This is a genomic window from Brevibacillus sp. DP1.3A (genome assembly GCF_013284245.2).
In the GTDB taxonomy this organism is placed as follows: Bacteria; Bacillota; Bacilli; order Brevibacillales; family Brevibacillaceae; genus Brevibacillus.
Genome location: NZ_CP085876.1, coordinates 6,051,374 through 6,109,044, shown reverse-complemented (window position 1 = coordinate 6,109,044; position 57,671 = coordinate 6,051,374). Strand labels below are relative to the sequence as shown.

56 protein-coding genes and 1 riboswitch (2 of these 57 running past the window's edge) are annotated in these 57,671 nt (G+C 47.5%); of the genes, 45 read left to right on the top strand and 11 right to left on the bottom strand.

The window, feature by feature from the left end:
* The 24 genes from HP399_RS28170 to HP399_RS28055 all read left to right on the top strand — a co-directional run.
* On the top strand, positions 1 to 576 hold the 3' portion of the coding sequence (locus HP399_RS28170; protein ID WP_007729857.1) for an ABC transporter ATP-binding protein. The gene continues 195 nt to the left of window position 1, outside the view; only the last 576 of its 771 coding nucleotides appear in the window; its start codon lies off the left edge, out of view; it ends in the stop codon at positions 574 to 576.
* Positions 551 to 2,437 (top strand): ABC transporter permease, encoded by a 1,887-nt coding sequence (locus HP399_RS28165; RefSeq protein WP_173618409.1) that lies wholly within the window; start codon positions 551 to 553, stop codon positions 2,435 to 2,437. The genes HP399_RS28170 and HP399_RS28165 overlap by 26 nt, the downstream gene beginning before the upstream one ends.
* 70 nt (positions 2,438 to 2,507) lie before the next feature.
* Positions 2,508 to 2,978 (top strand): nucleoside deaminase, encoded by a 471-nt coding sequence (locus tag HP399_RS28160; protein WP_173618408.1) that lies wholly within the window; start codon positions 2,508 to 2,510, stop codon positions 2,976 to 2,978.
* A gap of 242 nt (positions 2,979 to 3,220) precedes the next feature.
* Positions 3,221 to 3,697: an Lrp/AsnC family transcriptional regulator gene (locus HP399_RS28155; protein WP_173618407.1), complete on the top strand. Its 477-nt coding sequence runs from the start codon at positions 3,221 to 3,223 to the stop codon at positions 3,695 to 3,697.
* A gap of 119 nt (positions 3,698 to 3,816) precedes the next feature.
* Positions 3,817 to 5,379, top strand: a complete 1,563-nt coding sequence (locus HP399_RS28150; RefSeq protein WP_173618406.1) for an ABC transporter substrate-binding protein — start codon at positions 3,817 to 3,819, stop codon at positions 5,377 to 5,379.
* Between the two features lie 41 nt (positions 5,380 to 5,420).
* A complete protein-coding gene (locus HP399_RS28145) occupies positions 5,421 to 6,377 on the top strand; it encodes an ABC transporter permease (protein WP_173618405.1) in 957 nt (318 codons plus the stop codon).
* Entirely contained in the window at positions 6,377 to 7,207 is an 831-nt protein-coding gene (locus HP399_RS28140; RefSeq protein WP_173618445.1) for an ABC transporter permease, read from the top strand. The genes HP399_RS28145 and HP399_RS28140 overlap by 1 nt, the downstream gene beginning before the upstream one ends.
* A 35-nt stretch (positions 7,208 to 7,242) precedes the next feature.
* Entirely contained in the window at positions 7,243 to 8,217 is a 975-nt protein-coding gene (locus tag HP399_RS28135; protein WP_173618404.1) for an ABC transporter ATP-binding protein, read from the top strand.
* Entirely contained in the window at positions 8,214 to 9,200 is a 987-nt protein-coding gene (locus HP399_RS28130) for an ABC transporter ATP-binding protein (protein WP_173618403.1), read from the top strand. Before HP399_RS28135 ends, HP399_RS28130 begins: the two co-directional genes overlap by 4 nt.
* A 24-nt stretch (positions 9,201 to 9,224) precedes the next feature.
* Positions 9,225 to 9,806: a chromate transporter gene (locus tag HP399_RS28125; RefSeq protein ID WP_017249658.1), complete on the top strand. Its 582-nt coding sequence runs from the start codon at positions 9,225 to 9,227 to the stop codon at positions 9,804 to 9,806.
* Positions 9,803 to 10,333, top strand: a complete 531-nt coding sequence (locus HP399_RS28120; RefSeq protein ID WP_017249659.1) for a chromate transporter — start codon at positions 9,803 to 9,805, stop codon at positions 10,331 to 10,333. Before HP399_RS28125 ends, HP399_RS28120 begins: the two co-directional genes overlap by 4 nt.
* A gap of 314 nt (positions 10,334 to 10,647) precedes the next feature.
* On the top strand, positions 10,648 to 12,258 hold the full coding sequence (ggt, locus tag HP399_RS28115) for a gamma-glutamyltransferase (protein WP_173618402.1): 1,611 nt from the start codon (positions 10,648 to 10,650) through the stop codon (positions 12,256 to 12,258).
* 201 nt (positions 12,259 to 12,459) lie between these two features.
* Positions 12,460 to 13,008 (top strand): hypothetical protein, encoded by a 549-nt coding sequence (locus HP399_RS28110; RefSeq protein WP_173618401.1) that lies wholly within the window; start codon positions 12,460 to 12,462, stop codon positions 13,006 to 13,008.
* Between the two features lie 39 nt (positions 13,009 to 13,047).
* Positions 13,048 to 13,656: a hypothetical protein gene (locus tag HP399_RS28105; RefSeq protein ID WP_173618400.1), complete on the top strand. Its 609-nt coding sequence runs from the start codon at positions 13,048 to 13,050 to the stop codon at positions 13,654 to 13,656.
* A 275-nt stretch (positions 13,657 to 13,931) separates the two neighbouring features.
* Entirely contained in the window at positions 13,932 to 14,303 is a 372-nt protein-coding gene (locus tag HP399_RS28100) for a response regulator (protein ID WP_173618399.1), read from the top strand.
* A gap of 382 nt (positions 14,304 to 14,685) precedes the next feature.
* On the top strand, positions 14,686 to 15,105 hold the full coding sequence (locus HP399_RS28095; protein ID WP_173618398.1) for a response regulator: 420 nt from the start codon (positions 14,686 to 14,688) through the stop codon (positions 15,103 to 15,105).
* Positions 15,102 to 17,306, top strand: coding sequence for an NAD-dependent epimerase/dehydratase family protein (locus tag HP399_RS28090; protein WP_173618397.1), 2,205 nt, complete (start codon positions 15,102 to 15,104; stop codon positions 17,304 to 17,306). The genes HP399_RS28095 and HP399_RS28090 overlap by 4 nt, the downstream gene beginning before the upstream one ends.
* The gene (locus tag HP399_RS28085; RefSeq protein WP_173618396.1) at positions 17,299 to 18,273 is read left to right on the top strand and encodes a hypothetical protein; all 975 of its coding nucleotides are present in this window, start codon (positions 17,299 to 17,301) and stop codon (positions 18,271 to 18,273) included. The genes HP399_RS28090 and HP399_RS28085 overlap by 8 nt, the downstream gene beginning before the upstream one ends.
* Entirely contained in the window at positions 18,270 to 20,177 is a 1,908-nt protein-coding gene (locus tag HP399_RS28080; RefSeq protein WP_228088396.1) for a DUF2194 domain-containing protein, read from the top strand. Before HP399_RS28085 ends, HP399_RS28080 begins: the two co-directional genes overlap by 4 nt.
* A 3-nt stretch (positions 20,178 to 20,180) precedes the next feature.
* Entirely contained in the window at positions 20,181 to 21,587 is a 1,407-nt protein-coding gene (gene pelF, locus HP399_RS28075) for a GT4 family glycosyltransferase PelF (RefSeq protein WP_173618395.1), read from the top strand.
* A 5-nt stretch (positions 21,588 to 21,592) separates the two neighbouring features.
* Positions 21,593 to 22,993: an exopolysaccharide Pel transporter PelG gene (gene pelG / locus HP399_RS28070; RefSeq protein ID WP_173618394.1), complete on the top strand. Its 1,401-nt coding sequence runs from the start codon at positions 21,593 to 21,595 to the stop codon at positions 22,991 to 22,993.
* 31 nt (positions 22,994 to 23,024) lie between these two features.
* The gene (locus HP399_RS28065) at positions 23,025 to 24,749 is read left to right on the top strand and encodes a CotH kinase family protein (protein WP_173618393.1); all 1,725 of its coding nucleotides are present in this window, start codon (positions 23,025 to 23,027) and stop codon (positions 24,747 to 24,749) included.
* A complete protein-coding gene (locus tag HP399_RS28060) occupies positions 24,746 to 25,480 on the top strand; it encodes a polyphosphate polymerase domain-containing protein (protein WP_173618392.1) in 735 nt (244 codons plus the stop codon). Before HP399_RS28065 ends, HP399_RS28060 begins: the two co-directional genes overlap by 4 nt.
* Before the next feature lie 22 nt (positions 25,481 to 25,502).
* The gene (locus HP399_RS28055) at positions 25,503 to 26,189 is read left to right on the top strand and encodes a DUF4956 domain-containing protein (protein WP_144617911.1); all 687 of its coding nucleotides are present in this window, start codon (positions 25,503 to 25,505) and stop codon (positions 26,187 to 26,189) included.
* Between the two features lie 66 nt (positions 26,190 to 26,255).
* Here HP399_RS28055 and HP399_RS28050 read toward each other — a convergent pair whose 3' ends face one another.
* The 3 genes from HP399_RS28050 to HP399_RS28040 all read right to left on the bottom strand — a co-directional run bounded on the left by HP399_RS28050 (position 26,256) and on the right by HP399_RS28040 (position 29,279).
* Entirely contained in the window at positions 26,256 to 27,650 is a 1,395-nt protein-coding gene (locus tag HP399_RS28050) for a DUF4832 domain-containing protein (protein WP_173618391.1), read from the bottom strand.
* 32 nt (positions 27,651 to 27,682) lie between these two features.
* Positions 27,683 to 28,834 carry a response regulator gene (locus tag HP399_RS28045; protein WP_173618390.1) on the bottom strand — a complete coding sequence of 384 codons (1,152 nt, stop codon included), beginning with the start codon at positions 28,832 to 28,834 and terminating at the stop codon, positions 27,683 to 27,685.
* Positions 28,835 to 28,964: 130 nt separating this feature from the next.
* Positions 28,965 to 29,279 (bottom strand): thioredoxin family protein, encoded by a 315-nt coding sequence (locus tag HP399_RS28040; protein WP_173618389.1) that lies wholly within the window; start codon positions 29,277 to 29,279, stop codon positions 28,965 to 28,967.
* Positions 29,280 to 29,492: 213 nt separating this feature from the next.
* Between HP399_RS28040 and HP399_RS28035 the strand changes: the two genes are divergently transcribed.
* The 3 genes from HP399_RS28035 to HP399_RS28025 all read left to right on the top strand — a co-directional run bounded on the left by HP399_RS28035 (position 29,493) and on the right by HP399_RS28025 (position 30,946).
* Positions 29,493 to 29,948, top strand: coding sequence for a prepilin peptidase (locus HP399_RS28035; protein WP_173618388.1), 456 nt, complete (start codon positions 29,493 to 29,495; stop codon positions 29,946 to 29,948).
* Positions 29,949 to 30,044: 96 nt separating this feature from the next.
* Positions 30,045 to 30,653: a Flp pilus assembly protein CpaB gene (locus tag HP399_RS28030; protein ID WP_228088394.1), complete on the top strand. Its 609-nt coding sequence runs from the start codon at positions 30,045 to 30,047 to the stop codon at positions 30,651 to 30,653.
* Positions 30,650 to 30,946, top strand: a complete 297-nt coding sequence (locus HP399_RS28025; RefSeq protein WP_228088393.1) for a hypothetical protein — start codon at positions 30,650 to 30,652, stop codon at positions 30,944 to 30,946. Before HP399_RS28030 ends, HP399_RS28025 begins: the two co-directional genes overlap by 4 nt.
* 78 nt (positions 30,947 to 31,024) lie before the next feature.
* Here HP399_RS28025 and HP399_RS28020 read toward each other — a convergent pair whose 3' ends face one another.
* Complete coding sequence (locus HP399_RS28020) at positions 31,025 to 31,585, bottom strand: hypothetical protein (RefSeq protein ID WP_173618387.1); 561 nt, start codon at positions 31,583 to 31,585, stop codon at positions 31,025 to 31,027.
* 207 nt (positions 31,586 to 31,792) lie between these two features.
* Here HP399_RS28020 and HP399_RS28015 point away from each other — a divergent pair, with 207 nt between their 5' ends.
* Positions 31,793 to 32,569, top strand: coding sequence for a DUF169 domain-containing protein (locus tag HP399_RS28015; protein ID WP_173618386.1), 777 nt, complete (start codon positions 31,793 to 31,795; stop codon positions 32,567 to 32,569).
* Here the strand turns inward: HP399_RS28015 and HP399_RS28010 are convergent.
* Both HP399_RS28010 and HP399_RS28005 read right to left on the bottom strand, forming a co-directional pair.
* The gene (locus HP399_RS28010) at positions 32,566 to 33,087 is read right to left on the bottom strand and encodes a DinB family protein (RefSeq protein ID WP_173618385.1); all 522 of its coding nucleotides are present in this window, start codon (positions 33,085 to 33,087) and stop codon (positions 32,566 to 32,568) included. The two genes, HP399_RS28015 and HP399_RS28010, sit on opposite strands and share 4 nt — an antisense overlap.
* Positions 33,088 to 33,152: 65 nt before the next feature.
* The gene (locus tag HP399_RS28005) at positions 33,153 to 34,100 is read right to left on the bottom strand and encodes a helix-turn-helix transcriptional regulator (protein ID WP_173618384.1); all 948 of its coding nucleotides are present in this window, start codon (positions 34,098 to 34,100) and stop codon (positions 33,153 to 33,155) included.
* Positions 34,101 to 34,236: 136 nt separating this feature from the next.
* On the opposite strand from HP399_RS28005, the gene HP399_RS28000 reads away from it, so the two are divergent.
* From HP399_RS28000 to HP399_RS27975, 6 genes are all read left to right on the top strand, one after another.
* Positions 34,237 to 35,112: a M15 family metallopeptidase gene (locus HP399_RS28000; RefSeq protein WP_173618383.1), complete on the top strand. Its 876-nt coding sequence runs from the start codon at positions 34,237 to 34,239 to the stop codon at positions 35,110 to 35,112.
* A 6-nt stretch (positions 35,113 to 35,118) separates the two neighbouring features.
* A complete protein-coding gene (gene vanG, locus HP399_RS27995; RefSeq protein WP_173618382.1) occupies positions 35,119 to 36,171 on the top strand; it encodes a D-alanine--D-serine ligase VanG in 1,053 nt (350 codons plus the stop codon).
* A gap of 3 nt (positions 36,172 to 36,174) precedes the next feature.
* Entirely contained in the window at positions 36,175 to 36,975 is an 801-nt protein-coding gene (locus tag HP399_RS27990) for a M15 family metallopeptidase (RefSeq protein ID WP_173618381.1), read from the top strand.
* Positions 36,959 to 39,112, top strand: a complete 2,154-nt coding sequence (gene vanT, locus HP399_RS27985) for a serine racemase VanT catalytic subunit (protein WP_173618380.1) — start codon at positions 36,959 to 36,961, stop codon at positions 39,110 to 39,112. The genes HP399_RS27990 and vanT overlap by 17 nt, the downstream gene beginning before the upstream one ends.
* 42 nt (positions 39,113 to 39,154) lie before the next feature.
* Entirely contained in the window at positions 39,155 to 40,246 is a 1,092-nt protein-coding gene (locus HP399_RS27980; RefSeq protein ID WP_173618379.1) for a sensor histidine kinase, read from the top strand.
* A 121-nt stretch (positions 40,247 to 40,367) separates the two neighbouring features.
* Complete coding sequence (locus HP399_RS27975) at positions 40,368 to 41,015, top strand: hypothetical protein (RefSeq protein WP_173618378.1); 648 nt, start codon at positions 40,368 to 40,370, stop codon at positions 41,013 to 41,015.
* 125 nt (positions 41,016 to 41,140) lie between these two features.
* Here HP399_RS27975 and HP399_RS27970 read toward each other — a convergent pair whose 3' ends face one another.
* Positions 41,141 to 41,716 carry a CAP domain-containing protein gene (locus HP399_RS27970; RefSeq protein ID WP_173618377.1) on the bottom strand — a complete coding sequence of 192 codons (576 nt, stop codon included), beginning with the start codon at positions 41,714 to 41,716 and terminating at the stop codon, positions 41,141 to 41,143.
* A 7-nt stretch (positions 41,717 to 41,723) separates the two neighbouring features.
* Positions 41,724 to 41,881: riboswitch (cyclic di-AMP (ydaO/yuaA leader) on the bottom strand.
* 108 nt (positions 41,882 to 41,989) lie between these two features.
* Here HP399_RS27970 and HP399_RS27965 point away from each other — a divergent pair.
* The 4 genes from HP399_RS27965 to HP399_RS27950 all read left to right on the top strand — a co-directional run bounded on the left by HP399_RS27965 (position 41,990) and on the right by HP399_RS27950 (position 45,945).
* Positions 41,990 to 42,319, top strand: a complete 330-nt coding sequence (locus tag HP399_RS27965) for a hypothetical protein (protein WP_228088392.1) — start codon at positions 41,990 to 41,992, stop codon at positions 42,317 to 42,319.
* Positions 42,320 to 42,542: 223 nt separating this feature from the next.
* Positions 42,543 to 43,547, top strand: a complete 1,005-nt coding sequence (locus tag HP399_RS27960; RefSeq protein WP_173618376.1) for an ABC transporter substrate-binding protein — start codon at positions 42,543 to 42,545, stop codon at positions 43,545 to 43,547.
* Positions 43,548 to 43,697: 150 nt separating this feature from the next.
* A complete protein-coding gene (locus HP399_RS27955) occupies positions 43,698 to 45,287 on the top strand; it encodes a helix-turn-helix domain-containing protein (protein ID WP_173618375.1) in 1,590 nt (529 codons plus the stop codon).
* A gap of 142 nt (positions 45,288 to 45,429) precedes the next feature.
* Positions 45,430 to 45,945: a GrpB family protein gene (locus HP399_RS27950; RefSeq protein WP_173618374.1), complete on the top strand. Its 516-nt coding sequence runs from the start codon at positions 45,430 to 45,432 to the stop codon at positions 45,943 to 45,945.
* A gap of 110 nt (positions 45,946 to 46,055) precedes the next feature.
* Here the strand turns inward: HP399_RS27950 and HP399_RS27945 are convergent, their stop codons facing one another.
* From HP399_RS27945 to HP399_RS27935, 3 genes are all read right to left on the bottom strand, one after another.
* Entirely contained in the window at positions 46,056 to 47,171 is a 1,116-nt protein-coding gene (locus HP399_RS27945) for an aminopeptidase (RefSeq protein ID WP_173618373.1), read from the bottom strand.
* A gap of 96 nt (positions 47,172 to 47,267) precedes the next feature.
* A complete protein-coding gene (locus HP399_RS27940) occupies positions 47,268 to 48,467 on the bottom strand; it encodes an iron-containing alcohol dehydrogenase (protein WP_173618372.1) in 1,200 nt (399 codons plus the stop codon).
* Between the two features lie 94 nt (positions 48,468 to 48,561).
* Positions 48,562 to 50,268 carry a methyl-accepting chemotaxis protein gene (locus HP399_RS27935; RefSeq protein ID WP_173618371.1) on the bottom strand — a complete coding sequence of 569 codons (1,707 nt, stop codon included), beginning with the start codon at positions 50,266 to 50,268 and terminating at the stop codon, positions 48,562 to 48,564.
* A gap of 266 nt (positions 50,269 to 50,534) precedes the next feature.
* Here HP399_RS27935 and purC point away from each other — a divergent pair, with 266 nt between their 5' ends.
* Genes purC through purN form a run of 7 tightly spaced genes read left to right on the top strand, consistent with a single transcriptional unit; the run spans position 50,535 to position 57,492 of the window.
* Positions 50,535 to 51,254: a phosphoribosylaminoimidazolesuccinocarboxamide synthase gene (gene purC, locus HP399_RS27930; RefSeq protein WP_173618370.1), complete on the top strand. Its 720-nt coding sequence runs from the start codon at positions 50,535 to 50,537 to the stop codon at positions 51,252 to 51,254.
* On the top strand, positions 51,247 to 51,495 hold the full coding sequence (gene purS, locus HP399_RS27925) for a phosphoribosylformylglycinamidine synthase subunit PurS (RefSeq protein WP_007717324.1): 249 nt from the start codon (positions 51,247 to 51,249) through the stop codon (positions 51,493 to 51,495). The genes purC and purS overlap by 8 nt, the downstream gene beginning before the upstream one ends.
* 4 nt (positions 51,496 to 51,499) lie before the next feature.
* Positions 51,500 to 52,192, top strand: coding sequence for a phosphoribosylformylglycinamidine synthase subunit PurQ (gene purQ, locus HP399_RS27920; protein ID WP_173618369.1), 693 nt, complete (start codon positions 51,500 to 51,502; stop codon positions 52,190 to 52,192).
* The gene (gene purL / locus HP399_RS27915; protein ID WP_173618368.1) at positions 52,173 to 54,416 is read left to right on the top strand and encodes a phosphoribosylformylglycinamidine synthase subunit PurL; all 2,244 of its coding nucleotides are present in this window, start codon (positions 52,173 to 52,175) and stop codon (positions 54,414 to 54,416) included. The genes purQ and purL overlap by 20 nt, the downstream gene beginning before the upstream one ends.
* Entirely contained in the window at positions 54,401 to 55,819 is a 1,419-nt protein-coding gene (gene purF, locus HP399_RS27910) for an amidophosphoribosyltransferase (RefSeq protein ID WP_106841037.1), read from the top strand. The genes purL and purF overlap by 16 nt, the downstream gene beginning before the upstream one ends.
* Positions 55,820 to 55,849: 30 nt before the next feature.
* Positions 55,850 to 56,890, top strand: a complete 1,041-nt coding sequence (gene purM, locus HP399_RS27905; RefSeq protein WP_173618367.1) for a phosphoribosylformylglycinamidine cyclo-ligase — start codon at positions 55,850 to 55,852, stop codon at positions 56,888 to 56,890.
* Positions 56,884 to 57,492 carry a phosphoribosylglycinamide formyltransferase gene (purN, locus tag HP399_RS27900; protein WP_173618366.1) on the top strand — a complete coding sequence of 203 codons (609 nt, stop codon included), beginning with the start codon at positions 56,884 to 56,886 and terminating at the stop codon, positions 57,490 to 57,492. The genes purM and purN overlap by 7 nt, the downstream gene beginning before the upstream one ends.
* A gap of 60 nt (positions 57,493 to 57,552) precedes the next feature.
* Here the strand turns inward: purN and HP399_RS27895 are convergent, their stop codons facing one another.
* On the bottom strand, positions 57,553 to 57,671 hold the final stretch of the coding sequence (locus HP399_RS27895) for a magnesium transporter CorA family protein (protein ID WP_173618365.1). It continues 817 nt past the right edge of the window; the window shows 119 of its 936 coding nt (coding positions 818–936); the start codon falls outside the window, past its right edge; it ends in the stop codon at positions 57,553 to 57,555.

Here is a 57,671-nt window from a genome sequence, read left to right as displayed (position 1 = left end):
AACGGTACGAATCCGCATCATTTAAAAAAAGATAAACTCGCTCTGTTTCGTCGCCGTGAGCTCGGTTTTGTGTTTCAAGATTTCAATCTCTTGGACACGTTGACGATTGGGGAAAATATCGTGTTGCCGCTGACGCTGGACAATGAGAAAGTATCGGTCATGGAAGAAAAGCTGCAAAGTGTTGCAGAGAAGCTAGGGATTCAGGACATTTTGGAAAAGCGGACCTTCGAGGTGTCTGGGGGGCAACGCCAACGGACGGCAATTGCCAGGGCGATCATTCATTCCCCGTCGCTTTTGCTCGCTGACGAGCCGACAGGAAATCTTGATTCCAAGTCTTCGCGCAATGTGATGGAGACACTGGAAGCGATCAATAAGAGAGACAATACCACCATGATGATGGTGACGCATGATGCTTTGGCGGCCAGCTATTGCCATCGGGTGATTTTTATTAAAGACGGCCAGCTCCATAACGAGATGTATCGTGGTGAGAGTCGACAGGTATTCTTCCAGAAAATTATTGACTCGTTGTCGTTTTTGGGAGGGAACACCTATGACCTTTCGACAATTCGCGTGTAATAACGTTGTACGAAATAAACGGATGTACGCTGCGTTTTTCATGAGTAGCGTTTTTTCTGTCTTAATCTTTTTCGTCTATGCGATGTTCATTTTTCATCCGGAAATTATCGGACAGGAGATTCATGAATCCGTAGCCACTGGGATGATGGCGGCTGAGTACGTCATTTTTCTGTTCTCCTTCTTTTTTCTCTTTTACTGTGTCGGTGCTTTCCTGAAAAAGAGGGAGAAGGAATTCGGAATCCTTTTTATCCAGGGCATGACACCGTTACAGCGGAACACGCTGATATTTATGGAAAACATGCTGATTGGCATTGTCTCGATTGCCATCGGGATTGGGCTCGGACTGGTTCTCGCCAAGCTATTTTTCCAATTCGCTGGATTTTTGTTGGATGTAAAAGCACTCGGGTTTTACTTCCCGTGGAAAGCGATCGGTTTGACAGTGGTGGCGTTTCTCGTCTTGTACGCAGCCATTTCGCTGTTTACCGTCCTCGTGCTGCGAAGCCGCAGTCTGTTGGATCTATTGCAAGGAAGCGGTCGGCCTAAGCGTGAGCCGAGGGCATCGGTAGTGCTGTCTCTGGTCGCAGTAGCTTTGTTGGGAATGAGCTATGCCTTAGCCCTCACTGCTGACGGCGTGAATGTGCTCGTGCTGATGCTTCCGGTCATTGCGCTGACGACTGTCGGAACGTACCTATTGTTTACTCAGCTGAGCGTCATCTTCATCGATTTTCTGAAGAAGCGTCGCGTTTTTTATTGGAAAGGTACGAATCTCCTGACGCTCTCTGATTTGGCCTATCGGATGAAGGATAATGCACGGATGTTCTTTTTGGTCAGCATCGTCTCTACCGTGGCTTTTTGTGCGATTGGCACGCTGGCAGCGTTGGCTGGGTCGATTCAGATTACGGTGATGAAAACACATCCATTTGCGTTTGAATACCAGTCCAAACAAAGCGATGCGGAGAGAGCGAAGCATCTGTCGTTAATCGAAACGAGCTTGCAGCAAAGTGGCTTTTCCTTCGAAAAATATCAAGTGGCTATGAGAGTTTTGCCAGAACTGGTTCAGGAGGAAAGGGTTGGAGTAGTCAAGCTGTCTGACTATAACCGGCTGGCGGTAGTGTCCAATTCGACTGTACTCGAAATGACGAATAAAGAGGCCTTCGTACTGCTCAATTGGATTGGTGATTCGGTAGCGAGCAAAACGTTGCAAGTGGGGAAGGCACAGCTCGCAGTCAAAACAGATACGAATATGACTCCATTGATCAGAGGGATTGAATTTGAGCGCTTGGTTGTCGTACCGAATCAGGTGTTTGACCAGCTTCCGAAAATGAAGGAAGAAGAGCGCTTTGTGTACGAGGTGCCAAGATGGAAGGAAACGCAGGATCTTAGTCTCAAGCTTCAGGAAGATATTAGTCATGTCGAAGATAATTACTCGTTTTCAGCTCGTGCGCCATACTACCACTCCATGAAACAAATGGCGAACATGGGACTCTTTATCGGGTTGTTTGTGGGCGTGTTGTTCTTTGTAGCTGCAGCAAGCTTTCTCTATTTCCGTTTGTACACGGATCTGGAATACGACAAGCGGCATTATGGAGCGCTTTCCAAGATTGGACTCACGGATACGGAATTGACGCGGATCGTTACGACTCAGGTTGCCCTGTTGTTCTTCGTGCCGATTGTGGTAGCGATTATTCACAGCATGGTGGCGTTCGTTTCCCTTCAAAGCTTGTTGAAGCTAATTCTTGTCGCGTCTGTGGTCAAACCGACCGCGATTGTCCTATGTAGCTTCGTCGTTGTTCAAGGTGTGTATTTCTGGATCATTCGAAACCGTTATTTGTTCCATTTAAAGCAATCAATGAACCGTTAGTGACTTTTCCAGCATGTCCAGATGCGCATGGACATAGGATAAAAGGAGAAGGATGCGAGGGGGCAAGCGGATGGAACGAGAGACATGGATGGGGCAAGCCGTACAGATTGCGGTTGAAAATGTACGTGATAAAACAGGCGGACCGTTTGGAGCCCTTGTCGTGAAGGACGGACAGGTAATCGGGCGAGGACGCAATGAAGTGACGACGAGCAATGACCCTACGGCACATGCCGAAATTCAAGCAATTCGGGAAGCATGTCGTCATCTCCAAACCTTTCAATTAAATGATTGTGACCTGTATACGAGCTGTGAGCCGTGTCCGATGTGTCTGGGAGCCATCTATTGGGCCAGACCGCGCAATGTCTATTACGCATGCACGAAAGAAGATGCTGCGCATGTCGGTTTTGATGATCAGTTTATTTATGAGCAGATTGTTCTCCCTCATGAAGAGCGCAGCATTCCTTTTCAGAGAATCAATCTTGCGAATAGACGGAGTCCATTTGAAGCATGGTCTCAATCTCCGAACCGTATCGAATATTAATAGAGAGCCTCTCCCAAGCGGAGTAGGCTCTTTTTTTTCGTTTTATTTATAGCAAGAATAGGTGGAAAGGAAAAATAGAATGAAAATGCTTTCAAAATCAAATTTTCAGATAAAAGTATTGCGCTATGTCGAAAATCGTATTATAGTAACAACAATCATTATGAAATTCGACCAAATTTTTAAAAATCGGGCTGTAATAAGGTTGAATATTGTTAAAAAAAGACGAATAAAGGTGTGTTTATATGGAAGAAACTTTTCGAAGATCACTTTATCCTGATTTAGATGACATCGACTATGGGATCATTCGCGCCTTGCAAGCAAATGCGCGCTTGCCGTTTACCCAGATTGCGAAGGACCTCGGGGTCACGGAAAAGACGATCCGCATGCGCGTCCAGCAATTGCAGGATGAAGGTGCCCTGAGTCTGGTCGGTATTGTCAATCCAGTCAAGGCAGGGTTTCACGTACAGGCGATGATTCAAGTGGCTGTGGATGCGGAAAAGTTGGACGATGTGGTTGCTGCGTTAACGGACACCGTAGAAATCAGACTCATCGTACTCACTTCTGGTGAATATCAGCTTTTCACACAGGTGCTCGTAACAAGTAATGAAGAATTATCGCAATTTTTGATCAAAAAGCTGCACAAGATTCCTGGCATCTCCAAAACGAATGTCATTAACGAATTGAAAATACTGAAGTCCAAGTATAACTTTATCCGTTAGGCACGAGTGACCTTGGAAGGGGGAATGCCATCGGGCGAAAATCCGTTGGGATTATGAAATGAATGCCGAACGATTCTGAGAAGAGACTAGAGAAAAAACGAGAGAAAAGGGGTCATCCTATGTTTTCGACCAAAGTGAGCAAAGCAATGCTCAGTGCTGTTCTGGGGACAGTTTTATTGGTTACAGGCTGTGGAGGAGGAAACAGTGCGACTACAGAAAACGGAAAATCCACAACAACAGCGCCAGCCTCTGGCAAAAAAGTACTGAATATTGGGTTAAAGGCAGACCCGCCGTCAATGGACCCAAACACCTCGACTTCGCTATACGACCGTCATGTATACGCGAGCCTCTATGACAAGCTGTTTGATATCGATTCAGAAGGAAAAATAGTGCCAATGCTGGCGGAATCGTATGAAGTAACGCCAGACGGCAAGACCTATACATTGAAGCTGAAGCAGGGCGTGAAATTCCACGATGGCACCGAGTTTGATGCTGAGGCAGTGAAATTCAACTTCGCGCGCAACATGAACGATGAGAAGTCCCGCCGGAAAGGCGAATTGAAATTCGTAGATTCCGTTGCTGTAGTGGACAAGCAGACCGTAAAAATCCAGATGAAAGAGCCTTTCGCTCCATTCTTGTCCGTATTGACTGACCGTTCGGGCATTATGGTATCGCCAAAAGCAGTGAAGGAACATGGCGATCAATACCTCAATCATCCGGTTGGTACAGGTCCATACGTATTTGTAGAGCAAGTAAAAGGCGACCACGTGACGCTGAAGAAAAATGAAAACTACTGGAATGGTCAAGTGAAGATCGATGAAGTGAACTACAAAGTATTCACGAACGGAACTGCGAAGGTACAAAACCTGCGCTCCGGCATGCTGGATATCATCGATGATACACCTGTAAAAGAAATTCCTGCCATCAAGGGCGATGCGAACCTGCAATTGGTTGCGGAATCCGGCATGGGTTACCAAGGTCTTTACTTGAACAACTCTCGCCCGCCGTTTGACAACAAGTATCTCCGTCAGGCTGTGGATCGTGCCATTGACCGTGATGCCCTGGTAAAAGTACTGTTTAACGGCTATGCGGCACCGGCTCGGACAGCATTTACAAAAGGTAGTCTGGCTTACAATGAAGCACTGAACACACCGAAGCCGCCGGATGCAGCGGAAATCAAGGATTTGCTCGCGAAGGGCGGTCAACCAAACGGATTTAACTTCAAGCTGTACATCTCTACTTCTCCAGAGAATGAACAACTGGGTGCGGTACTGCAAAACATGCTGAAGCAACAAAACATCAACGTGACATTGGAAAAATTGGAATATGGACAATTGATCGAAACAGGCGATAAAGGCGAATTTGAAGCGATGCAATTAGGCTGGTCTGGACGTCAGGACCCTGATCAAAACTTCCATGATTTCGTCGTAACAGATACATCGAACAACGATGGCCGCATTTCCATTCCGAAGCTGGATGAACTGGTCATCAAAGCACGTGGTGAGCTGGACGAAGCAAAACGTAAGGCGCTGTATGGCGAAGCTGCCACATTGCTGCAAGAAGAAGCGGGCTATGCCTATATGTACCACCAATATGTACTGCTCGGCATGAACAAGAAAGTAACTGGATTTACGTATGTCCCAGACGGTTTGATCCGTACAGCCAATTTGGACAAGCAATAGGTAGCGCAACACTATAACAGCAAGAGCAAGGAGGAATTGTCATGATGTTCATAGTCAGGCGTCTAGTGCTGACAATCCCGATTCTCCTGCTGGTGTCGATTATGACATTCTCTTTGATTCATATGATCCCGGGCGATCCTGCCCGGGTCATTTTAGGAGAGGAAGCGACACCGGAAGCCTATGCGGCACTGCGAACCGAGCTGGGATTGGATCAGCCGATCGTGGTGCAGTATTTTTCCTGGCTAGGAAAAGTGGTAACGGGTGATTTGGGAATATCGATTACGGACCGTGTGCCGGTCGCAGACTTAATTATGCAAAGACTCCCGGCTACCGTGGAATTGACGATCGGAACGTTCTTGGTAGCGATTCTGATTGCGTTTCCAGCGGGAATTCTCGCGGCAGTGCGACGCGGGACCTGGATTGACTATACAAGTACCTTTACTGCGCTTGGCGGTATGAGTATCCCCAGCTTCTGGCTGGCGATGATGATGATTATTTTCTTTGCCGTGGAAAACCAATGGCTGCCTTCATCCGGTTATGTACCGTTTTCCGAGAATCCTACACAAAACCTGATGGCTATGATTCTGCCCTGTTTGGCAACGGGCTTGCGGGAATCTGCCGTATTGATGCGAATGCTGCGTTCTTCTTTGCTCGATGTCGTGAGCATGGACTTTATTCGGACAGCGAAAGCGAAGGGATTGAATGAGGCTCGCACGATTCTGGGGCATGCGCTGAGAAATGCGATGGTTCCAGTGGTAACGACCTCGGGTTTGATGATCGCAGGCTTGCTGGGTGGTCTGGTGATTACCGAGTCAATTTTTTCGATTCCTGGCTTTGGCCGTCTGATTGTGGAATCTGTATTCAAACGTGACTACGTAACGGTTCAAGGAGCCATTCTTGTTTCTGCGGTTCTCGTTGTCTTGGTAAACCTAATTGTCGACATTTTGTACGCTGTCATTGATCCGCGCATCAAGGCTGGGAAAGGAGCAGGTGAGTGATGAAAACCGTGGGCAAATTTCTCCGGAATGGTTTGGGCGTTATCGGAGCGGTGATTATCCTCGGATTGATCTTGGTGGCGATTTTCGCGCCGCTGATCGCACCCTTCGACCCCAATGCACAAGACTATAACAAAATTTTGATGTCGCCAGATGGTGAGCATTTGTTTGGGACCGATGATCTCGGTCGGGATATTTTCTCCCGTGTTGTTTACGGGGCGCGCATCTCCATTCAGGCAGCGCTGATCTCTGTTGGTATTGCGATGCTAATTGGAGTGCCGATTGGACTCTTGTCCGGTTACTACCGCGGCTTTTGGGATGAGTGGATCGTCATGCGAAGCGTCGATGCGATGCAGGCCTTTCCGTTTTTGATTCTGGCTCTGGCGATTTCGGCGGTGCTCGGTTCAGGCTTCGGGAATGCCATGCTGGCGATTGGGATTGGTTTTGCCCCTGCTTTTATACGGATTACACGCGGTCAAGTTCTTACGCTTCGGAACATGGAGTATATTCAAGCAGCACGTTCGGTTGGAGTAAAGGATGCACGCATTATTTTCCGCCACATTTTGCCGAACGCGATGAACCCGATTGTGATTCAAGCGACGTTGGCGATGGCATCCGGGATTATCGCAGAAGCATCCTTGTCCTATCTCGGATTGGGCGTACAGCCACCGACTCCCTCCTGGGGCAGCATGCTAAACCAAGCACAAACACTTATGTCCGTCGCGCCTTATGCGACATTTTATCCGGGGATTGCCATCTTCTTAGTCGTGCTGGGCTTCAACTTGTTGGGGGATGGTCTACAGCAAGTTCTGGACCCGCGCGCACGTAAATAATGAATGCCCTACACGGGAGAAAAGGAGTGGAGCAGATGACGACCATCTTGGAAGTGGAACAGCTGAGAACCCGTTTTCGCACGGACAGCGGTGTCGTCAGTGTGGTGGACGGCGTCGACTTCTTTATCCGTGCTGGTGAAACGCTTGGCGTGGTGGGCGAATCGGGCTGTGGGAAGAGTGTAACCAGCCTGTCGATCATGCGCTTGCTGCCGCCCAACGGAAGCACGGAAGGATCGATTCGCTTCAATGGGAAGAACGTGCTTGCGCTGTCGGAAAAAGAAATGCAAGGTGTTCGCGGTAATGAAATCGCGATGATTTTTCAAGAGCCAATGACATCTCTCAATCCGCTACATACCGTAGGCAAACAGATTGAGGAAGCAGTCATGCTGCATCGCAAGGTAACGAAGGCAGAGGCAAAGGAACGGGCGATTGCGATGCTAAAAGCAGTCGGAATGCCTCGTGCAGAAGAGATTTACGGAGAGTTTCCGCATCAGCTATCAGGAGGGATGCGCCAGCGTGTCATGATCGCGATGGCGATGTCCTGCGATCCGAAGCTAATAATTGCAGACGAGCCGACAACGGCACTGGATGTGACAATTCAAGCGCAAATTCTCGATTTGATGCGCGATTTAAAAGAAAAGACCGGAACCTCCATCATGCTGATTACGCATGATTTGGGTGTAGTAGCCGAGATGTGCGACCGCGTTATCGTCATGTATGCCGGCCAAGTCGTAGAGGAGACTGATGTCGATACGCTGTTTGACAGTCCGAAGCATCCGTATACGATCGGTCTGATGAACTCGATTCCTGAGCTGGACGAAGAGCGCGAATACCTGGAAACCATTCCGGGAGCGGTTCCCCTGCCGTATCAAATGCCAATGGGCTGCCGATTTGCCCCGCGCTGTTCGCAAGCAATTTCGATTTGTCACGAAAAGCCCCCTGAACTCTTGCAACTGGACAATCAAAAATGTCGCTGCTGGCTGTACGCGAAGGAGGGAGAACAGGCATGACGACACCTCTCTTAGAAGTAAAAGGGCTGCAACAGCATTTTCCCATCAAGGGTGGCTTTTTGAAGCGGACGACGGGACATGTCAAAGCAGTCGATGGTATTGATCTGACAGTGTATCCCGGTGAAACGCTTGGCATTGTAGGGGAATCGGGCTGCGGCAAGTCTACGACGGGCAGAACGATTCTCCGCCTCTTGGAGCCGACAGCAGGAGAAGTCTGGTTTGATGGCAAAGATTTAGCGAAGCTTCCCAAAGAAGAAATGCGCGTCATGCGGCGAAACCTGCAAATGATTTTTCAGGACCCATATGCTTCGCTGAATCCACGGATGACGATCAAGCAGATTTTGATGGAATCGCTGATGGTGCACAACATCGGGACAAAGGCAGAGCGGGAAAAAGTCATCGAAGAGATTATTCAGGTCGTTGGCTTGCGAAAAGAACATCTGAACCGCCATCCACACGATTTTTCCGGCGGACAGAGGCAGCGGATCGGAATCGCCCGCGCACTGGTCGTAAAACCAAAGCTGATCATTGCCGACGAGCCCGTATCTGCATTGGACGTATCGATTCAATCACAGGTACTCAATTTGTTGAAGGATTTGAAAAAAGAATTCAATCTGACCCTGATGTTCATTTCGCATGATTTGTCGGTCGTGAAGCACTTGTGCGATCGGATCGCGGTGATGTATTTGGGGCGGATCGTAGAAATTGCTGACAAGCGGACGCTGTTTGAGAACCCGAGTCATCCGTATACACGGGCGCTGCTCTCGGCTGTTCCAGTAGCGAAACCACGGCAAAAGCGCGAACGGATCTTGTTGACAGGCGATTTACCGAGTCCAGCAAATCCACCGAGCGGTTGCCCCTTTCATCCGCGTTGTCCATATGCGACAGAGACTTGCAAGACGCAGGTGCCCAGTCTGTCAGACATCGGCAAGGGCCAACTGGTCTCCTGTCATTTGGTGCAATCGGGCGAACTTTTCCGCTAGCTAGGCAAGGATGGAGGTACAGCTATGATTTACTGGCAATTATTTCTCGCCTTTTTCCGTATCGGAATCTTCGGGTTTGGGGGAGGACCTACGATGGTTCCTCTCTTTTACACCGAATGCGTGAAAAAGTACAAATGGGTGACAGATGAGGACTTTTCCGACAATCTGGCGCTCGGCAACGCTCTTCCAGGACCAATTGCGACCAAGCTGGCCGCATTTATCGGCTATCGGGTAAAAGGCTGGAAGGGTGCATTGGTGGCAAACATCGCAGTAGTGATGCCAATCGTGCTTGTGATGATCGGTTTGCTGCAAGTCATTTATCAATGGAAGGATGCGCCGGGTGTATACGGCATGATCCAGGCAATCGGTCCCGTAATCGCAGTCATGACAGGCGTCCTTACATGGGAATTTCTTTCAAAGGGCTGGAAGGGAGCGTCCAGCAAAGCAGGTGTGAGCCTTTCCCTCGCCCTCTCACTCGTAGCGTTGCTCTTCCTTGATTGGCATCCGGGCATCGTAGTAGGGATTGCGCTGGCGGTTTCATTTGCCTACTCTACTTGGTCTGTCCGCAAGCGCAAGAACAAGGATGGCAAGGAGGGAGTAGCATGATTTACCTGCAATTATTTTGGGCCTTTTTCATCTCCAACATTTTGGGGTACGGGGGAGGACCACCGAGCATCCCGTTGATCCAAAATGAAGTGGTTGACCATTACCAGTGGATGACTGTACAGGAATTCGGAGAAGTGCTGGCGGTAGGAAATGCGCTGCCCAGCCCAATCGCGACCAAGCTCGCTGGGTACATTGGCTATCAGGTAGCGGGTGTACCGGGTGCAGTAGTCGCGTTATTGGCAACGGTTGCTCCAACAGCGATCGCGATGGTCTTATTGATGGGTTTTATTAATTTATTTCGCAGTGCTCCACAGGTAAAAGCGATGACCCAATCGGTACGGCCAGTCGTTACTGTTTTGCTTGGAACGATGACGTATCAATTCCTGATGGGCGCAGTCGAGGGAATCGGCTGGATGCAAACAGGGATTTTGACAGTGGCATCCTACCTTCTGCTTGAAACATGGAAGGTCCATCCCGCTTTTGTCATTCTGGGAGCGATGGCGTATGGGTTTGTATTTATCGGCTAGGAAAGTTTACGTAAGCTGGTAAGAAGAAAAAGCACAGGGCTCGTAGACCTTGACAACGCCTACCCAGTCGGAACTTCAAAAAGGGGACCCGCTTGTCGAACACGTCTTCCCTGAGAAACTTCCGCCCATAGGGTGGCTTTGGCTCGACGGTCCCCTTTTTGAAGTGGAGACGGACAGTGAATCCCCCATGCTGGCGTGTCAGAGTCGAAGAGAACTGTGCTTTTTCTTCTCCTCCACTATGTTGACTCAAACCAAAAGGACCTTCATTGGTTTTCATATTGGCTAACAAAGAACTACTTAAGGAGGCATAAATCATGGTTAACTATGACGCAATGGAATACCCATACGCATCGAAGCGTGTGACGACTTTTGCCAAGAACGGCATGGTAGCGACTTCGCAGCCACTGGCGGCACAAGCAGGTCTCGATATATTGAAAAAGGGCGGAAATGCGGTGGATGCGGCGATTGCAACGGCTGCGTGCCTGACTGTAGTCGAACCGACCTCGAACGGCATCGGGGGAGACGCCTTTGCCCTCGTGTGGATCAAAGACGAGCTGCATGGACTGAATGCAAGCGGACCTGCTCCACAAGGAATCTCCATCGAGACATTAAAAGCAAAAGGTCTGGAAGAAATGCCGACCTATGGCTGGACACCTGTCACTGTGCCTGGGGCGCCTGCTGCGTGGGCCGCCTTGTCCAAGCGTTTCGGACGTCTTCCGCTGACGGAGGTTTTGCAGCCAGCGATTGATTATGCGGAGAATGGCTATCCGGTATCGCCAACATTGGCGCATTATTGGAATGCTGCACACAAAAAGTTTTCCCAGCAATGCAAAGGGGAAGAGTTCGCGCATTGGTTTTCCACCTTTACGCCAGATGGCAAGGTGCCAAAAGCGGGCGACATCTGGAAGTCGCTAGGTCATGCTGAGACGCTGCGTCAAATCGCGGAAACAAATGCAGAGAGCTTCTATCGCGGTGAGCTGGCAGATAAGATCGACGCATTCTCCCGGGAGTGCGACGGCTACTTGCGTAAAGAAGACTTGGCTGCCTATGAGCCGGAATGGGTGAAGCCGGTCAGTGTCAACTACCGCGGCTATGATGTGTGGGAGATCCCGCCGAATGGGCAAGGGATGATCGGTCTGATGGCGTTGAACATTTTGAAGGGCTTTAATTTTGACGCAAAAGACACGTCGGAAACGTATCACAAGCAAATCGAAGCGATGAAGCTAGCATTTGTTGATGGATTGAAATACATCACTGAAGAGAGCAAAATGAAAGTTTCCAAGGAAGCATTGTTGTCAGAGGAATACGCTGCTACTCGCCGTGCACTGATTGGTCATGAAGCCTTGACGCCAGAGCCGGGTCAGCCGAAAATGAGCGGCACGGTCTATTTGGCCACTGCTGACGGTGAGGGCAACATGGTTTCCTTTATCCAAAGCAATTACATGGGCTTTGGTTCCGGGGTAGTTGTGCCGGGGACAGGGATCGCCATGCAAAACCGCGGTCATAACTTCTCGCTGGACCCAACTCATGACAATTGCTTGGAGCCAGGCAAAAGAACGTTCCACACCATTATCCCGGGCTTCTTGACGAAGGATGGAAAAGCAGTAGGGCCATTCGGCGTAATGGGAGGCTTCATGCAGCCACAAGGACACGTACAGGTGGTCATGAACACCATCGACTTCCACCTCAATCCGCAAGCTTCGCTCGATGCGCCGCGCTGGCAGTGGATGGAAGGCAAAACGGTGGAGCTGGAGCGTCATTTCCCGGAGCATTTGGCACAAGCCTTGGAGCGCAGGGGCCATACCATCAAGTGGGCGCAGCTCGGCAATTATTTCGGGCGTGGTCAAATCATTTGGCGTGATGAAAATGGTGTGCTGAGCGGTGGGACTGATATGCGCGCAGACAGCAGCATTGCTGCTTGGTAGGGAAATAGGAGAATAAAAGAGGAAAAAAGAGCCGAAGCGATGCTGCGGCTCTTTTTCATACTTGTAAAGGGATTTCCGATGAATCCGACTGTTAGATTCGAGGTAAAAAACTATTTTTTCTAAAAACACAGTATTTACAACTTGTAGAAATATTCATACAATTGGTATAAATTCCAGAAAAAGGAAAAAGAGGTGTGAGTCATGAAGAGAAAATTTACTAGTTTAGGTATTGCAACGCTCTTATTGATTGTTCCTATTCAGTCTGCACTTGCTGATTACTGGCAGGGAGGAAAAACATGGGGAGGGACTACGGTATATGAGTTTGATTCCTCCGTATACAACTACTCCTATGACTACGAGAAAGTTTATAACCAAGCCATTCGTAATTGGGAAGGCATATCATCAAAGGTTAGCTTTGTTTCACGGTCACATGAGAATTCAGATAAATACTATGTAGGAGAAACGAGTGTTCAAGGGTTGTTAGGAAGGATGGACCCGTATAATGGTACTCGGATGGGAAGTATTAATAGTAATTGGAGCTCTACCAAAGTCCATATATTTCACAACAATATGGACGCGTTTAATATGAGCGAAGCTGAAAGAATTTCGAATGCTACACACGAAATTGGACACAGTCTGAAATTGGCACATCCTGTTGGCAACGTAACTTCTGTTATGAAACAAGGGATACAAAGTAGAGGACCAAGCTCTTATGATAAGACAGAATTAAAGAATAAATGGGGGCAATAGAGAAGTGAAATAATAAAAAGTCAAAGGAGAGGTTTTAGGATGAATCTGAAAATGAATCGATTGTATATGAAAATAGCAATTGGAATCATGTTGACTGCCATCGTTTTTGTGTGCGCAGCTTTCAGCACCTTTTCCCAAAAGAATGAGCCAATGGAAACAATCTCTTTAGAAGCACTTTATATGACATATGAAAGTGCCGAGGAGTTGGATGAAGCAGACTTAATTCTGATAGGAACCCCAACCACTGACTTTTCAGATCGAGAACATAAGACCAGTTATTATGAAGATGGTAGTTTGCAAGACTTTTATACGTTAACAGAGATTGAGATAGATAAAATTATTAAATCTCCGAATGACTTTGATTTAGCAGAATCTGAAACACTTTCCATAATAGAACCTGTTGGTATGATTGAGTTAGATGGAACGAAAAAAATCACGATTGATGAATATAAAGAAATGGAACAAGGTGAGAAGTACATTATTTTCTTGAATGAAAATGGGCATGGACAGTACAGTGTAATTAACAATGATTTAGGAAAATTTAATTTAGATTCAAAATCAACAAAAAGTGAAAAATCACTGAGCAAAAATTCAGGGATTACGTTAAAAGAAGATGTTCTAGAAAAATATAGTGAGTTCATTGAATAGTTTGAAACAGGTAGGGAAGAGAGAAACGAATAGAAAAGTGAGTAGAGCCGAAGCAGATGCTTCGGTCTTTTTTTGTTTCCCAGTAATGGAATGGACGATAGGTGTGTGATTCTTAATGCCTATTACTTCTTATGGCTATTCTGTTCTGTTCAGAAACTGTTTAGATGTTCCTAGTAGAATGTAGAAAATGGTCAGATCATGTCGTTTTTGAGTATAGGAAATCCTTTTTGATAGTTCGAAAGTCGTGGTATAAAAGATAGGAGAAAACAATTTGGATGAATAGCATTTTAATTGTTGATGATACAGCGTTTACGAGACTCGTGCTGCGTAACATGTTTGAGAAATTAGGTATTGAGGTAGTTGCAGAAGCTGATTCAGGGGAAGAGGCTGTTAGAAATTATTGTTTGTATCGACCGACACTCGTCATGATGGATATTACCATGCCGGGCATGAACGGTTTGGCTGCTTCCCGAAAAATTATGGAGCTGGATAAGGATGCGAAGATCATTATTTGCTCCGCAGTTGCACGACGCGACACTGTCATCAAAGCGATCCAGGCAGGTGCACGTGATTTTATCGCAAAGCCCTTACAGTTCGAGAGGATTGAATGGGCTGTTCAACATTTGTTGGAAACAGATACTAGGTGAAACCGAATAGCAGTGGTGTTGCGTGAAGGCGGAGCTTTCGCTAGGGTACATGGCAACTGGGATGACTCGTAGCGAGATTCGTTTGTTGAAAAAAGAGAAAGAGAAGGTTCGGCGAAAAAAATAGTGTAAAAACATGAAGAAGAACAGGGATAAGTTGCCGTATAGGTAACTGTCCCTGTTCTTTTTTATGATTGTCTTTTGTTCAGAAATTGTTGAGATGACCCTAGTAGAATAGGAAAAGCTACATGCCGGGGGTCTTTGTGCCTATGTAAAATAAAAGTTACAGGACAGTAACTTTGGTTGGTAGTGAAAGTGGGTATATATTACTATAATAAAATGATCCAAAAGATATAGATGGTTAGGATGGGAGATAACGTTTTGGATGAATAGCATTCTGATTGTTGATGATACGGCGTTTACGAGACATGTGCTGCGCAGCATATTTGAGTCGCTAGGACTGCATGTCGTTGCGGAAGCTGCTTCGGGAGAGGAGGCTGTGAGAAATTACTGCTTGTACAAACCATCACTCGTCACGATGGATATCACCATGCCCGGCATGAACGGTTTGACTGCTTCACGCAAAATCATGGAGTTGGACAAGGATGCCAAGATCATTATTTGCTCAGCAGTGTCTAGGCACGATACCGTCATCAAGGCGATTCAGGCAGGTGCGCGGGATTTCATAGCGAAGCCACTGCAGCTGGAGCGAATCGAATGGGCTGTCCAAAAAGTGCTGGGAACAGGGTTAGATGCTCGAGATGGAGATAGACAGGTGAAACAAATAGCTGAGGTGTTAGTATGAAAGTTTTGATCACAGGTGGTTATGGGTTCATCGGTTCTTTTGTCGCAGAGAGATTTTATAAGGAAGGCTATAAAGTATTCATCCTCGACAATCTTAGTTCAGGCAATCAGAGGAACGTCACATTTCCGCATAAGGCATACGAGCTGGATGTAGCGGATAAAAAATGCGATGAAGTATTTAAAAGCAACAAGTTCGATGTCGTCGTACACTTAGCGGCCCAAGTGAGTGTTGCTGCATCCATGGAAGACCCCTTGCTGGATTCGAATACGAACATTCTTGGACTCATGAATATGCTGAGGCTATCGAGCAAATATGGCGTGTCCAAATTTATTTTTGCGTCATCAGCCGCTGTTTACGGCATGAATGAAAATACTCCTTTACATGAAGATTCAGTGTGTGATCCGGTATCTGTTTATGGAATAAACAAGCACATCGGCGAAATGTATTGCCTCAAATGGGCGGAAATGTATGGCTTGCGAACGGTTGTCTTTCGCTTGGCGAATGTGTATGGGCCCAGACAAAGCGCAGTCGGGGAAGGCGGCGTCATCTCTACTTTTTTAACCCAGATCAACCACGGAAAAGAAATAGTTTTGCACGGGGACGGCAGTCAAACGAGAGATTTTATTTATGTAGAGGATGTAGCTGATGCCATTTTCCGCTCCGTTACCACGGATGATACCGGGGTGATGAATTTGTCTACCAATCAGGAAAGCAGCATTAATGAGCTTATTGACATTCTTGGGGCGAACCAGCAGCTCCAGGGAATAGTGCGAAGGGAAAAACGCCCAGGAGATGTAGACAAGTCGGTTTTGGACAATACGCGGGCAAAGAGAAGACTAGACTGGATCCCGATGTATTCATTGCCAGAGGGGCTGGAAAAAACGGCGCAGTGGTATCAAGAGACCCTCGCAGAGAAAGAACAAGAGCAGGAGAGCGAAACGAAGAAAACGATCAATTGGCTCCGTTCATGGGATGCAAGGCCGTACATTGAGAATATTATCGCTTTTCTTGTGGTGGTTTTCGCTACAGTTGGAACGGTTAACAGTGGTGTTTTTGATCTCAAGCTGATTTACATCGTGTTGATAGGCGCGATTTACGGAACGAAGCAATCACTCTTGTCTGTCATCCTGGCCTGTGCACTTTACATCGGAGAAAGCCTGCATAACGGGCGCGATGTCGTATCGCTCTTATATGACGCCAATGCTCTGTTTCATATCGCTGTCTATTTTATTATCGGGATTGCTGTGGGTTATTCGATCGATAAACGCAACAGGGACATACTGTCTAAGGAACTGCAAAAGCAAGCGCTGGAAGACAAGTATGACTTTTTAAAAGACATTTACAACGATGTCCTGATGGTCAAGCAAGAATTGCAGCAGCAAATCGTGAATTCGGAAGACAGCTTCGGAAAAATTTACAACATCACCAAGGAGCTGGACAGCCTCGAGCCGGAACGCGTATTGCAGAAATCGGTCAAGGTGCTGGAAAGAATCATGAAGTCCGATGAGATCGCAATTTATACGATGAATCAAAATGGATCTTTCTTGCGATTGATGGCTAAATCAAATAAAGCGGGCTTTGATCTGCCACGCTCGTTGAAAATGAGTGAGCATACTTATCTTACTGAACTAATGATAATAAAGAAGATCATCGTGAATAAAGAACTGCGTCACGACATGCCTCTTATGGCAGCTCCCATTTTTGACAATGGCAAAATGGTGGCGGTCATTACACTGCAACAACTTGGATTCGAAAATTTTACGATGTACACCCAAAACCTTTTCCAGGTCGCCGTTCAATTAATCTCTTCCGCGTTGTCGCGTTCACTTCGTTTCTTAAACTCCACACAAAAGGATCGCTACCTAGAAGGCACCTCCATCCTGATTCCAGCTTATTTTTCGGCTATGTTGAAGAATAAAAGGGACGCCAAGCAACAGTTGAACACGGATTTTACACTCTTGGCAGTGGACGCTGCGCAAATGGATCATCATACGCTCTCTACCTTTATCGCGAGCTCTCTGCGCGAAGCGGATTATATGGGAATGGACGAAGCAGGAGATGTCTATATCATTCTCTCCAATTCAAACGAGCAAGAAGCCAATATCGTGATTGATCGGCTTGGTAGACTCGGCATTGCAGCGAGAATTGTACAGGAAAAAGACCAGAATCGCTTCTCCCTGAAGGATGGCGCCTATGCTTAATCTAGTCCTCCTCCATGTCTTGGTGACTGTTAGTTACAGTTGGATGCAAAGCCGCGGCAAAAACAAGCAGGTGCTTATTATGCGAATGCTTGTTGCTGGCTTTCTTCCTGTTTTTGGCCTCCTGTTATTGGGGATTACCGATGTGTACAAGCGAACGTCGAAAAAGAATGTGAATGAGCTAATGCTGGAGAGTGATTTGCTTAAACTAGCCGAGGGATCGAATATTTTCCGAAGAGCGGACATGGAAAAGGAAATGAACATCGTTCCAGTTGAGGACATTTTGTTTTTGAATGACACCAGCACGCGCCGAAAGATGCTGATCGATGTCCTGAAAGAGCAGACCATTTGGCAGATCGGCACATTGGAGACAGCCCTGCAAAACGAGGATTCGGAAACGGTTCACTACGCGGCAGCCGCTTTAACGGAAATGCGGCGCAACCTTCAGCTCCAACTGCAGGATTTATCAGTGAAATACGAGGAGAACAAGCAGGATCTTGAGGTTTTACGCGCCTACGCAGACGTTTTGAAGAAGTACTTGGACAGTTCACTGATTGATCAACGCACCTATGTGAAATACAGCTATACGTATTCCTTTGTGCTGGAGTCTTTATTGGACATTTATCAGGACCAAGAAAGCTATTTTGTGGACAAGATCAATTGTGAGTTAGTGAACCAGTCCTATGAAAAAGCCGCACAGTACTGTCAATTGTTTCATGAGTATCATCCAGAAAGCGAACAGCCATATGTCATGTCGCTAAAGCGATTCTTTACGATCAGAGACCATGCAGGGTTTGCGGCAGAAATGAATCGATTAAAAGGCTCGTCGGTTAAAATCTCTCACGCTACGCTGATGATGATTCGCTATTGGAACACCCTAGAAGCTGATGAGCAAGACAGTACTTGGAAGGAAGTCGCTGCTGCACAGGAAACAGGTACGAATTCGAAAGAGATGAGCGATACAAAATGAGAATGACAAGGAACAGAAGAAAGAAAAGAGACAGGGAAAATGACCGAGAATGGAGCCAGTCGAGGTCCAACGACATTCCTGTGAAAAAAAACATCTACATCATTCTGATCTTTGTGGCGATTCTGGGGATCACCATAGAAGCTACCCGTTCCCAGTTCATCCTCCAGGTGAGCAGTAATAAATCGGGAGGCTCGGGAGTGCAGACTGACGAGCCGAAGCAAAACGCAATCAGCCAGGAGGAAATCGCCAAGCTTGCAAGGGAGCGGTTCCTCATTCTGCATGATTCCAAGGATGAGAGCAGTATGGCAATCGCGAGGAATGTGGAGCAAGTGCTGCGGTATATGAAAAAGGAGTACGATCTCGCAGACGTTAAGCAGTTCTCGAAGCCCGATTCCCAATACATGACGGTCATTGTCACCATAGAAAATCTGGGCTTGCTAGCCGATCTGGATGCGATGTTGCAATATGCGCACAATGGGGGAAATGTGTTCCTTTCGCGTACGCCTGAATACAACGACAGCTTATATCGCATTTACCGAAAGCTAGGGATCAATTCCATCGATCTCCCCATCGTGACAAACGGCATTCAGATGACATCCAATCTCTTGATCCAAGGAGAAGATGCAAAAATCGGGGGAGAGTCCATTGTTAATTCCTCGATTCCTGTAGAGCTGGATAGGAAAGCGAAAGTACATGCAGTTTCTGCCGACAATATGCCACTGCTATGGGAGGCCCAGCATGGACAGGGAAAGTTTCTGGTCTATAACGGGACGAATATGCAATCTGCAATGAACAGAGGACTGATTGCTGGTGGCATCAGTTTACTGAATCAAGATTTCATGTACCCCATTTTCAATATGAAAATCACGTATATTGACGACTTTCCTGCTCCCTTTCGCCAGGGGATCGAGCCGAGTATTTACCGCGAGTACCGCAAAGATATTCCCAGCTTCTTTCGGGATGTGTGGTGGCCTGACATGATCAAGCTTGCTGCTGATTACGATGTGGCCTACACGGGAGCGATTATCAAAACCTACAATAACCGAGTTTCCGCCCCCTTCACAGATGAGGAAGGAACGGATTCGAACAATCTGATTACGTACGGCAGGGATTTGGTGAAATTGGGTGGCGAATTGGGCATCCACGGATATAATCATCAATCGCTGGTTACTGATGAAGCGACAGCGATCCATTACGAGTATAAGGCTTGGCCTGATGAAGAAAGCATGGCCGAGTCACTTTCGTACCTGAACGATTATATCAAGAAGGTCTTCTCGTCATATGACGTACAGGTGTATGTCCCGCCTTCTAACGTGTTGGGAGCCGAAGGGCGTCGAGCGCTAAAAACGTCCTTCCCTGATCTGAGAGTCATTGCCTCCTTATATGCGGAATCAGACAGCACGCACGAATACATCCAGGAGTTTTCCGTGGCCGAAGATGGCATCGTAGAGCTGCCGCGTATTACCTCGGGATACAGTCGCACAGACATTCATGATTGGTACATAACGAATGCGATCACATCCATCGGTGTCTTTTCCCATTTTGTTCATCCAGACGATGTGTTGGACAAAGAACGAAGCAATAGCAAGTCGTGGCCGGAATTGGTAAAAGACTTTCAACGTATGATGGAAGAGCTTTACCAGCACTATCCATGGCTGCGCAGCCAGACTGCTTCCGAAGCTGCAACAAGCCTTGAGAGTTATTTGCAGACGGATGTGTATATCGCGCATACGGATAAAAAAATAACAGGATACATGAACAACTTCTCCGACGGAATGTATTACATCTTGCGGACAAACAAAAAAATGACGAGCTTAGTAAATTGCACGGTAGAAAAAATAGAGGAAGGCGCCTATCTCGTACATGCAACGGGTGCAAAATTTGAAATAGGACTGGAAGAGTAAGCGATGAAAATTTGTCTGATTGCCGAAGGATCTTACCCTTTTATTACAGGGGGCGTCTCTAGTTGGATTCATTCCTTAATCGCTAGCATGCCAGAGCATGAGTTTATCATTTATGCCATTGGCGCAGAAGAGAAAAACAGGGGGAAGTACGTCTACCAGCTCCCCGCGAATGTGGTGGAAATCAAAGAGGTATTTCTGGATGCCTATCTCAAAGAAGAGGCTGCACTAGGCAAGCGTCTGGGGCTAGCTGAGGATGAGCAGCAAGCATTGCTTTCGTTGCTGGATGGCAGTAAGGGCGACTGGCATGCTCTTTTTTCCGTGTTGTCGGGGAGTAAGGTGCCAGCCGTAGCCGAGTTACTTACAAGTAAGGACTTCTTCGAGGTAATCCAGCGGCTTTGCGAGCAAAAATACCCGCAAATTCCCTTTACCGAAATGATCTGGATGATTCGCTCGATGGTGTTGCCGCTATGTCTGGTCATTCAAAACGGCATGCCGCAAGCGGATTTGTATCACAGTGTTTGTACGGGATATGGCGGTGTAGCAGGGAGTCTCGGGAAGTATCTGCATAAAAAGCCGTTTTTGCTGACGGAGCACGGAATCTACACCCGCGAGCGGGAAGAAGAAATTATCAAGGCAAACTGGATTAAGGGTCACTTTAAAGATATTTGGATCGATTATTTTCATAACCTTTCTGCATGTGCCTATTCCTATGCGGATGAGGTAATCACGTTGTTTGAGCGAAACAAGGAAATTCAGATTGAGCTAGGCTGTGATCCTTCCAAAGTATCAGTGATCCCAAACGGTGTAAAAGTGAGCGACTATGCAGACATCGTGGAGGAAAAAAAGAACGAGGCAATAACGATTGGCGCTGTCGTCCGTGTGGTACCCATCAAGGATATTAAAACAATGCTGCACAGCTTCGGGCTCGTCAAGGAACAAGTGCCACACGCACGCTTTGTCATCATGGGCCCGACGGATGAAGATGGGGAGTACTACACAGAATGCCTGCAATTGGTCGAAAGCCTGCAGCTGGAGGATGTTACGTTTACGGGTGCGGTCAATGTGAAAGAGTATCTCGGAAAAATGGACATGCTTGTTTTGACCAGCATCAGTGAAGGACAACCGCTCGTTATTTTGGAAGGAATGGCATGCAGAAAGCCCTTCGTCACAACGGACGTGGGAAGCTGTCGGGAATTGTTATACGGCAATGGTGACAACTATGGCAACGCAGGGATAACGGTACCCGTCATGCATTTTACTCAAATTGCCCAAGCGATCATTACGTTATGCCAAAACGAGCCCATGAGACGGCGCATGGGCAGATGTGGCTTCCAAAGAGTATCGGCTATTTACACACATGAGAATTTCTTGGCGGGATATCGCAATATGTATCGGAAATACGAGGTGTAAGAAACATGGCGGGCATTGGCTTTGAACTGAAGAAAATGTTTCGAAATAAAGGGTATTTGTCCAGTGTGAAGGCGTATGCATTTTCTTCGCTGGTCACAGTCGGACCGATGCTGATTTGTATGGTAATGATTACGGTGCTACAGCAAATCCTTCTTCAATTGAATGTCAGCTATTTGGAAAGGATGTCTTTTTTAGCTGCTGTCGTTTATGCATTCGTGTTTTCGCTGTTAATTACCTGCGGCTTTTCCATGGTCATTTCTCGCTATATTGCAGACAAAATTTACTTGCGTGAGTATAACGACATCATTGCGTCTTTGTATGGAGTTATCGCTGTTTGTCTGGGTTTGGGGGGAATTCTCGGCGGTGCATTTTACTGGCTCGCGCCTCTGCCGTCTGGCTTTAAGCTCGTAGCCTACCTTCTTTTTGTGGAACTGATCGTCGTATGGCTACAATCCGCCTACTTGTCTGCATTAAAGGATTATATGCGCATCATTCGTGGGTATTTGGCTGCTGTTGCCGTTACGCTTCTGGCTGCGTTTCTGCTGTTGAATCTGACTGAGCTGGAAAAAGGAATCGCGATGCTGATTTCTTTGGATCTCGGCTTTTTTACGATGATTGTCTTATCTATGCTTCATCTGGAGAGTTTTTTCCCGAAGCGGGCAAGGAATTATTTTGATTTCCTGAAGTACGTGAAAAAGTACCCAAGTCTGCTTGGTGTGGGTCTTTTTTGTTCTCTCGGTTTTTATGTGCACCATTTTATTTACTGGCTGGGGAGCCCGTTGCAGGAGGTAGTGGCGGATACTTACGTGATTGCGCCTTTTTACGACGTGCCAGCGTTCTACGCTTCCTTGAGCATATTGCCTACCATGGTCATGTTTGTGGTATCTGTGGAGACTGCTTTTTACGAGAAGTACCGAGCGTATTACGGAACGATATTGGGCACAGGCTCGGTGCAGGATATCAAGCGGGCGAAAACAGATATGGTTCAAACGTTGATGCAGGAGCTCAGCTTCATGATGGAGGTGCAGCTGTTCTTTTCCTTTGTTGCACTGGCTCTAGGCATTACGCTGCTTCCGCATATCGGTTTTACGTCCGATCAAATGGAGAGGTACAACATCTTGGTCATCGCGGGGTATTTGTACGCTGTTATGTTTGTGATCGTGCTGATGTTGCTCTATTTTGACGATCGGAAGGGAGCGCTTACGGTGACAACCTTATTTCTCGTCAGTACCGTTGTCATCACCATAGCGATGTTGCCCCTTCATAACTACGGTTTTTCATTTTTTATTGCTTCGTTTCTTGCACTGGTAGCCGGTCTCGGCAGGTTGATCTATTACTTGAAAAATATCGATTATTACACCTACTGCCTACAGCCGCTCTTTGTCAAAGGAAAGCGAATGGAATAGATGGTTACGTATAGATTGGGGAGGACTTAGGTTGAAGAAAAAACGATTCATACTGAGCCTACTCGTAGCATTAGGAGTTGTATCGACTGGTTGTACACAGGATGCGCCTGAACAGCCAGTGTCAGACAACCCGCCAGCAACGAGTCAGGTGGCGTCAACTCAGCAGATGAACGAGGATCTGATTGAGAATAGAAGCGTATACGATCAGGATGTTGATGGGAGCATCGTCCATTTATATGTGACGGTAGTCAACGAAGAAAATTCGAAATTGAAAACGACCACCTTTACGGAACTCAATCTAGCTCCTAGCGGACGGAATGAAAAGGGAGAAGATCTCCAGGCCAAAGTCATTATGCAGGAAGGGACGGTGGAGGGGCCAACCCAGGGGTACTTTGGTTTTAGCGAGACGAGAGCGAACGGAACGATTGAGCTGCGGGGGGAATCGAGCAGAAGAGCGGAACAAAAATCGTACAAAATCCGTTTGTTCGACAGCGCCGGATACTGGCGGGATCAGCGCAATATCAACGTAAGCAAGCACAAGTCTGACATGACGCGTGTTCGACAAAAGCTTAGCTTTGATTATTTTGAGCAAATGCCCAATATGACCAGTTTGCGGACGCAGTTCGTTCAAGTGAAAATCAAGGATTTGACAAAAAAAAATCCGGATCGAGACTTTGTTGATTACGGTTTGTTCACTCAAATTGAACAGCCGAACAAAACATTTTTGCAGGCGCACGGATTGGACCGAAACGGAAATTTATACAAGGCAATTGATTTCGAGTTCCACCGTTACGAGGAACAACTCAAGCTGGCAACAGATCCTACCTACGATAAGAAAGCCTTTGATAAAATTTTGGAGATCAAAGGCAGCGAGAACCATGAAAAGCTCATTTCGATGCTGGACGATCTTCACAATCCTGCGATCAATACGCAAGACTTTTTGGACAAGCATTTTGATCGGGAGAACTACTATACATGGCTGGCATCCAACCTGTTGATGGGGAATCACGACACGGCTGTTCATAATTTTTACTTGTACAGCCCTAGCAACTCCAACAAGTGGTATTTCCTACCGTGGGACTACGACGCATCGTGGGGATTTTTTGAAGAAGAGCTCAAGCGAAGCCCAGAAAAAGGGCTAGGACAATGGCAGTTTGGCATTTCCGACTACTGGGTGTCGAATTTGCATCGCCGCATCTTTAAGGATCCTGAAAACATCAAAACGCTTAACGAAAAGGTTGAGGAAATCAGCAAGATCATTACGAAGGAGCAAACGGAAAAATACTTGAAGAGCTATTATCCGATTGTGAGTAAATATGTGCTGCAACAACCTGATTTATATAATTTACCGTTGGATGTCTCCTATTTTCACAATGAGCAAGCACTTCTATCTGGTGAACCGGAGCGTAACAAAAAGAGGTACTATGAACGCCAAGAGAATCCGATGCCCTTTTTTATGGGGGAGCCAAGAAAAGAAGGAGATAAGCTCATTTTTGCCTGGGACCATTCCTATGATCTGCAAGGTGACGATCTGACTTACGACTTTGCCGTCAGTTACGATCCTGCGTTTACGAAGATACACGCGCAGGCCAAGGGGCTGACAGGGGTTCAATACACCATAAACGATCCGGGTAAAGGTCGCTTTTTCTGGCGCGTGATTGTTCGGGACAGCAAAGGGAACACACAGACGGCATTTGACAGGGTAGAGTCCGAGGATGCGCTTTATCATGGGGTGAAGGAGTTCGTATTGAAATGAAAGGAATACAGAGCACGGGCATCCAGCTCGGCAACAAGCGATTGCGGCATGAGTTGAAGTATTATCTTCGGCTGAGTAATTACGAGCCGCTGCGGCAGAAATTGCGTCTGATCGCGACTCCTGACCCTTATTCTGTGAGTGAGGAAGGATATCATATTCGTAGCCTGTACTTTGACGACTTTCACGACACAGCTCTCTATGAAAAAAACTACGGGGTTTTTCAAAGAAAAAAGTATCGTATTCGCATCTACAACAAAAGTGATGCAGTCATCAAAATGGAGCGAAAGAGCAAGTTCGGTGGATACATTTGCAAAGAATCAGCGTCGATTACACGAGATGAGTATGAACTGATTTTGGCAGGTGATGTTGAGTTTCTGCGAGAGACAGAAAGTGCTGTGCTACGAGATTTTTATTTATCGTGCAAAAATCATCTGTTTCGGCCTCGCGTCATTACGGATTATGTCCGAGAGGCGTATTTGGTGAGAGAAGGGAATGTCAGAATTACGTTTGATAAGTATTTGAAGGCAAACGTCAATTCACTCGATATTTTTGACGAAAACATCATGATGGTCAGAGCTATTCATCAGCCCATGATGATCATGGAAGTGAAGTACGATCAATTCCTGCCGTTTCATATTAGACATTTGCTACAAAACCTGAGTAATAAGCGATCGGCTATCTCCAAATATGTCATTTGCAGAGAGGAGACCAAAAAATACTATAATCTTTAGTGTGAGGAGAAGTCGGGAAACTATGGATACTACCAATACGATTAATTTTCAAGATATCATCAAAAAAAGTGTCTTAAAAATAGATCAATTCGCCAGCATCTCGATCATTGATACCATCATAGGGCTTGTGCTGTCGGGATTGATAGGTTTGTTCATCTACTATATTTACAAAAAAACGTTTCGCGGTGTCGTCTATACACATACCTTTAACATCACGCTAGTGGCAATGGCGATGCTTACTTGCCTGATTATCATGACGATTAGCACCAATATCGTGCTCTCTCTCGGGATGGTTGGCGCGTTGAGCATCGTGCGGTTCCGTACTGCCATCAAAGACCCGTTGGATATTGTTTTCATGTTTTGGTCGATCTCGGTAGGTATTGCGACGGGAGCGGGTGTGTACCCGGTTTCCGTCCTTGGATCGCTGGTGGTGGCGGCTGTCATTGTTGTATTATCCAAGCGGCAAATGAAAGATGTTGCCTATCTGCTCATTATCAATTATCACGATCAAGCCAATGACGGGGTTAAATATCAGTTGAACAAACTGAAATACGCCTTGAAGTCAAAGACTGTACACAAAGAGATGGTGGAATTGATCGTGGAAGTCAAAATCAAAGGAGATAATACGGCATTTGTTCAAGATATTTCAGAGGTAGAAGGTGTGAAAAACGTATCATTGGTAAGCTACGATGGCGATTATGCACCATAATGATTAGAAGAAAAAATCCCTTTCTGACTCCTATACAGGTGGTCAGGAAGGGATTTTTTGGATGGATCAGTCTCGTACTTGGACCGTACCCAACGTATATCTTCCGTCCGAGCGTTTGCCTTCCATGGCAAATTGAATACCCGGCTCTTCTGTATGGGGATCGAGGATTGCTACACAGAGAGTGTATGTTCCTTCAGGAAGATTATCCGGAATTTCCAAGCTTTGCTTGACGGTTTTCTTGCCGGGAAGCCATTTGCGGATGTCTTCGTCCGTGTTGGTCTTGGTTACGATCTCACCGTCTTCATCCGCGAGGGACAGCTCGAGAATCCACGGGAAGTAAAATGGAGCGACACCGCGGTTTTGCCAATCCATCGTCACAGCGAGGCTGTCTCCGGGCTCGACTGCTTTGGCATGTGTCTCTTTGGTGATGGAGAAGCGGTAGCCAATCGTGTTTAAAAAGCGGTCCAAATATTCTTGTTGATCGCTGTCTTTTTCGAAACGTGCGGGTGTATTCGGGCCAAGCCAGCTAATATGCGAAGCTTTGGCTTGTGAGATTACCTGGTTAATCGAGGAGCGAGTAAAGTAGCTTGGCAAGGAGTCGGATGGAGAGAATTCTCCGCCGCTTGGCGCATACTTCCAAAAGTCGGGCATGGCAGGCATTTTTTCTTTGGTGAGCCAGGAGACGTAGCCCTTCTGTATCCAGGACAGGTAGCTGTTTGTATCTTCTTTGTTGCCAAACATGTCGTTAAACAGCCCCAGTTTGTACTCCTTGGCAACTGGGTGTGGTCTGCGCATCAGTAGCATGGAATCAGGGAAATTATCTAGATACGGTTGTACGTACTGATCCGTGATTTCTGTTGCAGGGAAAGGAATAGAAGTATCTGTGTGCCATTCTCCCCAGTGACCGACGCTTCCTAGCTGTATGAAAGCAATGCGGGGATCGTCCTTGTAGCGCTCTCCCAGAGCGTCAATCAATTCCTTGTGGTACTTGATAATCAATGGATTACTGTAGTTGGGACTGTAGCCTTTGCCATAGTCGTTTCGATACCACTCGCCATCATCAAAATGGTCATTGTCCCCGCCGATCTCGTTGTATAGCCAATCTGGTATCTCCATGTCCGATTTTTTATCAGGAAGATCCATAACGATGCGGAGGATGAACTTGACGTCTTTTTCTGTCCATTCTTCAAACCGGATTGCGTCTTCGACCTCATCAAAAGCATAATCTCCTTTGGTTGGTTCAAGCATCCTCCAGGTTAGGTTGGCATAGACGAGGGTGTGTTCTTGCTCATTATTACTCGTCCGTGAATCGGGAGCCAGTCCCATATAAGGGTTTTGTAGTACGTCTTGGGATTGCTTTGGCGAATAAGTGGCCGTTCCATAACTGGAGGCGGCGGCAGAGGAAGGTAGAATGCAAAAAGCAGCGAGAAGTACGCTGTATAGACCACTTCGGATCTTCATGAGTGCCCCCTAGATCTAGTGAGAGAGTTTCACTACTTTTGTTCTGTCTCCTGTTTCCATATGTGATACCACTTGGTGATATGTTCGTTTACAGCAGAGCCGAGTTCAATCTCCCATCGAGAGGTCAAGAGTTGATACTGCTCTTCTACAGCCGCATGATCGTCCAAGGAAGCGTACAACTGCATCAGGAACATGTAGCTGTCCTCTTCAAGCGGGTGCAAATGCTGAATGCGTTGATTGACGTTGATCGCCTCTTGGACTCTGCCGTGTCCCAAATAGAAGCTGCTCATTGTTTTGGCGAGCTGCAGCCACATCCTGCGGAGTCTTTCTCGCTCGTACTCTGCCCACAAATAGTCGTAGTCTCCGAAATAATCGCCCGTATACGTCGCGAGCACTTGCTCATACTCTTGCATATTGGCAAGAGAGAGGGGGGGTAACTGTTTGAGACGATTTTCCCATTCTTCCACATCGATCGCAGCTGAATCGATCGTCAGCTTATAGCCACCTTCTAAATTGCCTTTGTTGATCGATATCGTTTGGAGACCATAGCGTTTCAAGGTTTGCCGGATGAGGTAAATCGTCGTATATAGCTGAGTCACGCCTTTGCTTCCATCATAGTCCGGCCACAAAAGCTCGATAATCGAATCCTTGTCGATCATCTTGTTGCGGTGATGCAACAAATACGCAAACAGCTCGCGGGCTTTATTCGTACGCCACTTGATCTCCTGTGGCTCCTGATTCGACTGGTGAAACAAAATACTATTGAAGCATTGGATGGAAACGACTGATTCTTCTTTAACAGGCTCGACTTCTTGCGCGGACTTGATTCTCTCACGAAGACGGTCCATTGTTTTTTGCAAGCGTTGAAGCTGTACGGGCTTCATGATGTAATCCAGCGCGCACAGCTCAAAAGCATCAACGGCGTACTTATCGTACCCTGTGACAAAAACGATCTCTGGGGAGTTATCGATTCCTTGCAGACGTTCTCCGATCTCCAGTCCACTGATGCGCGGCATATTAATATCTAAAAATACGACATCTGGTTGAAGGGATATTGCTTGGTCGATCGCTTCGAGAGGATTGGTGTAGGCTCCGACTACCTTAACGCCGCCAACATCTTTTTCTAGCAATCGTTGCAGATGCATCAAGGGTAGTTGCTCGTCGTCTACCAATAAGGCTCTCATCCACTGTCTCTCCTTCAAAAATCGATAAAATACAACAGATTGTCTTACGAATCTGATTTATCCATACTCTCTACTCTATCATCAAAAGAGAGGTTATCCAAACGTTTACAGTGGAGGGAAATGTGAATTTTTAACAAGTGAGGGAGGTCAGAACACGCTCTAGCTCGTCAAATGATACAAACCGGGCTTGCCGAAATACTTCCTTTCCGTCCATAAACAGCAGGATCGCCGGAGCAGTAAATACGAGAAACTCACCGGAAATGTTGGGTATTCTCTCCATAGATACCACGATGCTTTTCACTTGTGGATACTGTTTCAGCAGTTCTATCGTTCTTGCGTAGGTGACATCGCAAACACCGCAGTTTGCCGTTTTTATAAACAACAGACTAGTCGGATGACGTTCAATCTCTGCAAGTAGTTCAGTCAGTTCGAGATACTCCTGCACGGTTCGGTACTCCCACCTTTCGTCGCCGTATTTTTCTACTAGAATAGCACAAAAAAATGTTTGCCTCATGAAACGACAACGGATGTAATCTCCAAGACAATGAAAGCGCTTTTCCAAAAAACATACAAAAATATTGGATATTTTTGCAACAAATTTCCTTAATATACAGTCTGTAATGGTGAAATTTTCCTCAAAAAGCAGGAAGGAGGACATATGGTGTTATCTTGGTATGTCATCATTCCCATTCTTTTCGTAATGGCAGTCGCTATGTATACCGACCTACGCCGCCGTCTCATTTACGACTGGCTGACGCTTCCGGGAATTGTATATTTTCTCGTTCTGCATGCATACCTTCATCCAGAGAAATGGCTGACTTATGCGATGGGAGTTATTGTGCTGGGAGGAATTTCGTTACTTATGGCGGTGATCAGCAACGGCCAAATGGGCGGAGGAGATATTAAGCTGCTCGCTCTGGTTGGCGCAGCGGTTGGATGGCAAGCGGGGTTGGTCGTGCTCATGCTTACGTATTTGCTTGCGGGAGTCAGTGTGCTTCCCATGTGGGCCATCGCCAAAATGACAGGCAGGATAAAGCTGGGGCGAGAAATCCCGTTGGCTCCATTTGTTGCGGGTGGGACCAGTCTCATGCTGGTCATAATCATGTATTCCTAGTGCCTTTCTCATAAGTTTTCTGATTCGCAATATTAGCAATAAAACGACAAAGTTTGAACATGAATGGATTTTTCGAAAAAGAGAGGGAATCTTCTGATGTTGGAATCAAAACGTAGGGCAATTATTTTCCTTGTACTATCGTTCCTACTTGCTGCACTTGCGGGCTTTCTATTTCTGCAAAAAATCAAGGATTTGAATGCGCAACTGGGCGAAATGGTGGAAATTTACGAAGCAAATGCAGATATTCCATCTCGGGCACTGATTCAACCCGACCAATTGACAGTAAGGGAAATCCCCAAAAAGTACGCGGATGATTCGTACATCATCGATAAAGCTAGCTTGAAAAATCAAGTCACGATCGTTCCCTTGTCAAAGGGAGACATCATCACGAAAAACATCATGAAGCCAGCCAATGTTGTACGGGACCAGAACAACAGACTTGTGACGGTGTTTTCATCAACCAATGTCGTCTTCGACCAGGAGCTGGAGGCGTTAGATCGGGTGGACGTCATCATCTCGCATGAGGAGAACGGGAAGCCCGTGACGGAAGTGTTCATGAAAGACGTGCCAGTCGCCATGGTGGCCAAATCGGAGAACAGCTTCAAGGGGGTAGCTCTTGAGCTGCCCGCGAGCAGTTCAAGCAAGAGCTGGAACGCGCGAAAGAAATTGCCCAGAAGTGGGAGCAGTGGAAACGAGATGCTTTGACAGAAGCAGACGCTGTGCTGATCGACCGCAAAAAATGGGTGGATGCTTACGACCGGGACTGGTACGAGAAAAACTGGCGGGAGAGCTTGAACATCGGAATGGCGATCGAGCATTTGTCTGCGAGTGGCAAGATTGGCAATGAAGCGAGGGAGTACCTTACTGGGAAAAGGCAAGAAAGAGAAGCGTTGGCTACACAGTCCAAGGAGGAGCTTACCAATTACTTGGTGAGTCTTACAACCGAGACCTATCAGGAAACGAGAGAGGAAATTGAGGATAAATACAGCGGAAACTAACAGCAATGGGTTCTCCGTTACAAAAGCGATTGCGGTCGCAACGGAGAACCCACTGTAAATGTAAAGGATTAGGGTGCGTCAATCATACGTGAACGTAACGACCTGTTGCAGGCCTGGGTCCACTCCGATTGCCACATCATTTAGGCCATCTGTGTAATAAAAGTAACGCTTGGCGTCATTGGAATGAGCGTCAGAAGCTTTCACCAATTGGAAGTCGTTTGTCGCAAGCAGGTTTTTCGAGCGGATGAAATCTGATGCCGTCTTTTCCAAATCTGCTTCTGTCATCGTTTTTGTCGCCATTTCTCCGTTTATTCCAATAACGTCAATCGACAGGGAAAGAATTTGCTTTGACCTCGGTTCGATGATGGCGTGAAAGCCATGGACATCGCCACTCACAGGTTCGCGTTTCAGTACGGCGTGAACAGGTACTCCTCTGTATACCGAATTGGTTGGGTCCTCCAGCGTGATTTCCCGATCAGTCATATCAACATCCATCTGATAATATTGTCTAACAGCGGCTGCAGCGATTTGCGCCGCTTCTTCTTTTCCGAGCCCGTGTACTGTATCTGGTGAACTGGAGGAGCATCCCATTAACAAAAAGACGAGAAGCGCCGTGCCCAGCCATGCGAACTTTTTCATTGTGAACCCTCCAGCCATCCCAAGTCATACGTGTAGTCTTTTTTTATCCTAACAGGGATTGTTTCGACTCCCTATCGATTAACCTTTCCATTACCTTACGATGTTGTAAGCTTCGAGAAAAATGTAGGGAGTGACAGGACTTTGGGTAAAAAAGACGAAAAATTCGGAGTATGAGCAGTGCATGTGAAAAACGAGGGGGTAAATGGAATGAACGCTATCGAGCTGAATCAAGCGCTTCAAATGTATGCGAGGACTGAGACCTTTCCTGTAGGAGTTAGCATCAGAAAAGAAGAAGCCGCTCTGCCGTCAAAGGCAAAGCGACCTGTCCGTGATCTGGGTTATCCGATTACCATTTGCCAAGCTGTCGGTTTTTCAAGGCGTTATGGCTGGAGCATCGCGATGAATGGAGCCGATCTGTCCTGTCCGATCGCGCAGGTGGCTTTTGGCTATGAAGAGCAGCCAGCGTTTTATTCAGAGGGTCATCTCGCCTGTGGGATGTATACAGATTCACTGGAAAATGGGGCGAAAAGCGAGCTGGATGTTCCGAAATTTTCAGCAGAAGAAAGTGGCTACTATGTATCGTTTCCGCTGGAGCGGGCAGAGATCGAGCCAGATGTCGTCGTGATTTACGGCAATGCGGCACAGGTCATGCGATTGGTGGCGGGGATGCTGTACAAGCGCGGTGGATCGATTCCTTCCACCTTTTCCAGTCGGGCCGACTGTGCGGACATTGCCATCAAACCGATCCAGACGGGACAGCCGCAAGTGATCGTACCGTGTTATGGCGACAGATTGTTTGCCCAGACACAGGATCATGAGATGGCCTTCAGCTTTCATTTTCGCGATGCCGCCGAGCTGGTGGAGGGATTAGTCGGAACGCAAAAAGGCGGAATCCGCTACCCGATCCCGTCTTTCTTGCGTTATCAGGCAGAGTTTCCGCCGACCTATCAAAAGCTTGCGGGGATGTTTGGAGAAAAAAACTAACCCTTCAGTCGGTTGAGCTGGAGCAGGTGATGACGATAGTGCATTTCTACGACGGCAAACCATTCCTTGGCCGTCAGCGGACCGAAGGCTGGGTGAGCCACCGTGTGATGCGCAGGAATTTCGTCTAGAGTCGGTTCCAGCTCTTTCATTTGTGTGAGCACGCTGATGAGTCCATCATGCAATTGCTCCTTGCTCTCCGGTTGTGCGGGTGTGTACTCCGGGGAGGCAGGGACTTTCACGCGAATGGGAGGCAAGGAGCCTTGAGCAAATATCGTTTGACCGATCTCCGATTTTTCGGTACCTGCTTCTGTGACAGCAGGACCTCCTTGTCTACACTTCTCGATACTTCCTAGTTGAAAATACCGGGCAGATTGGATCAAGTGAAGGTACATTTGACCGATCGACCATTCATCTTCACTTGGTTTTTGCAAGAGTTGTTCCATGGTGATGCCTTCTAATTCATGCAGGTAGTGGTTTGTCACGTCTTCAAATTTGTTCACGATTTCCTTTGTATTCATGGGCGAATCAGCTCCTCTTGGTTTTCTTGCTTTTATCATATTCGAACGCTACTGACAGCAGTATGTCAGTAGCGTTCGAATAATTGTTTGGCTTCTTCGCGCATTCGGCTACGCAAGGATTCAGGCGTAAGAACAACCGCATCAGCCCCCAACCCCAGTACCCAAGACAATATTTCTTCGATTTGTCTGACGCGCAATCTGACGAGAAAGCCGTCCGGATGCTCTGTAATCTCTTCTATAAAAAAATAGCCCGATTCTTTTACCCGATCAGCGACAGCTGTGCTGATGACGATCTGCACCTCCAGGGATCGATCGTCGAGAGGCTTGTATTCTTCAAAATTGAAATGGTCAGGGAGGATAAAGCGGTCTTCCAATACAATCAGGCCGCTCATGCGTGACAGGCGGAATCGACGAATATCCTGTCGCAGATCGCAATGAGCGAGTAATGTCCAAGAACCACGAACCAGCACTAGACCATATGGAGCAACGTCACGCACTGTTTCACGATCGTCACCCTCCCCAGGCGTACCCCTCCGATAGCGGAACCGCACCTTCCGTTCATTGATGATCGCATCGTGGAGGAGTTGTGCATGCGCTTTTTCCTGCTCGCGCAAATTGTTCGCTCTGGGGCTTATGAGGCGAAAGGTTGAGCGGATACGGCTGGCTTGTTCGCCTACATCGGCAGACAGGATCGCTTCTACTTTGCGCTGTACGGCTCTTGCGCTGTTGCCAAAGTTTTGGTCAAATACTTGCTCAACCATGTCTGCTCCGATCAAGAGTGCAACGGCTTCTTCTACCGAAAAACTGACGGGCGGCAGAAAATATCCTTCCATTAACGAATAGCCCTGACCCGGTGCCCCAACGATGGGGACGCCTGCTTCGCTTAATGCCTGCATGTCACGATAAATCGTCCGGATGCTCGTCTCGAAGGTCGCGGACAAATCTTCTGCGCGTAACGTACCTTTGCGCTGCAGCTCCAGAACGATTGCCAACAAACGGTCTGTTTTGTTCATGCTCTGACCCCCTCTCTATCCAGCTAGCATCTTTATAAAAATGAATGGCCGACTTTAAAATTATTTTATATTTACCCTACTTTTTATTTTAACAGTTTTCCCTATCCTACATGTGTAAGTGAAGGAGGAACTGTAAATGAAAAAGAGGGTTTTTTGGCTTGTGATGCTTTTGCTGTTTGGATATATCGTGATTCAAAAAATAGCAGATGGACCACCTACTATTGGGGGACACACTGAAGCGTTGGGAGAGGCTACCGAGGTGGAGCACCAATCGATACAAATAACAAAGGATCAAATTTATCAAGGAGACCTTCTCTTGGTCAATAAAGAGTATCCGGTTCATGAGGCAGGGGTAAAAAACGATGTGGTTCGGTTGTCTGAGAATGAAGAACTGTTACAAGGCTATCGTTTGCTCGATCACAGAATCGAAGTGTCAGAGAGTGTAGCCAAAGAATTTTTGGAGATGATCAAAGCTGCGCAGCAAGATAACGTGAGCCACTTTATCCTGAACAGCGGTTATCGAGGCAAGGAAGAACAAGATCAGCTATATGCAGAAATGGGGCCAGCGTATGCGATGCCGAGCGGTTACAGCGAACATAATGTAGGTTCCGCGCTTGATATTGGATCGACGCAAATGAAAATGGAGCGCGCCCCTGAAGGCAAGTGGTTGAAAGATTATTCATGGAAATACGGTTTTATTTTGCGCTACCCAAAGGACAAGGTAGCCATTACAGGAACGGAATTCGAGCCTTGGCATTTCCGATATGTTGGTTTGCCGCATAGTGCGATCATGAAGCAGAATAACTTTTCGCTCGAGGAATACTTGGATTACCTAAAAGACGAAAGAAGGATCTCCGTGACAAATGATGGGAAGATCTATGAAATTAACTACTACCCTGTCGATCAAGAGATGACGCTCAAAGTACCGATTGCTAGCAACTATGAGATTTCGGGTGACAACATGGGCGGCGTGATTGTAACAAGCTACGTGAACAAAGAAAAGAAGGAGTGAATGAGTATGAATAAATTGACTGTAGCGATTTTGTTTGGGGGATGTTCTTCGGAGTATGAAGTATCTCTTAAATCTACGAGTTCGGTGCTGGAGAGTTTGTGTCTGGAAAAGTATGAGGTGATTTTGCTAGGAATTACGAGGGAAGGGCAATGGCTGCGATATACCGGCAACATCGAAAGTATTCGAAATGACAGTTGGCATCAAAGTGAGAAGTGTGTGCCTGCCTTCCTTTCTCCTTGCAGACAGGTGCGGGGAATTGTTTCACAGGAGAACGGTACCATGACGGTCACGAAGGTTGATGTGGTGTTCCCGATTTTGCATGGCAAAAACGGAGAGGATGGAACGGTGCAAGGGCTATTGGAGCTCGCCGGAATTCCTTTTGTCGGTTGTCACATGCTATCCTCTGCGATTTGTATGGATAAGGATATCGCCCACACGTTGGCGGAAAGCTCCGGTATCAAAACGCCAAGATCCGTTACCGTTTATCCAAATACTGATCTGGCAACTGTTCAATCTGCCACCGAAGCACTGGGATTCCCTTTGTATGTCAAACCGGCAAAGGCAGGGTCTTCCATTGGGATTACGAAAGCATACAGCCCATCAGAATTGGTCATCGGGATAGAAAACGCCCTTTTGCATGATGACAAAGTAGTCATCGAGGAAAACATCGTGGGATTTGAGGTAGGCTGCGCGGTACTAGGAAATCGTGAGGTTATTGTGGGGGAAGTGGATGAAATCGAATTGCTTCAGGGCTTCTTCAATTACACAGAAAAATATTCATTGGAGACTGCCCATATCCATGTTCCAGCAAGAATTGACGAAGAGCTCGCTCATAAAATCAAGCAAACAGCCACCCATCTCTATCAGGTTTTTGGCTGTCGTGGCTTCGCTCGCGTGGATATGTTTGTCACACCAGACGGAGACATTGTGTTTAACGAAGTGAATACGATCCCCGGCTTTACCTCGAAAAGCAGGTATCCAAGCATGCTGCGTGCTGCGGGGATTTCCTATAAAGAACTTCTTGATACATTGATTATGCTAGCGTTGGAGGAGGACTAATCGATGACACAACTTCACGTCTCGACGATTTCTTTGAACAGCGACAATCTGCATCACGGCCATCTGATTTTGGTGAATTGCCAGTACCCGATCCGCTGGCAAACAGACGACGGTATCCTACTGAACCGCATGCGGCTGATCGATGGAGCACACAACAATATGATGCTGGAAAACACGGCTGCGAAGATGTTTGCCAAACTGCTGAAAGCCTGCAACGCAGAGCATACAATCGTACCTGTCAGTGGCTTTCGCAGCAAGACGGAACAAAAGGATATTTATGATCAATCCTTGCTCGAAAATGGCCAGGTGTTTACTAGTCAATTTGTTGCGCGTCCGAATGAAAGTGAGCATCAGACAGGGCTTGCGATAGATGTAGGGGAGAAGAGAGAAGAGATCGATTTTATTTGCCCTTCTTTTCCCGATCATGGCGTATGCCGAATGTTTCGCCAACGTGCCAGTCAATATGGGTTTATCAAACGCTACGACAAAGACAAGGAACAGCTGACAGGGATTTCGGATGAGCCTTGGCATTTTCGGTATGTGGGCTATCCGCATGCTGTTTTAATGGAAAAGCTTCAGCTTTGTCTGGAAGAGTATATCGAGTATGTGAAAAACTACGAATTTCATCAGGAGCATTTGCTAGTGGATGATGAGAGCATTGAAATCTACTATGTAAAGGCTAGCGATACAGTTACGCACATCCCGATTGTTGCTGGTGAGAAATACGAAATATCGGGCAACAACGTGGATGGATTTATCATTACAGTGTTTCATCAGGAGGCACGTAATGAACGTGGGGAGTGAAAAACAGTATGGCGGGCTGGATCAATTCCGTATCATTGCAGCGATCCTTGTCATCGCAATCCATACTTCTCCCCTGCTGTCCATTAGCGAATGGGCTGACTTTACACTGACACGAACAATTGCCAGGGTTGCGGTTCCATTTTTCTTTATGTGCACAGGATTTTTCTTCTTGCAAAAGCTTGGCACAGATCGCAACAGAAATGCGTCTATGCTGAAGCAGTTTTTATGGAAAGTAGGAAAGCTATATTTGCTTTCGATTCTTCTCTATCTTCCAGTGAATGTGTATGCAGGGTATTTTACAGATCAACTTACCGTATTTTCAGTCGTGAAAGACCTCTTGTTTAACGGGACCTTGTATCATCTGTGGTATTTCCCTGGCATTATGCTGGGGGTGTGTATTAGTACCTTTTTGTATACAAGACTATCCGCATGGAACACGTTTTGGGTGACTTTGCTGCTGTATGGCATCGGGTTATTGGGAGACAGCTACTTTGGATTTGCACAGATGAATCCATATGTGGACAGTATCTATCAATCGATGTTTACCCTGTTTGATTACACGCGGAACGGTATATTTTTTGCCCCTGTGTTTATTGTCATGGGAGGGTTGATTGCCAATACCCGCAGGCGGAAAAAGAAAAAGGTCGCACCGTATGCCATCGGGTTTGTTTTGTTCGGAAGTATGCTGGTAATGGAAGGCTTGCTTTTACACACTTATCAGCTGCAACGCCATGACAGTATGTATATTTTTTTGATACCGTGCATGTATTTTCTCTTTCAACTACTGTTGTTCTGGAAAGGCAAAAATCGCCCAATCTTACGAAAGCTGAGCCTGTATGTTTATGTCATTCATCCGCTGTGTGTTGTGCTCATTCGCGGAGCGGCCAAAGTAACGGGACTGACAGGGCTGCTTGTTGAAAACAGCTTGGTGCATTTTACATTGGTCACGGTGCTGTCGTTTGTTCTTTCTGTGATGGCGATGAGGCTGATCCAGCGCTTTCGAGGTGGGAAACCGGATCAAACAGGAAGAGCATGGGCTGATATCCATCTTCCTCATCTCCAACATAATGTCAGGGAAATCGAGCGGGTTCTCCCGAAGGATTGTGCGATGATGGCAGTCGTCAAGGCGCAGTCATATGGCCACGGCGGATGGCAAATCGCGAGGTTCTTAAACAAGCTCGGGATTGATCACTTCGCAGTTGCCACAATCGATGAAGGAATCGAGCTACGGAAGAAGGGCGTAAAAGGGAAGATTCTGGTGCTTGGCTATACCGATGAACGACGGATACGCCAAATCGCCCGTTTCAGACTGACGCAAACCGTAGTAGATGACGAATATGCCCAAAAGCTGAATGGCTACAACGTGAAAATCCCTGTTCATATCAAGATCGACACGGGGATGGGGAGACTCGGGGAATCTTGGGAACACACAGAAAAAATTGCGGCCATGTATCGTTATAAAAATTTGCAGGTATGCGGTACCTTTACGCATCTGAGTGTGGCTGACAGTTTGGAAGCTTCGGATATCGATTACACGAAAAATCAAATCGCCCGTTTCCAAAAAGTGATCGAACAGCTGAAAGAAAAGGGGATCGATCCACAGAAGCTGCACGTTCAGAGCAGTTACGGCGTGCTGAATTACGGGGAGCTGCAATACGATTATGCTCGGATTGGGATTGCTCTCTACGGGATGTTGAGCAAGCAGGGCGATAAGGTAAAAACAAGCGTCGACCTACGACCTGTGTTATCACTGAAAGCAAGAGTTGTGCAGGTGAAACAGGTGGAAAAAGGAGAATCCGTGGGCTATGGACGCGCCCACACAGCGCAGAAAGACAGCAAGATTGCCATCGTATCCATCGGATATGCAGATGGGGTTCCGCGCATGCTGTCACAATCGGGCGCTACCTGCTTGATCAGAGGAAAAAGGAGACCGATTATTGGGTTTGTCTGCATGGATCAGCTTATTGTAGATATTACAGACATGGAAGAGGTGCAAAAAGGGGATGTTGTTACCTTTATCGGCAGAGATCAAGAAGAGGGTATCACTGCCGAGGAAATGGCCCATCAATGTAAAACCATTACGAACGAGCTGGTAAGCCGTTTGGGAGAACGCGTTAAAAGAGTCTATCATGAGTGATCCCTGGACGAAAACGAGGATAGGGAGTGGTTCATTTTTTCCATGGTGAAGAGGAGATATAGCTTTCGTTCCAAAATGATTGAGCTTCTTGGGTTTGGCATGCTTTTGGCCGGTCTCGTAACCTATCTGCTCTATAAAGTGCTCCAGTTTTACTATCGGACGGAGGTCAAGTACGAAGATCCGCTTGCCCTGGTTCGCCGTTACATCAAGGAAATGGGAGATATCAATTTCTTTTTGCTTGTTTTTGCTCCCATTGCGATCTTGTTGTTCTATCTCCTGACCAAACGGTATGTTGGCTATTTTCATGAGATTTCCAAAGGCATTCATTATCTGGCAAATGGAGATTTTACGCATAATGTGCATATTTCTTCCCATGATGAGTTCGCAGATATCGCCAAGGATATCAATCTGGCAAGTGAAATGCTGCAAAAGGCGGTAGAAAGAGGAGATTTCGCCGAAAGCAGCAAGGATCAGCTTATTTTGAATCTGGCGCACGATTTGCGCACACCGCTGACATCCGTACTGGGTTATTTAGATTTAGTTTTACGAGACGAGCAGATGCCAAAAGAACAAATGAGGCATTATGCGACGATTGCTTTTACCAAGTCGCAACGATTGGAAAAGCTGATTGATGAGCTGTTCGAAATTACGAGAATGAATTACGGCATGGTCAACATCGAGCAAAAGGTCATTGATTTGAGTGAATTGTTGGTTCAGTTAAATGAAGAGATGTATCCTTCCTTTGAGAAAAATGAGCTGGTCGCGCGATGTACGATTGCTGCTCAATTAGTAATCGTGGGAGATGGAGAGCTGCTGGCGCGCGTATTTGAGAATATCCTGACCAATGCGATACGCTACGGGGGCGATGGCCATTTTATCGATATGAACGCCTACCGGGAGGGCGATGAAGTAGTTGTTCAAATCATGAATTACGGTGACCAGATACCTGAAGAGGCGCTGCCGCATATTTTTGAAATGTTTTTTACGGGCGACAAAGCGCGAGCTCATCAAGGGGGAGGCACTGGACTCGGCCTGTTTATTGCAAAAAATATCGTCGAGAAGCATCGGGGAACGATTTCTGTTCAAAGTGATTTGATTCGTACATGTTTTGAGGTGCGGTTGCCGTATGGATGAAATGATGGCAATAAAAAAATGGAGACGATTCAATGTCTCCATTTTTTTATTGCATAATTCATGGAAATCTAAATTTTGATAGAATATTCTTATAACGAAACGAATTAACTTTGGGGGAGTTATGAATAAATACACATGGACATTGATTGGTGCGGTAATTGTTGCTGGAATATCATTGGCTACTTGGGCTGGGGCCATTAACCAAGGGGATAAGGAAGCGCTACATGCATATAAAAAGATGGAACAGGCACGCAACCAAGAGAACAAATCCTTAAGTAAATCGAGTAGGAATGTAACTCTGTCAGACTTTTCAATTCAGGGAGCTGTTTTACCAGAAGCGGATAAAATACGTAACTACAACGATACGAATATGCAAGGACTACTATCTTCAACAGATGAAAAACTTTCGTTCATTATGGAGGAGAATGAAGTAAAAGGTATCGTTATAGCAACAGATACAGAGCCAATCATGGCTGGTGGTGAAAAAAGTGGCCCTGAATTGTTTGACCTTTACGAGAACATGAAAAATACGCTCGGGGAAGATGTAAACATGAAGTACTTTAGTTATTCAGGTGGGTTTATTTTCGTTGCAACTGATAGGGAAGGTGAGGAAAGCTTGTGGCTCGATCAACGTGCTTCTACATTTTTAGATCTCCCTTCGCACAAGCAACTTAAATCTGAAGAAGTTGTAGAAAAAATTCGAGAAGGTGCGGAATCGGTGGATGAAGAAAAGACAAACCAACTAGAAATGGGAAGTAAATCTGAATAAAGCGTATAAAGCTAGCTGTTGGCTTTTCACGGAGATAGATGTTCAAATGCCACTCCAGACAAGGCTGGGAAAAAACAAGAAAGCCGGGTCCCCGCTAGAGGACTCGGCATTTATAACCAATTTCATTATCCGATGAATTCTTGTACCCAGTATCCATTCACAAAGCCTACACCGATTTTGGTGAAGGAAGGATTCATAATGTTTTGACGGTGTCCTTCACTGTTCATCCATTGGTTCATGACTTCCTCAGCGGTGCGTTGACCCATGGCGATGTTCTCACCCGCGGTCATAGAAGATACACCGAATTGTTTCATCATGTCAAATGGAGAGCCATACGTAGGGCTTGTATGGTCAAAGTAGTTGTTGTTGGACATATCAGCCGCTTTTGCTTGTGCAACTTTGTTCAGGGAAGCATCCAGTTCCACTGGCTTCAGACCTGCTTTTGCACGCTCTTGGTTTACCAAATCAGTTACTTGCTTCCCAACAGAGGAAGCATCCACTTGTTGGTTAGCTTGTTTTACTGGCTGCTGTTGATTCGCTGGTGCTGCGTAAGGTGCTTGCATTTGCGGTTGGACAGGTTGCATATATGGTTGATACCCGTATTGCGGACATGTGGTAGCGGCAGAAGCTGTGTTAGAAAAGCCGGAAAGAACAAATCCCAATCCCAATGTCGCGATTGCAATAGTACCAAGGCGTTTCATATTCACATCGTCTCCTTTTTTTGGCCTACGAGGTTAGTTGACGGATTCGGATTGAGGAAACAACCCTACGCACTTTGGCGATTCACCCCATGCAGATCTCTCATCTGCAAGTAAAAAAGATCCCCCGCACTTCCATTTGAGAGGAAGTTTCGGCTGTTTTGTTTGGCATGACCTAGAATAACAGAGATTCACCGGTGAAAGAAACCCGTAAAATTTGGTAGGATTAATAAGAATATCTCTTGTTTTATTGAGAGGGTGGAGTCCGACACTCACTTGTCTTGCATCGGCAACGCCAGACCGCTCGAACAAGCGCTTCAGCACGCAACTACTGAAATGCTCTCCTTGCTAGTCGAAGACTATCGGCTCTCGGTAAATGAAACAAGCCTGCTGCTCGGCCAAGTCGTCGAATATGAGGTGGCCAACGTGTTCAATCCCGCTTACAGTGTCGCCTGTAAAATTCCAAGCATATTTACCTGTTCGCAAATCCTAGCCGCTCAATCGCTTAAGTGGGGTCTGACGTTAAAGTTGAGTCAGAAAAAGGGATGCGCATATGATCGGCGGCTGCTCCGAATGCTTCCCGAGCTGATTCAGCATACCTCATAGACAGTGCAGGTGGATAGGGCCTCTTATGCGAGGCTCCTTTTTTTATTGTTTTTCGTTAGTCAGGAAGTGACGAGTTTGTATAAAGCTGGTCGTAGAGAATGTGTATTGAGCATGCAATCCAATTTGGGGTAAAATTTACTCAAGTAAGATGATAATGATTATCACTACAAATCAACGAATTGTTTTGCTACAAAACATAAAACTTATTGGAGTGAATTTAATCATGGCAAGATCGGGATTTATGAAAACAGGATGGATATCGCTTATAACGGCAGCAATGATTACGGTGACAGGTTGCGGCTCGACAGGCGATCAAGCTGTGGCCACGGTGACTACCGATCAGCCTGCACAGGCAACGGCAGCGCCAAGCGAAGCTCCGCCTCAGACGGAAACGCGCGTCGTAACCGATGGCTTCGGAGAGGTAGAGATTCCGACAAATCCAAAGCGAATCTCAGCTCTTTATCGTGAAGATTATTTGGTTGCGCTTGGGGTAACGCCTATTGTCCAATATTATAACCCGATGTGGGGCAAGCAGGATTATTTGAAGCTGGAAGTGCCGTTGTTCGACGTGACCGGCAGCATCGAAGCCATGCTTGTGTCCGAGCCGGACTTGATCATCGGCGCCGGAGAGGTCGATGTAGCACAATACGCGCTCTATTCCAAGGTTGCGCCGACGTTCCGCTTGCCGGACGACGTACTTGCGGATTCGCGCAAAACATTGACCTTAATCGCCGAATTGCTTGGTCTCAGCGACAAGGCGGAGCAGGTTCTTGCCGATTACGAAGCCCGAATTGTCGATGTGAAGGCGAAGCTGAACGCGGCGATCGGCGATGAGAAGCTTGTTGTTCTGCGGATGAACGTCGTAGATAAATCGATTAATATTTTCGGCATTCATAACACGTTTGTCGGACAAATCTTGTATGAGGATCTTGGGCTGAAGGCGCCGAGGTTCGCCGAGGCGATGACGGAGGGCAATATCGTCTTGTCGAAGGAGGTCATTCCGGAGCTTGACGCGGACCGTATTATTTTGCTTCCGTCCAACGGGACGTGGGAGGATGAGAGCAACACGAAAGCGCTTGAGGAAATGAAGGCAGATCCGTTATGGCAGACCGTTCCTGCATTTAAGAACGGCCATGTATATCCCGTAGAGAGATCGTATTGGCAGACGGGAGCCATTACGGCCAACGGGTTGAAGATGGATGATTTACTTCGATTATTGGCTTCTTAGCAGGAAATAAGAGTGATTAGTTCATTGGCGGGACTCATCGCCATAATTGAGAAAGAGCCGCTTTTCAACGAAGGTTGATGGGTGGCTCGATTTGATTTACACTATATTCATTGAGAATGAATATCAATTAAAAGGCGGTTGATAGTAACGATGGATATTGAACAGCGCAAACAAGCTGGGACTGCTCCTTTAGTCCAATATGCGCTGCGATCGATCCGCTTAGTCGTTGCGGGCGAGCGAGCAGAAATGAGTGATTTGGACGGCAGCGATAGAAACGATAAGGAGAGCTTTGAACTGCTCATTATAATGAGCGGGACGGGACAAGGAAAATGCTATTTGCAGGGGCCAGGAAGATCTTTATATGTTGATCAAGAGGTTATGAGCTGCAGCTATTACCAAGTGTGCTTCGAAACGAGCGGCTATGAAGCAGCTTCGAGCTTGCTGCCGGATAAGCAAGAGCTTGCCTGCGCACCCTTCGCGAAGACGATGGAGCTGCTTGATGAGTTATATGAACTCCGCGGGGCGAGCGACGAGCTCGAGCTGTTCCAACGATTTGTGAGATTTCAAGAGCTGCTGCTCTTTCTATTCCGCCAAAATGCACCTGCAGCCGAGGATAAGGGAACGGATATCGAGCGGAATGGGGTAGAGCTTAGCATACGGCATATTCATCAGTATTACCGTGAGCTTCTGAACTTGGAGGAGCTGTCCTCCCTCGCAGGCATTGATCGCTGGAAGTATACCCGTCTGTTCAAAGAGGCTACGGGTCAAGTACCGCTTCAGTACTTGAATGAAGTACGGATTAATCAAGCCAAGAAGTGGCTGGCAAGCGCCGATGACAAGCTGCTCGATATTGCGCTGAATGCAGGTTTCAACAATGAATATTATTTCAATCGTCGTTTCAAGCAGACGGTAGGCATATCGCCCGGACAATACCGTCGCAGCCGCAAGGGACAGCTTAGAGTAGTAGCGCCGTATTTGGAGGATTTCATAGTCGCGCTGGATATGCAGCCTATCGCCCAGTATTGGCATGCGAAATGGGGAAAACAAGACTATCTAGGCTTAAACCATATTCCGACGTTCGACGAGAACGGCGGCAACTTTGACGCGCTTTCCGGTTATAAGCCGGATTTGATATTGCTTATAGATCGTTACGAGCAACTGCAATATTCTCAGTGCCGACGCATATCCAACACGTGCATCCTGCGTGAGCAGACAAGTAATTGGCGTAGGCTGCTGCGTACCGTCGCCGATTATTTCGGTCGGACGGAGTTGGCCGACGATGCTATCGCAAAGTATGATTTCAAAGCACGGAGCACGAGTCATACGCTGAGTCAGGTTATGAAAGGTGAAACGGTCGCTTTTTTACGTATCTCGGCGGACCACATCATCCAATATGCGGGAGAAGGGCAAGGCTTTGTTTCGACTGTTCTCTATGGCGATGTTGGCTTGCGCTCCCATTCCGCAGTAGGTGTAGCTTCAAAAGCGAATAGGCCGGGCATGTTCAATCTCTCTGTAGAGGACCTGCGTACGTTAACCGCGGATCATCTGTTCATTACTTTCGATAAGTGGCATAGTCAGGCAGAAGGAAAGGAGAGGGAACTGCTGGAGCAGCCAGAGTGGCGTGATCTGCCTGCTGTACGAAACAACCGCGTTTACGAGGTTGATTTTCTAACTTGGATGAATAACGGAATTATTTCCAACGGCAAAAAAATCGATGATATACTGCGATCGTTAGCTTGATTTGGTTTTGCTTGCGACTGAATGGTCTGCATCTGTACAGAGATAACAAAGTTTTAGACCAGGACCGTTGAACTAACGGGCAGTTACGCTCAACGAATTTGGATTATAATAGAATGATTAATTTGATGCAGAGGTGATAGGAGTGTTAGGACTACCCAAAGGTAAAGTCTTTCTTATCGCTTGGACGGCAGAGTGGGAGAAGGAATTTATATGGGAGAAAACACAGATAGAAAATGAACTTGGCGAACTTATCTTGGCAGTCCACCATATAGGCAGTACGGCTGTGAAAAACTTATCGGCGAAACCTATAATTGATATTGGAATTGAATTAAAAGATTATCAACATGGGAGTGAATGTGTCCAAGGCTTAGAGAGGCTTGGATATGCTTATAGGGGAACAAACATACTTCCCGACAGACATTATTTCAGTAAGGGTGAGCCAAGAACTCATCAAATTCACATGTTCCAAACAGGCAGTTTGTATCTAGAAAAGATACTTGCATTTAGAGACTATTTATTGAAAAATGACGCAGCACTAAACGAATATCAAGAGTTGAAAGTGAAACTCTCCCAGAAACACGAAAAAGATAAACTACTGTATACGGATGAAAAAACTGAGTTTATAAATTCAATTTTGGACAGTTTAGGATTCAACTAACGGGTACGATAGCTCAATGGACCAGGCCAGTCTAATACTTTATTTTCTCTGAACAATAGAAAATAGGCTAGGGAACCTCATTCCCTAACCCATTTTTTCATTCATTTCATTTAAATCAAATTCTCCGGATTCAAGCCTTCCAGCTCTGGCAACACAAAGATCCCGTCTTTTCTGATCAGCACATCGTCAAACCAGATTTCACCGCCGCCGTATTCAGGGCGTTGGATTTGGACCAAGTCCCAGTGAATGGAGGAGCGGTTGCCATTGTCTGCTACTGTGTAAGCATTCCCTGGCGTGAAGTGGAAGCTGCCCGCGATTTTTTCGTCAAACAGGATGTCCAGCATTGGGTGGAGGATGTGCGGGTTGAAGCCGATCGCGAATTCTCCGATATAGCGTGCGCCCTCGTCAGTGTCGAGGATGTCGTTCAATGCTTTGGTATTGGAGCTGGTCGCTTCCACGATTTTTCCTTCTTTGAAAGTGAACTGAACATCATTGAAGGTAACGCCGTTGTAGATCGATGCCGCGTTGTAGAAAATCGTTCCTTCCACGGAATCGCGCACAGGAGCGGTGTATACTTCGCCATCCGGGATATTGCGTTTGCCGTCGCATTTGATGGCATTGATTCCTTTAATGGAGAAGCGCAGGTCAGTTTTTGGACCGACGATGCGTACACGATCGGTGCGCTCCATCAGCTCTTTCAACGGAGTCATGGCAGCGGACATTTTTGCGTAGTCCAGATTGCAGACGGAGAAGTAAAAGTCTTCAAAGCCCTCGAGACTCATTTTGGACAGTTGCGCCATCGACTTGTTCGGGTAGCGCAGTACAACCCAGCGTTTGTTCGGAACGCGCTCGTTCGTATGTACTGGTTGATACAGGACGCGAGCATAAATGCCCATTTTGTCTTCCGCTACGTCGGCATACTCGTTGATGTTGTCGTAAGCGCGGATAGCGATGTAAGCGTCCATGTCTTTCATCCGGTCATACTCGTATTTTGCCATCAGAGCCATGTGTTCTTCGCTCGTGCCTTGATAGAGTGCACGCATGATTTCCTGGTCTTTCAAGGTGACCAAAGGCAGAGCCCCAACTGCAAATGATTCACGCACAAGTGCACGAACGAGTTCAGGTTGCAGGCCTGTATTTTCAATCAAAACTTTTTCGCCTTTTTGCAAATGGAGTGAGTAACGGACGAGACGGCTTGCCAGTTCATTAATGCGTGGATCTGCCATAGGTGGTAACCTCCGTAGTAAAATAATTTTGATTAATGATTAATTTGTATTATTACATAACTGAGCGAAGGCTCGCCAGTGTGTTTGATGCTTCGATTACAGGCAAGCCTCGTAGATCGCGATCACATCGAATTCATTCAATTTTCGTGAGCTAGGCAGATACCCGATTCCGCGTCCGCCGATGCGAACCGCTTCTTCAGCCATTTGTGCCAGCGATTGTTTGTTCACGCCGAAGTCAGACAGACGTTCTGTGATTCCCATGCGCTCATACCAACGGCGAACGGCTTCAATCGTTGCTCGTGCTGCTTCGCCGTCGTCCTCCACGGTAACGCCAAAGCAATGACGTCCCATACGGGCTAGTCTCTCGGGACGGTCTTGCAAAATCACCTGTTCAAAATAAGGAAGAGACAGGATCGCCAGTCCACGACCGTGAGCCATATCGTAGATTCCGCTCAGCGGATGTTCAATTCCGTGCAACGGCATACCAGCACCACGACCGCCAGCAGCGAATGGACTGATGCCCAGTGTACTCGCCCACAAAAGGGTGGATCGTGCTTCTGCATGGTCTGGTTGCTGGATCGCTGTGATGGAGTGCTCGACGACGAGACGAATGAGTGTTTCGGAAATCCCGTCCTGAACGTGGGTTCCTTCCGCGCTAATCAAATAGTTTTCAAACAGATGGGAAAAGATATCGGCGCAGGATTCCGCTGTGACCCGAGCTGGAACGGTAAAGGTGACAGACGGATCAAGAATGGCGATCTTCGGGTAAAGTGCTGGGCCGTTGATCGAAGATTTTTCATGCGTGTCCCAATGAGTCAGGACACTGATATGGTTTGCTTCCGAACCTGTAGCGGCTACTGTCGGGACGGTCATGATCGGGAGTGCTTCCTGAACGGGTACTAGCAATTGACCAGAGCCGCTCGGATTTCCCCGCATGTAATCGTAAATCGGGCGTCCAGAAACGGCTGCTGCCGCAATCGCTTTGGAGGCATCCATCACGGAGCCGCCACCGATAGCCAGGATGAAGTCACACTGATGCTCACGAGCAAGAGCAGCTCCGGCATCAACCGTTGCCGTACGCGGATTCGGTTCGATTTTGTCAAAAACAAGATACGCCACTTGAGCTTCCTGCAACAGAGCCTTGGCGCGGTCCAAAATTCCTGTACGTTTGGCCGCATTGCCGCCTGTGACGAGCAATGCTTTTTGGCCCATCGATTTTGCTTCTTGGCCCAAACGTTCCAGTTCGCCCATGCCAAAGTAAATTTTGGTAGGAAAAGACACTTCAAATGGAAACATCTGAAATTCCTTCTTTCACGTATTGGTTGTACCACTGACAAGTTTATCATAATCAAAAGAAAAGAGCCTGCCCGGAGGGGAAGGCTCTGCTTGTTCATGCAACGCGAAAGCGATCACTGATTTCTTGCAGCCGCTCCGATAAGGATAGAAGCTCTGTTGCCAATTGACGTGATTTTTCAATAGAAGTGAGTTGTTCGCGCGAGGCGACCAGCATTTCTTCTGTGCTGCTTTTGGTCTCTTGGGAAATGGCAACAAACGCATCCAATGCCATGTCTACGGTGTGCAAGCCTTCGGTTATGTCGGATAACCCCTCGTTGGCTATATGCAGCTCTCCCGTTGTCTGATCGACAGCTTGTCGAAGCTCAAGAAAAGCAGATGCAGCGTCTGAGAGCTTTTGCAGGCTTTGCTGAAGCTGTTCGGATGCCTGTGAGGTTTCGGAGGAAATCGCATAGGTTTGTTCCTGAACAGCGTCCATCAGCCGCGTGATTTCTAATGTGGCATTTTCAGACTCACTGGCAAGCTTGGCTACCTCGTTGGCCACGACTGCAAATCCGCGCCCGTATTCTCCAGCACGGGCCGCTTCAATACTCGCATTTAAAGCGAGAAGCTTCGTTTGCTTCGCCACGTTTTGGATCAGATGAACAACATCTCCAATGGATTCTGATTGTCGACGCAGTTCAGTCATGCGGGTGTCGACCTGTGCGTACGTGTGGGAGAAGCGGTTGATCATCGTGTTCAAATCATCGATACGATTTTGTCCATTGTGGGTGACTGTCTGCATCTTTTTACCCGCTTCAATCACAGAGAAAATACGCGCAAACAGTCCGTCCATCGATTGCTTTATTTGCTGAAAAGAGGTGCTGGCGCCATCTGTTGAGGCAGCCGTTTGTTCGACGCCTTGGTTGACTGTATCGAGACGCAACGATAGCATCGACGAACGATCGCCTGCTTCATCGGCTGTTTGCCTGATAGCGACGCCGCCTTTGTTCAGTTCTTCAATCATGAGTTGGATCTCGGTAATAATCTCACACATTTGCTCGATCATGTGATTGAAGCTGTTTGAAATCCCACGAATCTCTGGACCCTCGTTTTGCAAAAGAGAACGATGGGTGAGGTCGCCCGAGCTGACCTGTTGCATTGCCACAATCAACGTCTGAAAAGGCGCAGTTATCCCCTTTACAACCAGCAAGCAAAGCAACAAAGAAAGGACCAGACTAGCGAGAATGGTCACCACGATTATTTTGGTTATCTCATGGAGAGGACCTAGATAGGACTCTTGCAAAACGTCTATGACGTATATGTAGCTCTCCTCAGGAGAATGCGTAAAGGCCAGTGTATGTATGTGACCATCGACAGGGACATGAATCACGCCGAATCGCTCTGCTTCCATCCGTATCGCGATATCTTGCGGGATTTCAATAGCGCCCTTTGTCACGTTTTCAATGGGATGAAAGGCTCCATTTTTGACCAGATATTGCTGGAGTATCAAGCCTTCCTGAGACAAATTGCTTTCTTGCTGTTGCAATTCGTATTGAAGGCGCTTTTGGTAGGCTTGATCGTCGCTAGCGAAAGTGAACTTCAAAAGCGATATTTTTTCGGTAGTCTTGTCTGTTTCTGAGTCAAGGCGGGACTCCATTTGCGAAATCATCGCCTTTTTTGCCTGGGTGTAAAAGGTCCAGCCAATCATGCTAGAAGAAATGAGCAGGATGCATAGCAGTGGGATCGTCAGCTTGGTACGGAGCCGCACTTGCCTGTGTAAGCGAGTAAAGGGAGTGAGTAAATGGCGAAAGATAGAGTGCATCTCCAGTTGCCTCCTGATAAGTGGATGGTCGAAAAGTCCCGAGACTAAGGACTATTGTAATAAGGAGATGTAAAGCCAGTATGGTGAACATGTAAACGAATGTTAACATCTATAGTTCGGAAAACATGCAGTAAATACCGAACGTTTGTCGAAGTGTATTCCAGCATTTTTCGTTGATAAATGCGTATGTTTGTGTTTTAATGTAGTTGAAACGTTCGTGAATTAACCTAAACTCAACCTTTTTGACTGGGAAGGTGACTCCTACGGTGGAAAAACAGGAACAACTCTACGAAGGTAAGGCAAAACGTATTTATCGGACATCTTTGTCTGATCAGTACTGGGTAGAGTACAAAGACGACGCAACAGCATTCAATGGAGAGAAACGGGCGCAAATCACCGGAAAAGGTGAGCTGAACAACCGTATTACGGCAATCTTTTTCACCATGCTGAAGGAGCGGGGCATCGACAACCATTTTGTCCGTTTGCTGTCCGCCACAGAGCAAGTTGTTCGCAAAGTGGAGATTATCCCTTTGGAGGTAGTCGTTCGCAATATCGCAGCAGGCTCATTGGCCAAGCGTCTTGGCATGGAAGAAGGGACTGTGCTCCCGCAGCCAGTTGTCGAGTTTTACTACAAGGATGACGCACTGGGAGATCCATTGGTGAATGCCTCCCATATCAAAGTGTTGGGGATTGCGAGCGAGAGTGACCAAGCGACATTGGAGCGCATGGGTCTTGCTGTAAATGAGGTCCTCGTGCCTTACCTGCGCGAGCGCAACATTACCTTGGTCGATTTCAAACTGGAATTTGGAAAAACAGCGGACGGGGAGATTCTCCTCGCCGATGAAATATCCCCGGATACATGCCGTTTCTGGGATTCAGTAACAAATGAAAAGCTCGACAAAGACCGCTTCCGCCGTGATTTGGGCAATGTGGAGGAAGCTTACAAAGAAATGCTTACGAGACTAGGAGGAGACGTACATGTTTAAAGCTGTTGTTTATGTAACATTGCGCGAGAGTGTTTTGGACCCGCAAGGACACGCTGTAAAAGGTGCTCTGCACACCTTGGGTTTTGATGAAGTAAACAATGCGCGCATCGGGAAGTACATGGAGCTGGAATTGAACACTTCTGACCGTGCGCAAGCAGAAGAGCGTGTACGTGAAATGTGCGAAAAGCTGTTGGCCAATACGGTGGTAGAAGACTATCGCTTTGATATCGTGGAGGGCTAAGGATATGCGAGTAGCCGTTATCGTCTTTCCAGGCTCGAACGCCGACATTGATTTGTTTAACGCAGTTGAAGATGTAATGGGAGTGCCTGTGGATTACGTATGGCATTCCGATACGGATCTTTCTAAATATGATGCGATTCTCTTGCCAGGCGGATTCTCTTATGGAGATTATCTGCGCTGTGGTGCAGTCGCTCGTTTTTCACCCGTCATGGAGCAAGTGGTGAAGGCAGCAGAAGAAGGCAAGCTGATCATGGGAATCTGTAATGGCTTCCAGATCCTGACCGAAGTCGGACTGTTGCCAGGAGCACTCTTGCGCAACCGTTCACTGAAATTCCGTTGCAAGCTGTCCGAATTGCGTGTGGAAAACAACGCTACCTCCTTTACCCGTGATTTCGCGGCAGGGGAAGTCATCCAAATTCCGATCGCGCATGGCGAAGGAAACTACTACTGTGATGAAGAAACGCTGGCGAAGCTGAGAGTGAACAATCAGATCGTTTTCCGCTATCATGGCGAGAATCCGAATGGTTCACTAGAAGACATCGCGGGCATTTGCAACGAACGTGGAAACGTACTTGGCATGATGCCTCACCCGGAGCGTGCCGTCCACTCTTGGATGACTTCCGATGACGGACGCCGCATGTTTACCTCGATCCTGAAGACTTGGAGGGAACAGAACAGTGTCACAACTCACGCATAAAGAACCGACAGCCGAACAAATTGCCGATCAAAAACTATACAAAGAAATCGGTCTGACTGACGAAGAATATCAGCGTGTCGTAGAAATTCTCGGCCGCAAGCCGAACTGGACGGAGACTGGTCTGTACAGCGTCATGTGGTCGGAGCACTGCTCCTACAAAAACTCCAAGCCTGTCCTGCGTCGTTTCCCGACAAAAGGACCTCGCGTTTTGCAAGGACCAGGGGAAGGTGCGGGTATTGTCGACATCGGTGACAATCAGGCGGTTGTTTTCAAAATCGAAAGCCATAACCACCCATCTGCGATCGAGCCGTACCAAGGGGCTGCGACTGGTGTGGGCGGTATCATCCGTGACGTATTCTCGATGGGCGCGCGTCCGATTGCGCTGCTCAACTCGCTTCGATTCGGGGAGCTCAAGTCTCCTCGCGTCAAATATTTGTTCGAAAACGTAGTTGCAGGTATCGCAGGCTACGGGAACTGCATCGGGATTCCGACTGTGGGTGGCGAAGTGAATTTCGACCCTACGTATGAAGGCAATCCGCTTGTTAACGCTATGTGCGTCGGCTTGATCGATCACGAGAAGATTCAAAAAGGGGTAGCATCCGGTATTGGCAACCCTGTTATCTACGTTGGTTCCAGCACAGGGCGCGATGGTATTCACGGGGCGACCTTTGCATCCGAGGAGCTCACAGAAGAGTCGGAGAAAAAACGCCCGGCAGTACAAGTCGGCGATCCATTCATGGAAAAGCTCTTGCTGGAAGCGTGCCTGGAGCTGATCGACACGGGTATCGTTGTCGGGATTCAGGATATGGGAGCGGCTGGCTTGACGAGCTCCAGCTCCGAGATGGCATCTAAGGCAGGAAACGGAATCGAGATGAATCTCGACCTGGTGCCACAGCGCGAAGCTGGCATGTCTGCATACGAAATGATGTTGTCTGAATCGCAGGAGCGCATGCTCGTCGTCGTGGAAAAAGGCAAAGAGGCAGAAGCGATTGCGATTTTTGATAAATGGGGCTTGGCATCCGCTGTAGTGGGTAAAGTAACGGAAGACAGCAAGCTGCGCCTGGTGCATCAAGGTGAGGTAGTAGCCGAAGTGCCAGTAGACAGCTTGGCAGACGACGCACCTGTGTACCATCGTCCATCTGCGGTGCCGGCTTACTACGAAGCAAACGCGAATGTAGATGCAGTGGCTACAATCAGTGAACCGAAAGATCTGAATGTAACGCTGAAAAGCTTGCTGGCTCAGCCAACAGTGGCGAATAAAGCGTGGGTATACGAGCAATACGATCACATCGTGCGTGCAAACACAGCTGTAAAGCCTGGTTCTGACGCTGCTGTTGTCATGGTGCGCGGTACTCGCAAGGCGCTTGCCATGAGTACGGATTGCAACGGTCGCTATGTGTACCTCGATCCAAAAGTGGGCGGTGCCATTGCGGTTGCAGAATCTGCGCGCAACGTCGTCTGCTCCGGTGCAGAGCCGCTGGCGATTACGGACTGCTTGAACTTCGGAAGTCCGGAAAAGCCTGAGGTGTTCTGGCAATTTGAAAAATCGTGCGAGGGCATGAGCGAAGCGTGCGTAGCACTCGATGCTCCGGTTATCGGCGGAAACGTATCCTTTTACAATGAACGCAGCGGTGACGCGATCTATCCAACCCCAACGGTGGGAATGGTAGGCTTGATCACTGATGTTGACCATATTACGACCCAGGATTTCAAAAACGAAGGCGACGCGATCATCTTATTGGGCGAGACCTTTGCTGAACTGGGCGGCAGTGAGTATCAAAAGATGGCTACGGGCAGCATTTCCGGACGTCCTCCACAAATCGATCTGACTAAGGAAGCGGCAGTACAAAAGCTGGTTCTCACAGCGATTCGCCAAGGTCTGGTGAACTCCGCACACGATTTATCCGAAGGTGGTCTGGGTGTCGCACTGGCTGAATCTGGCTTCGGCAAAGGCTTCGGTGCGCAGGTGGCTCTTGCGTCCGAACTGCGTGCTGACGTGCTCTTGTTCAGTGAATCTCAATCTCGCATCTTGCTCAGTGCTTCTGGGGAGCAAGCGGCGGCGATTCTCGCATTGGCAGGTGAACATGGCGTACCTGCCGAGAACATCGGTACGGTCGGCGGCGATCGTCTGGTAGTGAACGTGAACGGTACAGAAGCGATCAACGCTTCGACTCAAGAGGTGAAAGCAGCCTGGAAGGATGCGATTCCATGTTTGATCGGGTAATCTGGGACAAATTGAACGAAGAATGCGGCGTCTTTGGCATCTACAACCACAAAGAAGCATCCCAATTGACCTATCTGGGTCTGCACGCCCTTCAGCATCGCGGTCAGGAGAGCGCAGGTATCTGCGCCTCCGACGGCGAGAAATGGTATAAGCACCGCGGAATGGGTCTCGTGTCAGAGGCTTTTGGCAAGGGCGATCTGGAGAAGTTCAGCGGTCATATCGCAATCGGCCATACCCGTTATACAACGGCTGGCTCGAGCAAGATTGAAAATGCCCAACCGCTCTTTTTCCGCTATGCACAAGGCAGCATGGCTGTTGCCCACAACGGGAATCTCGTAAATGCCGCTGTGCTTAGAAAAGAACTGGAAGCAAAGGGCTCCATTTTTCAGACGACCAGCGACACTGAGGTGATCGCACATCTGATTGCCCGCTCTGAGTGCAAGGATTTGCCGGGAGCGGTAAAGGACGCCCTGCAATACATCAAGGGAGCGTATGCGCTTCTCGTCATGAACGAGAACCAGCTCGTGATCGCCCTCGATCCGAATGGCTTGCGTCCGCTGTCACTGGGACGTCTCGGCGACGCGATCACGGTCGCTTCCGAGACCTGTGCATTTGATATTATCGGCGCGCAATATTGGCGTGACGTGCAACCGGGTGAGCTGATCGTCATTGACAAGGATGGCATTACGGAAAGCAAGTTTACCGAAACGACACAGCGTTCGATTTGTACGTTTGAATACATTTATTTTGCCCGACCAGACAGTGACATCGACGGAATCAATGTCCACATGGCGCGCAAACGTCTGGGCAAGCAACTGGCATTGGAATCCGCTATTGATGCTGATGTCGTCACAGGTGTACCGGATTCGAGTATCTCTGCTGCTATCGGATTTGCGGAAGCGACAGGAATTCCGTACGAAATCGGCTTGATCAAAAACCGCTATGTCGGACGTACCTTCATTCAGCCGAGTCAGGAGCTGCGTGAGCGCGCTGTCTATCTCAAGCTGTCTGCGGTTCGCAAGGTAGTGGAAGGCAAGCGCGTAGTCATGATTGACGACTCCATTGTTCGTGGTACGACGAGTAATCGGATCGTCCGCATGCTGCGTGAGGCTGGCGCCAAAGAAGTGCATGTGCGCATCAGCTCTCCGCCCGTTATGAATTCTTGCTTTTACGGCATCGACACCTCGTCGCGTGAGGAACTGATTGCATCGACAAAATCCGTAGAGGAAATTCGTCAAATCATTGAGGCTGATTCGCTGTCGTTCTTGTCTGTTGAAGGAATGATCGATGCAATTGGCCGCACCGATTCGGCTCCTAATAGAGGACACTGCCTCGCATGCTTTAACGGAGAATATCCGACTGAGATTGAATTCGAAGAAGCGCTACCTGCGCTTAAATGCTAAAACAAGCAACCTCTTGTAGGGGGAGAAACGATGAGTGAAGCATATAAACAAGCTGGCGTAGACATCGATGCGGGCAACGAAGCCGTCGAACGTATGAAAAAGCACGTCAAACGAACATTCCGCCCGGAAGTTATGACTGATTTGGGCGGGTTCGGAGCACTGTTTCGCCTGGATACCAAAAAATACGAGAAACCGATTCTCGTTTCTGGTACAGATGGGGTAGGAACCAAGCTGAAGCTCGCTTTTGCCATGGACAAACACGATACAATTGGCATCGATGCTGTCGCCATGTGCGTCAATGACGTAGTGGTTCAAGGGGCAGAGCCGCTCTTTTTCCTCGATTATCTGGCAGTAGATAAGGTCATTCCGGAAAAAATCGAAGCGATTGTCAAAGGGATCGCGGAAGGTTGCTCCCAGTCCGGCTGCTCGCTGATTGGCGGGGAGACTGCCGAGATGCCTGGTATGTACGCAGAAGGCGAATACGACATCGCAGGCTTTACCGTAGGTGTCGTGGACGAGAGCAAAATGATTACAGGAGCGTCCGTGGCAGCTGGAGATGTACTGATCGGTCTGGCTTCCAGCGGCGTACACAGCAACGGATTCTCGCTCGTTCGCAAGGTTCTTTTGGCAGACAAGGGCATGTCCTTACATGATCATGTTGACGTATTGGGCAAAAAGCTCGGCGAAGAGCTGCTGACACCGACCCGCATTTACGTGAAGCAAGTGTTATCCGTTCTTGAGTCACATGAAGTGAAAGCTCTGGCACACATCACAGGTGGCGGCTTTACTGAAAACATTCCGCGCGTGCTTCCAGAAGGAATGCAGGCTGTGATCAACGTTGGTTCCTGGCCGGTGCTGCCGATCTTCGAGCTGGTACAAGGGGCGGGTAATATCTCTTACCCGGATATGTACAAAACGTTCAACATGGGCGTTGGCATGATGCTCGTCGTGAAGCCGGAAGATGCAGTGAGTGTTATGGAAAAGCTGCAAGAGCTGGGAGAACAGGCGTATTTGATCGGACATATTCAAGCGGGAGAGCGCAAAGTCGTATACAACGGGGTGGAATGGTGAGAAAGCTGGCCATTTTCGCCTCAGGCAGCGGCTCCAACTTTGAAGCGATCGTGCAGGCTGTACAAGAAGGCAGGCTCACAGGTGTAGAAGTTGCCTTGCTCGTGTGCGACAAGCCCGGTGCCAAGGTCTTGGAACGCGCAGAGCGTTTAGGGATCGACGCCTTTGTTTTTCAACCGAAGGAGTATGCAGACAAGGCTGCTTTTGAGCAGGAAATAGTGGCACAGCTCCAAAAACGTGATATATCGCTGGTTGTGCTGGCAGGCTACATGCGTTTGGTGGGCGACACTCTTTTGTCTGACTACGAAGGAAAAATCATCAATCTGCATCCATCTCTTTTGCCTGCTTTCCCAGGAAAAGACGCGATTGGTCAAGCACTCGCTTACGGGGTAAAGATAACGGGGGTAACGGTACATCTGGTTGATGCCGGTCTGGACACAGGACCGATCATTGCCCAGATTCCCGTAGCGGTGCAAGAAGCAGATACGGCTGAGACTTTGGCGGCTCGCATCCATGCTGTGGAGCATGAGCTTTTGGTGAAGGTCATTGGCTATTTAGCAGAAGAGAGAGTGAAGCTGGAAGGACGGCTTGTCCAGCTGACATAAATCGAGAGATCAAAAAGAAACCGACATCCTTTTACGATGTCGGTTTTTTGGTTATTCGTTTTAGAAATACTTCTTTCTCCAAAACAAGAGGGCTGTTACGGACGTAATGGCGGTAGACATGATCATAATGATCGTGAATGCGTGCGGATGATCCTGAAAAGGAAGCGGGACGTTCATCC

Coding starts and splice junctions, on each gene's coding strand:
- HP399_RS28080 (WP_228088396.1), top strand. CDS start 18,270: ATGAGAATGACAAGGAACAGAAGAAAGAAAAGAGACAGGGAAAATGAC.
- HP399_RS28000 (WP_173618383.1), top strand. CDS start 34,237: ATGAAAAAGAGGGTTTTTTGGCTTGTGATGCTTTTGCTGTTTGGATAT.
- HP399_RS28130 (WP_173618403.1), top strand. CDS start 8,214: ATGACGACACCTCTCTTAGAAGTAAAAGGGCTGCAACAGCATTTTCCC.
- HP399_RS28155 (WP_173618407.1), top strand. CDS start 3,221: ATGGAAGAAACTTTTCGAAGATCACTTTATCCTGATTTAGATGACATC.
- HP399_RS27945 (WP_173618373.1), bottom strand. CDS start 47,171: ATGGCAGATCCACGCATTAATGAACTGGCAAGCCGTCTCGTCCGTTAC.
- purQ (WP_173618369.1), top strand. CDS start 51,500: ATGCGAGTAGCCGTTATCGTCTTTCCAGGCTCGAACGCCGACATTGAT.
- HP399_RS27980 (WP_173618379.1), top strand. CDS start 39,155: ATGGTGAAGAGGAGATATAGCTTTCGTTCCAAAATGATTGAGCTTCTT.
- HP399_RS28015 (WP_173618386.1), top strand. CDS start 31,793: ATGAACGCTATCGAGCTGAATCAAGCGCTTCAAATGTATGCGAGGACT.
- HP399_RS28090 (WP_173618397.1), top strand. CDS start 15,102: ATGAAAGTTTTGATCACAGGTGGTTATGGGTTCATCGGTTCTTTTGTC.
- vanG (WP_173618382.1), top strand. CDS start 35,119: ATGAATAAATTGACTGTAGCGATTTTGTTTGGGGGATGTTCTTCGGAG.
- HP399_RS28060 (WP_173618392.1), top strand. CDS start 24,746: ATGAAAGGAATACAGAGCACGGGCATCCAGCTCGGCAACAAGCGATTG.
- HP399_RS27935 (WP_173618371.1), bottom strand. CDS start 50,268: ATGCACTCTATCTTTCGCCATTTACTCACTCCCTTTACTCGCTTACAC.
- HP399_RS28110 (WP_173618401.1), top strand. CDS start 12,460: ATGAAGAGAAAATTTACTAGTTTAGGTATTGCAACGCTCTTATTGATT.
- HP399_RS28055 (WP_144617911.1), top strand. CDS start 25,503: ATGGATACTACCAATACGATTAATTTTCAAGATATCATCAAAAAAAGT.
- HP399_RS28125 (WP_017249658.1), top strand. CDS start 9,225: ATGATTTACTGGCAATTATTTCTCGCCTTTTTCCGTATCGGAATCTTC.
- HP399_RS28145 (WP_173618405.1), top strand. CDS start 5,421: ATGATGTTCATAGTCAGGCGTCTAGTGCTGACAATCCCGATTCTCCTG.
- HP399_RS27970 (WP_173618377.1), bottom strand. CDS start 41,716: ATGAAACGCCTTGGTACTATTGCAATCGCGACATTGGGATTGGGATTT.
- HP399_RS28120 (WP_017249659.1), top strand. CDS start 9,803: ATGATTTACCTGCAATTATTTTGGGCCTTTTTCATCTCCAACATTTTG.
- HP399_RS28150 (WP_173618406.1), top strand. CDS start 3,817: ATGTTTTCGACCAAAGTGAGCAAAGCAATGCTCAGTGCTGTTCTGGGG.
- HP399_RS28045 (WP_173618390.1), bottom strand. CDS start 28,834: ATGAGAGCCTTATTGGTAGACGACGAGCAACTACCCTTGATGCATCTG.
- HP399_RS27960 (WP_173618376.1), top strand. CDS start 42,543: ATGGCAAGATCGGGATTTATGAAAACAGGATGGATATCGCTTATAACG.
- vanT (WP_173618380.1), top strand. CDS start 36,959: ATGAACGTGGGGAGTGAAAAACAGTATGGCGGGCTGGATCAATTCCGT.
- purM (WP_173618367.1), top strand. CDS start 55,850: ATGAGTGAAGCATATAAACAAGCTGGCGTAGACATCGATGCGGGCAAC.
- HP399_RS28105 (WP_173618400.1), top strand. CDS start 13,048: ATGAATCTGAAAATGAATCGATTGTATATGAAAATAGCAATTGGAATC.
- ggt (WP_173618402.1), top strand. CDS start 10,648: ATGGTTAACTATGACGCAATGGAATACCCATACGCATCGAAGCGTGTG.
- HP399_RS28165 (WP_173618409.1), top strand. CDS start 551: ATGACCTTTCGACAATTCGCGTGTAATAACGTTGTACGAAATAAACGG.
- purF (WP_106841037.1), top strand. CDS start 54,401: ATGTTTGATCGGGTAATCTGGGACAAATTGAACGAAGAATGCGGCGTC.
- HP399_RS27975 (WP_173618378.1), top strand. CDS start 40,368: ATGAATAAATACACATGGACATTGATTGGTGCGGTAATTGTTGCTGGA.
- HP399_RS28160 (WP_173618408.1), top strand. CDS start 2,508: ATGGAACGAGAGACATGGATGGGGCAAGCCGTACAGATTGCGGTTGAA.
- pelF (WP_173618395.1), top strand. CDS start 20,181: ATGAAAATTTGTCTGATTGCCGAAGGATCTTACCCTTTTATTACAGGG.
- HP399_RS28135 (WP_173618404.1), top strand. CDS start 7,243: ATGACGACCATCTTGGAAGTGGAACAGCTGAGAACCCGTTTTCGCACG.
- HP399_RS28030 (WP_228088394.1), top strand. CDS start 30,045: ATGTTGGAATCAAAACGTAGGGCAATTATTTTCCTTGTACTATCGTTC.
- HP399_RS28140 (WP_173618445.1), top strand. CDS start 6,377: ATGAAAACCGTGGGCAAATTTCTCCGGAATGGTTTGGGCGTTATCGGA.
- HP399_RS28005 (WP_173618384.1), bottom strand. CDS start 34,100: ATGAACAAAACAGACCGTTTGTTGGCAATCGTTCTGGAGCTGCAGCGC.
- HP399_RS28085 (WP_173618396.1), top strand. CDS start 17,299: ATGCTTAATCTAGTCCTCCTCCATGTCTTGGTGACTGTTAGTTACAGT.
- HP399_RS28050 (WP_173618391.1), bottom strand. CDS start 27,650: ATGAAGATCCGAAGTGGTCTATACAGCGTACTTCTCGCTGCTTTTTGC.
- HP399_RS27990 (WP_173618381.1), top strand. CDS start 36,175: ATGACACAACTTCACGTCTCGACGATTTCTTTGAACAGCGACAATCTG.
- HP399_RS28010 (WP_173618385.1), bottom strand. CDS start 33,087: ATGAATACAAAGGAAATCGTGAACAAATTTGAAGACGTGACAAACCAC.
- pelG (WP_173618394.1), top strand. CDS start 21,593: ATGGCGGGCATTGGCTTTGAACTGAAGAAAATGTTTCGAAATAAAGGG.
- purN (WP_173618366.1), top strand. CDS start 56,884: ATGGTGAGAAAGCTGGCCATTTTCGCCTCAGGCAGCGGCTCCAACTTT.
- HP399_RS28100 (WP_173618399.1), top strand. CDS start 13,932: ATGAATAGCATTTTAATTGTTGATGATACAGCGTTTACGAGACTCGTG.
- HP399_RS27940 (WP_173618372.1), bottom strand. CDS start 48,467: ATGTTTCCATTTGAAGTGTCTTTTCCTACCAAAATTTACTTTGGCATG.
- HP399_RS28035 (WP_173618388.1), top strand. CDS start 29,493: ATGGTGTTATCTTGGTATGTCATCATTCCCATTCTTTTCGTAATGGCA.
- HP399_RS28095 (WP_173618398.1), top strand. CDS start 14,686: ATGAATAGCATTCTGATTGTTGATGATACGGCGTTTACGAGACATGTG.
- HP399_RS27955 (WP_173618375.1), top strand. CDS start 43,698: ATGGATATTGAACAGCGCAAACAAGCTGGGACTGCTCCTTTAGTCCAA.
- HP399_RS28020 (WP_173618387.1), bottom strand. CDS start 31,585: ATGAAAAAGTTCGCATGGCTGGGCACGGCGCTTCTCGTCTTTTTGTTA.
- purS (WP_007717324.1), top strand. CDS start 51,247: ATGTTTAAAGCTGTTGTTTATGTAACATTGCGCGAGAGTGTTTTGGAC.